This is a genomic window from Streptomyces purpurogeneiscleroticus, from assembly GCF_020024005.1.
Taxonomy (GTDB): Bacteria; Actinomycetota; Actinomycetes; order Streptomycetales; family Streptomycetaceae; genus Streptomyces; species Streptomyces purpurogeneiscleroticus.
This window is the reverse complement of record NZ_NHSG01000226.1, coordinates 1-49,516: the sequence shown is the minus strand read 5'-3', so window position 1 is coordinate 49,516 and position 49,516 is coordinate 1. Positions and strand designations below refer to the sequence as shown.

Here is a 49,516-nt window from a genome sequence, read left to right as displayed (position 1 = left end):
CAAGGGCCTGCTCAAGCGGCGCCCGGCGCGCACCCTCGCCGAGGTCGCGGCCCTGGAGCTCAAGGACCCGCGGGGAAACCCGGTGGTACGGGGGAAGTACGGGGGACGCGCTGTCCTGGTCGGATCGAAGGGGGAACGATCCGCGCCAGGGCAGCGCGTTTTTTCGTGCCCGGACCCCGGCCGGAGACCGCCCCGCGGCGTTGTCAGTGGTCGCCGATAAAGTCTCGGACATGGCACGGATTGCGGTGATCGGCGCCGGCACAGGCGCAATGGCGGCCGCTGCCCGGCTGGCCGTCGCGGGCCACCGGGTGGCGGTGTGGGAGCGCGGCGAGACCTACGGCGGCTCGCTGCGGCGGTTCGAGCGCGCCGGTTTCGGCTTCGACACCGGCCCCGGGCTGCTGCATCTCCCGGCCGTGCAGCGCGATCTGTTCGTCAAGACCGGCCGCGAGCCGCTGGAAAAGCTCGTGGACCTGGTCCAGGTCGACCCGGCGAGCCGCCATGTCTTCCCCGACGGCACCGACGTCGCCCTGCCGAACGCCTCGCGGGCCGGCGTCACCGAGGCGCTGGACCGGGCGCTCGGCGCGGGCGCGGGCGAGCGCTGGAGCGCGCTGCTGGGCCGCGCCCGGGACGCCTGGGACCGAACCCGGCGGCCGCTGCTGGAGGAGCCGCTGTGGCCCGACTGGCAGGTGCTGGGGCGCGAGCCGTATCCGGCCGTGGGCCGCAAGGGCCTGCTCAAGCGGCGCCCGGCGCGCACCCTCGCCGAGGTCGCGGCCCTGGAGCTCAAGGACCCGCGGCTGGTCGCGCTGCTGGAGAGCCACGCGCTGGCGTACGGCTTCGACCCGCGCACCGCCCCCGCGAGCGCCACGGTCCTGCCGTACATGGAGCAGACCTTCGGCTCGTGGTACATCGGCGGCGGGCTGCGCGCGCTGGCCACGGCGCTGTACGAGCGCTGCCTGGCCAGGAAGGTGGAGTTCACCTTCGGGGCCGAGGTGCGGCGGCTGGTCGTCAAGGACGGCCGGGCGGCCGGGCTGGAGCTGGCCGACGGGCGGGTGGCGGACGCCGACCTGGTGGTCGCGGGTGTCGACCCGTGGACGCTGGCCGGGCTGACCGGCGACTCCCCCGGCGCGGCCGGGCAGGTCCGCGGCGCGGACGACGTGCTGCCGCCGGCGACGCCGCCGAGCGGGCGGTTCAGCGTGCTGCTGGCGCTGCGCGGCGCCCGGGAGGCGGGCGCGGCGCACCGTACGGTCGTGCACGCCGCGGACCGTGAGGCGGAGCTGACGGGCGTCTTCGGGGGCGGCGGGCTGCCACAGGCACCCACGGTGACGGTGCTGCGCCCCGACGACCCGGCGCAGCGGCCCGACGAGGACCACGAGGCGCTGACGCTGACGGTGACGGTCCCGGCGCATGCGGAGAGCGGCTCCGGGGGCGTCGACTGGGCTGCGGACGGCGTGGCCGGGGCGTTCGCCGACCGGGTGGTCGCGGCGGCCGCCGCCGCGGTGCCGGACCTGGCGGACCGTGTCCTGTGGCGGGAGATACGGACGCCGGCGGACACCGCCGCCGACACGGGCGCGCGGGGTGGCGCGGTGCCCGGCCCCGCGCTGGCCGGCCTGGACGGACAGGCCCTGCACCCGGCCAACCGTACGCGGATACCGGGCCTCTACACGGCCGGCGGCTGGTCCCATCCGGGCGGCGGCCTGGCCCATGCGGGCATGTCCGGCGCGCTGGTGGCGGGCCTCGTCGTCAACGGCGACGACTGGCGCGGCTCGCAGTAGCGGGACCGGCCGGCGCCTCACGGGACCGGCCCGGGCCGCATCGCCGGACCGGTACGAACGCTCAGTACCGGTACTGCTGCCCGTCGTACCCCTGCTGCGGATAGCCGTAGCCCTGGTGCTCCGGCTGGTACTCGGGGTTGTACGGGGGCTGCTCGGGCGGGAGCTCGCCGCCCGCGCGCTGCTGGGGGACCCAGACGCCGCCGGGCGGAGTCTCCGGGCCCGCGCCGTAGTGCTGGCCGTCGTAGCCCCCGCCGTACTGCTGCGAGGCGTGGCCGTAGGGGTCCTGCTGCCCGCCGTAGGGGTCGGCGGGCGGGTACGGACCGGCCTGTGCGTAGGGGTCGTACGGCGCGCCGTACGGGTCCTGGCCCGCGTACGGATCGGCGTAGCCGGCCTGGCCGGCGCCGTAACCGCCGTAGGGATCGGCGGCATAGCCGTCGTGGGCGGCGGCGGGCTCGTAGTAGCCGCCGTAGGGGTCCTGCGGATGCTGTCCGGGCCGGGCGTCGGTGCTGTATATGCCGTACTGGCCGGTCTCGTCGGGCAGTGGCTGCGGGGCGTAGACCGGCTCGGCCCGGGTGGCGTCCGTGCCGTACGGGTCGGCGTAGCCGTCCGGGCGGGCGTCGTAGGCGTCCGTGTACGAGGCCGCTACGGCGTCGGGCGAGTAGCCGGCGGGACCGGCGTACCCGGCCTGCGTGCCGTAGTCATCGGCGCCGTGGCCGTCACCGGCCTCCTGCGGGCCGTACCGGTCGTCGTCCGGGAACGGGCCGCCCGCCGGGCCGACGGCCGCGCCGGCGGCTTCCGGGGCCTGTTCGGCGGCGGCCTTCCGGCCGCCCGAGCGCCGTCTGCCGCTCACCCGGGGCCGGCCGGCCTCGAGCGCCCAGCCCATCGTGAAGCCGCGCCGGAAGGAGAGGGTGACGTAGGTCTGGCCCACCGCGAAGGCGATCGCGCCGATCGCGATGACGATGATGGACGGCAGGATGACGCCGATGACGACGCCGAGGAAGCCGAAGAAGGCCAGCAGCCGCCAGCGGAGCCGGGCCTTGTACTGCAGCAGGACCTCGCCCAGCAACCAGAGCGCCACGACGCCGAAGGCGAGGTAGAGGATCGTCCAGCCCATGTACGCCCCTGTTTCCGCCGCTGTGGGCCACCGTGGTCAGGTCTGCTGGTGCAGACCCAGATTCTCGTAGATTTCCAGCGTCGCCGTGGAGTGGTTCAGGGTAATGAAGTGCAACCCCGGAATGCCCTCGGCGGTCAATCGTGCACACAGCTCCGTGGCGTACTCGATACCAATGGAGCGTACCGCCGCGGGATCGTCCTTGACGGCCAGGATGCGTTCCGCCAGCTCGGGCGGGAAAGCCGCGTTGCTGAGCTGCGCGAACCGCTCGATCTGCCGGACGTTCGTGACCGGCATGATCTCCGGGATGATCGGCGTTTCGCAACCGGCGGCGGCCACCCTGTCACGAAGGCGCAGATAGTCCTCCGCGTAGAAGAACATCTGGGTGATCGCGAAGTCTGCGCCCGCACGGCACTTGTCCACGAAATGCCGGATGTCGGTGTCCCAGTCGGTGGAGCGCGGGTGCATCTCGGGGAAGGCCGCGACGCCCACGCAGAAGTCGCCGGACTCCTTGATCAGTCGGACCAGGTCGGCGGCGTACGCGATGCCCTCGGGGTGGCGCACCCACTCGCCCATCGGGTCGCCGGGCGGGTCACCGCGCAGCGCGAGCATGTTGCGGATACCTGCGTCGGCGTACTGGCCGATGATGTTCCGCAGGTCGGCGATGGAGTGGTTGACCGCGGTCAGGTGGGCGACCGGGGTGAGCGTGGTGTCCGTGGCGATCCGCTCGGTCGCCCGGACGGTGCCCTCACGGGAGGTACCGCCGGCGCCGTAGGTCACCGACACGAAGGTCGGGGCGACGGCCTCGATGCGGCGAATGGCCTTCCACAGGGTCCGCTCGCCCTTCTCGGTCTTCGGGGCGGCGAACTCGAACGAATAGGACCGCTTGCCGGAAGCGAGCAGTTCGCGCACCGTACGCGCGCGGTCAGTCCTGGTGGAAGCTGTACCTAGGGCCATACCGGCAGGTTAACCACGGGCCAGGCAGGCCCCCAACCACGTACGGCTCTATGCCCCGGTTTGCCGGTTTCCTGTTCACCAGTCGGACACTTCACGTCAGACCGCTGCTCATCGGCCCGGGGCGTCGCGACCCGCTGTGCGCAGGGCATCACAAGGCGTACGTTCCCGCGCACGCCCCCGCGTCACGCTTCGTACGCGCGGATCCGCTTCGCCAGCTCGGCCGCCGCCGCACCCGGGTCGGCCGCCTCGGTGAGCGCGCGCACCACCACGACCCGGCGGGCACCTGCCGCCAGCACCTCGTCCAGATTGCCCGCGTCGATCCCGCCGATCGCGAACCAGGGGCGCTCGGGGCGCTGCGCCGCGGCGTACCGCACGAGGTCCAGGCCCGGGGCGTGCCGTCCCGGCTTGGTGGGGGTGGGCCAGCAGGGGCCAGTGCAGAAGTAGTCCACGCCCGGCTCGGCGAGGGCGGCGTCCACCTCCGCCTCGGCGTGCGTGGAACGGCCTATCAGGACGTCGTCGCCGAGGATGGCGCGCGCCGCGGGGACCGGCAGGTCGCCCTGTCCGAGGTGCAGCACGTCGGAGCCGATGGCGTGCGCGACGTCCGCCCGGTCGTTGACCGCGAGGAGCTTGCCGTGCCGCCGGCAGGCGTCCGCGAAGACCTCCAGGTGCGCCAGCTCCTCACCGGCCTCCATGCCCTTGTCGCGCAGCTGCACGATGTCCACGCCCGAGGAGAGCACCGCGTCCAGGAACTGCGGCAGGTCGCCCTGCTCCTTGCGGGCTCCCGTGCACAGGTAGAGGCGGGCGTCGGACAGGGCCTGTCGTGCGGTGCTCATCGGGTCTTCCCCCAGACGGGGCGTACGGACCGGGCCGGCCGGTCCGTACGCCCTTCGGTTGCGGCGGTGATGGCGGGTGTGTCAGACGGCGAGCGCCTGAGCCCGGCGCTTCACCTCCGTGCCGCGATTCTCGCGCAGCGCCTGCGCGGGCGTCCCCGGCAGGGTCTCATCCGCGGTGAACAGCCACTCCAGCATCTCTTCGTCGGTGAAGCCGTCGTCCCTGAGGAGCGTGAGCGTCCCCACCAGGCCCTTGACGACCTTGCCTTCCTTGATGAACTCGGCCGGCACCTGGAGGGCCCTGTTCTCACCGCGGCGCACCGCGATCAGCTGGCCCTCCTTGACCAGCTGCCGGACTCGCGTCACCTCGACGCCGAATTCCTCGGCGATGTCGGGGAGGGTGAGCCAGGCGGAAACCAGTCCATCGATCTTTGCGTCAATCTCGGTCACACCCCCAAGCGTGCCATCCCCCACTGACAGTCGGTAGCCGGGCATCGCCATCAGTGCACACCACCGGCCACAGCGGGCGGTCGCGCTGCCGCTAAAGCACCTGCGCCGCAGCGGATTTCAGCGGTACCGAGGCGTCCGCCGCGGCCGTCCTGTCCAGCAGCGCGCCGCGCTCGATGAGCTTGCGTCCCTGCGCCAGGTCGCGCGGCCGTCCCACGGCCAGCAGCGCCACCAGCGCCCCCTCCCGCAGCCACAGCGCCGTCCAGGCCGCGCTCGCCGGGTCGCCGCGCCAGATCAGCTCGTCCGCGACGCCGTGGTACCCGGCGCACTGCACGAACCGGCCGAACTGCTCCGACCAGAAATAGGGCACGGGGTCGTACACCGTGCCCTCCACCTCGCACCGGGCGATGTTCGAGGCGACCGTGCGCGGCCCCTGAAGGGCGTTGTCCCAGTGGTGCACCAGGAGCCGGCGGCCGTAGCGCGCGGACGGGAAGGAGGCGCAGTCGCCGACCGCGTACACATCGGGCACCGAGGTGCGCAGCCGCTCGTCGGCCCGTACGGAGCGGTCCTCGCACAGCTCGACACCGGAGCCGGCCAGCCAGTCCGTGGCGCAGCGCGAGCCGATGCCGATCACCACGGCGTCCGCGGGCAGTGACGTGCCGTCGGCGAGCAGGACGGCGCCCTCTTGCACGGCGGCGACTCTGGTGCCGGTACGGAGCGTGGCGCCCGCGTCGGCGTACCAGCGGGCCATGTGGGCGGCGACCTCTTCGGGCAGCGCGCCGGCCAGCGGGCGGTCGGCGGCCTCCACCACGGTGACCTCGCAGCCGGCTTCCCGGGCCGCGGTGGTGAACTCCGCACCGATCCAGCCCGCGCCGACCACCACGATGCGCTGCTGCGCGGCCAGTACCGGGCGCAGCCGCTCGGCGTCGTCCAGGGTGCGCAGCACGTGCACACCCGGTACGCCCTCGCTCCCCGGGAGGGCCATCGCCTCCGCACCCGTGGCGATGACCAGCCGGTCGTAGGGCACCGGGCCGGTGTCGGTCAGCACCTCGTGGGCGTCGGCGGCGAGTCCGGTGACACTCCTGCCGAGCTCCAGCTCGATCCCGAGGGAGGCGAAGTCGACGTCGAAGGCCGAGCCGTCCGCCTTGCCGAGCAGCACCGCCTTGGAGAGCGGCGGCCGGTCGTAGGGCGGGTGCGGTTCGGCGCCGAGCAGGGTGATCGTGCCGCGCCAGCCCTGTTCGCGCAGGGCAACGGCGGTCTGCACGCCCGCCATCCCCGCGCCGGCGATGACGACGCGGCGCGAGCGGTCGGGGGTCCGCGAGTACTTGCTCTGCTGGCTCACCTGATCACTCTAGGACGCACCCCTTCGGGGGGCTTAGCACCTCGCGACGAGATCTCTGACACAGGGTCACGCTCCGGCCGCGCAGAGCACCCTTACGGCGCGTCGGGCGCCCGTACTACTCTGACGGCACTTGTACTCGCGGGAGCCCGGACGCACCGGGCTGAGAGGGAGGCTGCGGCGGCCTCCGACCGTACGAACCTGATCCGGGTCATGCCGGCGAAGGGAGGGGCTGGACACCTATGCATCCACCTGCACATACGCCTCCGGGGACGGCTGCCGGGCGGCCCGACGCGGTGATCGTCGGGGGCGGTCTCATGGGGCTCGTGACAGCCTGGCGGGCGGCCCAGCGGGGACTGCGCACCGCCGTCGTGGACCCGGAGCCGGGCGGCGGCGCGGCGCGCGTCGCGGCCGGCATGCTGGCCGCCGTCACCGAGCTGCACTACGGCGAGGAAACGCTCCTGGGGCTGAATCTCGACTCCGCGGCGCGCTATCCGGCGTTCGCCGCCGAGCTGGCCGAGGCGAGCGGCCAGGACCTCGGGCACCGGCGGTGCGGCACACTCGCCGTGGCCCTGGACGCGGACGACCGCGCTCACCTGCGGGAGCTGCACGCGCTGCAGCGCCGCTGCGGCCTGGAGTCGGAGTGGCTGACCGGCCGCGAGTGCCGGAAGCTCGAACCGATGCTCGCGCCGGGCGTGCGCGGCGGGCTCCGGGTGGACGGCGACCACCAGATCGACCCGCGGCGGCTCGCCACGGCCCTGCTGACGGCCTGCGAGCGGGCCGGGGTGGCCTTCGTACGGGACCGGGCCGCACGGCTGACGGTGACCGGGGAGCGGGCCACCGGCATCGAGCTGGCGGACGGCACGGCGCTGCCGGCCGGGCAGGTCGTGCTGGCGGCGGGCAGCTTCAGCGGGCGGCTGGCCGGGGTGCCCGAGCACGTTCGGCCGCCGGTCCGGCCGGTCAAGGGCCAGGTGCTGCGGCTGCGGATTCCCGCCGCGTACGGCCCGTTCCTGTCCCGCACCGTGCGCGCCGTGGTGCGCGGCGGCCCGCTCTACCTGGTGCCGCGCGAGAACGGCGACATGGTCGTCGGCGCCACCAGTGAGGAGCTGGGCTGGGACACCACGGTGACCGCGGGCGGCGTCTACGAGTTGCTGCGGGACGCCCACGAGCTGGTGCCGGGCATCACCGAGCTGCCGCTGACCGAGACGATCGCCGGGCTGCGCCCCGGGTCGCCCGACAACGCGCCGCTGCTGGGCCCCACCGCGCTGCCCGGCCTCCTGCTGGCCACCGGCCACTTCCGCAACGGTGTGCTGCTCACCCCGGTCACCGGCGACGTCATGGCCCACGCGCTGACCACCGGCGCGCTGCCCGAAGAGGCGCGGCCCTTCACACCGCTGCGCTTCGGGCCCGCAGCCCCTCCCCCCGTCCCGGCGCCGCAGGGCGCCGCACTCCAGGAGCAGACCGCATGACCGCCTCGAAGGCACCCGGCCCCGCCTCCCCCGTTGCCGCGCCCGTCACCGTCTCCGTGAACGGCGAGCCGCGCGAGATCCCCGGCGGCCTGCCGCTCGACCGGCTGGTGGCCACGCTGACCACCGCCTCCAGCGGGGTCGCCGCCGCCGTCAACGAAGAGGTCGTCCCGCGCAGCCAGTGGGCGGCGACGCCGCTCGGCAACGGGGACCGCGTCGAAGTTCTCACCGCAGTCCAGGGAGGCTGATCCGTACAGATGGCCGAGACGAACACCATCGAGGAGACCGCCGCCCCTGAAGCGGCGACCAGCGCGGCCCCCGAAGCCGACCCGCTCGTCATCGCCGGTACCGCCTTCCGGTCCCGGCTGATCATGGGGACCGGCGGCGCGCCGAGCCTGGACATCATGGAGCGCGCGCTGCTGGCCTCCGGTACGGAGCTGACCACCGTGGCGATGCGGCGGCTGGACCCGACCGTGCAGGGCTCGGTGCTCTCCGTACTGAACAGACACGGCATACGTACGCTGCCGAACACCGCGGGCTGCTACACCGCGGGCGAGGCCGTGCTCACCGCCCGGCTGGCCCGGGAGGCGCTCGGCACGGACTGGGTGAAGCTGGAGGTCGTCGCCGACGAGCGGACCCTGCTGCCGGACCCGGTGGAGCTGCTGGACGCGGCCGAGACGCTGGTCGACGAAGGTTTCACGGTCCTGCCGTACACCAACGACGATCCGGTGCTCGCGCGGAAGCTGGAGGACGCGGGCTGCGCGGCGATCATGCCGCTGGGCTCCCCCATCGGCTCCGGGCTCGGCATCCGCAACCCGCACAACTTCCAGCTGATCACCGAGCGGGCCGGGGTGCCGGTCATCCTGGACGCCGGTGCCGGCACGGCCTCGGACGCCGCGCTGGCCATGGAGCTGGGCTGCGCCGCGGTGATGCTGGCCTCGGCCGTCACCAGGGCGCAGGAGCCGGTCCTGATGGCGCACGCCATGCGGCACGCGGTCGAGGCGGGCCGGCTGGCGTACCGGGCGGGCCGCATCCCGCGCCGCCACTTCGCCGAGGCGTCCTCGCCGGCCGCCGGAATGGCCGAGCTGGATCCGGAGCGGCCCGCCTTCTGAGGCATTTCGGCCAGGGGCGCCGGAAGGCCGCCAGGGGCGCCGGAAGGCCCGCCACCGGCGCCCCGACCTGCACCTCGCGCCCCTCCGCCGGTTACCGTTCGGCTGCAGTCCGGCCCGTACGGTCCGGAGGGCATGAGGGCGGTGGACAGCTGCTCGTAGACTCGTCTGCCGTGGATACCACCCTTCAGGACCCCCTGGTCGGACAGCTGCTCGACGGCCGCTACCGCGTCCAGGCGCGCATCGCCACCGGCGGGATGGCGACGGTCTACCGCGCCGTCGACACCCGGCTGGACCGTGTGCTCGCCCTGAAGGTGATGCACCCCGCACTGGCCGCCGACGCCTCCTTCGTCGAGCGCTTCATCCGGGAGGCGAAGTCGGTGGCCCGGCTGTCGCACCCGAACGTGGTCGGCGTGTTCGACCAGGGCACCGACGGCACGTACGTGTACCTCGCCATGGAGTACGTCGCGGGCTGCACCCTCCGGGACGTGCTGCGCGAGCGCGGCGCCCTGCAGCCGCGCGCCGCGCTGGACATCCTGGAGCCGATCCTGGCGGCGCTGGGCTCGGCGCACCGGGCGGGCATGGTGCACCGCGACATGAAGCCGGAGAACGTGCTGATCGGGGACGACGGCCGGGTCAAGGTCGCCGACTTCGGGCTGGTCCGCGCGGTCGACACGAATACGACGGCCACCACCGGCACGGTGCTGGGCACCGTCTCCTACCTGGCGCCCGAGCAGATCGAGGACGGCAGCGCGGACACCCGTGCGGACGTCTACGCCTGTGGCGTGGCGCTCTACGAGATGCTGACCGGCAGCAAGCCGCACAGCGGCGGCACGCCCGCCCAGGTGCTCTACCAGCACCTCAACGAGGACGTGCCGACGCCGTCCACGCTCGTACCGGGGCTGCCGCCCGAGCTGGACGACCTGGTCGTCGAGGCCACCGCGCGCAAGCCCGAGGTGCGCCCGCAGGACGCCGCCACGCTGCTCGCGCTGGCACGTAACGCGCGCGCCGCGCTTACGGACGAGCAGCTGGACGCGGTGCCGCCGCAGGCGAAGGCCGCGACCGGGCCGGCCGGCGCCGAGGACCGTACGAGCGTGATCCAGCGCGCCGCCGCGGTGCAGCTCTCGCTGCCCGTGACGGCCGAGACCGCCGACGACACGGCGGGCCACACCGCCCGCCTGGAGGTGCCGCCGGCCGCGGACGGGACGACGGACCGGCTGCCCACAGGGGCAGCGGGCGGCGCACGGCGTGCGGAGACCGCTCGGGCACCGCGCCGCAGGACGCTCTTCGTCGTCCTCGCGCTGCTGGCCGCGCTGCTCGCGGGGACCGGCGTCTGGTACATCACCACCGGCCAGTTCACGACCGTGCCGGCGGTGCTGGACATGACGCAGGCCAAGGCCGAGCGGACGCTGCACGGCGCGGGCCTGGACGTGAAGGTGCGGCGGGCGTACAGCTCCACCGTCGAGCGCGGCCACGTGATCTCCACCGACCCGGAGAACGGGCAGCGCATCCGGGGCACCGGCACGGTCACCATCACGCTGTCCAAGGGCCCGGACATCGTCTCCGTACCGGACCTGTCCGGCACCCCGGTCGCCGACGCCCGGCGCAAGCTGCGGGACCAGGGGCTGACCCCGGGGACCGAGCGCAGGGCGTTCAGCGACGAGGTGGCCAAGGGGTCGGTGATCCGTACGGACCCGGACGCGGGGGCCAAGCGGCGCCCCGGTACGGCGGTGGCGCTGACCGTCAGCCGGGGCAGCGCGATCGACGTGCCGGACGTGGTCGGCGACGACCGCTCGGACGCGGCAGCGGAGCTGCGGGAGGAGGGCTTCCGCGTGAAGTTCGCCGCGGAGCCCGTGTACTCGGAGGAGGACAAGGGCGCGATCGCGCGGCAGTCCCCCGGGGCGGGCGGCACGCTGGGCGAGGGGGACACGGTGACGCTGACGCTGTCCAAGGGGCCGCAGATGGTCGAGGTGCCGGACGTCCAGGGCCAGAAGGTGGACGACGCGAAGCAGGCGCTGACCGCCGCGGGCTTCGAGGTCGAGGTGAAGAAGCCGTTCTTCTTCCCGACGGACACGGTGGACAGCCAGTCCGTGGACGCCGGTGACACCGCCCCGAAGGGCAGCACGATCACGATCACCCTGGAGAGCAAGCTGTGAGGCGCACCTCCGGCTGAGGCGTACCTGACAGCCGGGGCCGCCCGGCCGCCTGGCACCCTTGAGGGTGTGAGCACTTCTCCGCAGCGCGCCCGCGAGCGCAATCCGATCGGCGGCCACGTCCCCGTGGCCGGCGGTCTCGCCAAGGTCGGCATCCCGTACGCACAGGAGATCGGCGGCGAGTCCGTCCAGGTCTTCGTCGCCAACCCGCGCGGCTGGGCGACCCCGCCCGGCAATCCGATGCAGGACGAGGCGTTCCGCACGGCCTGCGCGGAGCGTGACATCCCTGCGTACGTGCACGCGCCGTACCTGATCAACTTCGGCTCGCACAACCCGGTGACCGTCGAGAAGTCGGTGGAGTCGCTGCGGCACTCGCTGCGGCGCGGCCGGGAGATCGGGGCGCTCGGCGTGGTCGTGCACACCGGCTCGGCGACCGGCGGACGGGAGCGCGCCACGGCGCTCGCGCAGGTACGCGAGTACATGCTGCCGCTGCTGGACGAGCTGACCCACGACGACGACCCGTGGCTGCTGCTGGAGTCGACGGCCGGACAGGGCGCGTCGCTGTGCTCGCTGGCGGAGGACCTCGGGCCGTACCTGGACGCGCTGGACCGGCACCCGCGTGCGGGGCTCTGCCTGGACACCTGCCACGCGTTCGCGGCCGGGCACGACATGGCGGCCCCCGGCGGCATGAAGGCGCTCCTGGACGAGCTGGTGGACGTCGCGGGCGAGGGCCGCCTGAAGCTGATCCACGCCAACGACTCCAAGGACGTGGCCGGAGCGCACAAGGACCGCCACGAGAACATCGGTTCCGGCCACATCGGCGCCGAACCGTTCCGCGAGCTGTTCCGCCACCCGGCGACCGCGGGCGTACCGCTGGTGATCGAGACCCCGGGCGGCAAGGACGGCCACGCGGCGGACGTGGCGCGCCTGAAGGAGCTGCGGGACGGCGACTAGAAGGCGCGCACGGCGCGGACCCGGTCCTCAGAGCTCCGGGCCGTCGCCGGGCTCCTCCTGATAGGAGTAGCGCTGCTCCCGCCACGGGTCACCGAGGTTGTGGTAGCCGCGCTCCTCCCAGAAGCCGCGGCGGTCCGCCGTCATGTACTCGATGCCGCGCACCCACTTCGGGCCTTTCCAGGCATAGAGGTGCGGCACGATGAGCCGTACGGGGAAGCCGTGTTCCGCGGTGAGCAGTTCGCCGTCCCGGTGGCAGGCGAACAAGCAGCGCTCGTCCGCGAAGTCCGCCAGCGGCATGTTCGAGCTGAATCCGTACTCGGCCCAGACCATCACATGGGTGACATCCGGGGCCGGCGGCGCCAGGTCGAGCACCGTACGCGTCAACACCCCGCCCCATTCGGCACCCAGCATGCTGAACTTCGTCACGCAATGCATGTCGGCGACGACGGTGGCATACGGCAGCGAGGTGAATTCCTCGTGCGTCCAGCAGTGCTTGTCACCGTCGGCAGTGGCGCCGAAAACCCGGAATTCCCAGCGCTCGGGGCGGAACTTGGGGACGGGTCCGTAGTGCGTGACCGGCCATCCGCGCTGCAGACGCTGCCCCGGAGGGAGCTGCGGAGGCTCCTCTTCGCGGCTATCCGGCTGACCCATGCCCCCATGGTGTCAGACCGGAAGGGGTGCTGATGACCAGGGCGGGACCGATTCGGGCAACTCCCACTAAGCGTGCACTTACTGGACGCTCGGCGCGCCCCGGTGCAAGGATGCCCGGCACCTGTTAGTCGACGTGTGGAAGGAGCCCCGCAGTCATGCAGGGAGACCCCGAGGTCATCGAGTTCCTCAACGAGCAGCTGACCGCCGAGCTGACCGCGATCAACCAGTACTTCCTGCACGCCAAGATGCAGGAGAACAACGGGTGGCCGAAGCTCGCCAAGTACACCCGGTCCGAGTCGTTCGACGAGATGAAGCACGCCGAGGTCCTCACCGACCGGATCCTCTTCCTGGAGGGCCTGCCCAACTACCAGCGGCTCTTCCACGTCCGCATCGGCCAGACGGTCACCGAGATGTTCCAGGCGGACCGGCAGATCGAGGCCGAGGCCATCGACCGGCTGCGGCGCGGCATCGAGGTCATGCGCAACAAGGGCGACATCACGTCGGCCAATATTTTCGAGAGCATCCTCGAGGACGAGGAGCACCACATCGACTACCTCGACACCCAGCTGGAGCTGGTGGAGAAGCTCGGGGAGCCGCTGTACATCGCGCAGCTCGTCGAACAGCCGAGCTGACGGGCCGCGGAAGCGCTCAGGCGGCTTCGGGGTACCGGGCGGGCGGCTCGACGATCTCGGGCGCGACCGGCTCGGCGACGGATGTCCCGGACACGGCCGGTTCCGCCGGATCGGCGGCCAGCGGTGCCGCGTCCCCCTGATCGATCAGCGTGCGGCGGGGGCAGCTGCCCCGCCCCAGGAGGGCCTGTATGCGGCGCACGCAGCCGCCGCAGTCGGTGCCGGCCTTGCAGGCGGAGGCGATCTGGCGCGGCGTGCAGGCGCCCGTCCCCGCGTGCTCACGCACCTGCTCCTCGGTGATGCCGAAGCACGAGCAGACGTACACGCGGTTCACCCCCGTACCTTTCCCGTAGCTTCGTGATCTTGAGTGAGGTTACCCTTACCTTACCCGCCATGGCGGGCGCTTAACAACGCAGTGGGGCGCGGATCACAGGATCCGCGCCCCACTTTGCGTCTACGCGCCCGTCTACTGGTCCCGGTACATCTCCGCGACCAGGAATGCCAGGTCCAGCGACTGGCTGCGGTTCAGCCGGGGGTCGCAGGCCGTCTCGTACCGCTGGTGGAGGTCGTCGACGAAGATCTCGTCGCCGCCGCCCACGCACTCCGTGACGTCGTCACCGGTGAGCTCGACGTGGATGCCGCCCGGGTGCGTGCCGAGCGCCTTGTGGACCTCGAAGAAGCCCTTGACCTCGTCCAGCACGTCGTCGAAGCGCCGGGTCTTGTGACCGGAGGCGGCCTCGTACGTGTTGCCGTGCATCGGGTCGGTGATCCACGCGACCTGGGCACCGGAAGCGGTGACCTTCTCCACCAGAGTGGGCAGCTTGTCGCGGATCTTGTCCGCGCCCATCCGGGTGATGAAGGTCAGCCGGCCCGGCTCGCGGTCCGGGTCCAGCCGGTCGATGAGCGCGAGGGCGTCCTCGGGCGTCGTCGTCGGGCCGAGCTTCACGCCGATCGGGTTGCGCACCTGCGCGGCGAACTCGATGTGCGCGTGGTCCAGCTGCCGGGTGCGCTCGCCGATCCACAGCATGTGGCCGGAAACGTCGTACAGCTTGCCGGTGCGCGAGTCCGTACGGGTCAGCGCCGTCTCGTAGTCCAGCACCAGCGCCTCGTGGGAGGCGAAGAACTCGACGGTCTTGAACTCCTCCGGGTCCACCCCGCAGGCGTTCATGAAGTTCAGCGCCCGGTCGATCTCGCGCGCCAGCGCCTCGTAGCGCTGCCCCGAGGGCGAGGACTTCACGAAGTCCTGGTTCCAGGCGTGCACCTGGCGCAGGTCGGCGTAGCCGCCGGTGGTGAAGGCACGCACGAGGTTCAGCGTCGCGGCGGAGGCGTGGTACATCCGCTTCAGGCGCTGCGGGTCCGGGATCCGGGCCGCCTCGGTGAACTCGAAGCCGTTGACCGAGTCGCCGCGGTACGTCGGCAGGGTCACGCCGTCGCGGGTCTCGGTCGGCTTGGAGCGCGGCTTGCTGTACTGGCCGGCGATCCGGCCGACCTTGACGACGGGCACGGACCCGGCGTACGTGAGGACGGCGCCCATCTGGAGCAGCGTCTTGAGCTTGTTGCGGATGTGCTCGGCCGATACCGCGTCGAACGCCTCGGCGCAGTCGCCGCCCTGCAGCAGGAACGCCTCGCCACGGGCGACGGCTCCCAGGCGCTCACGCAGCTGGTCGCACTCGCCCGCGAAGACGAGCGGCGGATAGGACTCGAGCTCCGCGATCACATCGCGCAGAGCCTCTTGGTCCGGCCAGTCAGGCTGCTGCGCCGCGGGCAGGTCTCGCCAGGTGTGGCCACCGGCGTGGATTTCAGCGTTCACGGTCACCTCGTCAACATTACGGGGTTCTCGACGGCGTCCAGTACGCCGACCGCAGTATGAGACGCGCCCCACAAAGGCCACACCGCCTCCGGAGAGCACGCAGCTCACTCCGGGAAAGCGTCCTCCGGGGTGCCGCGGGCCACGGCCGCCAGGGTGCTGAGCGCGTACGGCAGCAGCTCCGGCGGCGCGCCCGCCAGGGCGATGCGTACGGCGTGCGGCGCGGGCGCCGCGCCCTGCGCGCCCTCGGGGGCGACCGCGAAGGCGGTGCCCGGGGTGACCGCGATGCCGCGCCGCGCCGCGGCCGCGAGGAAGCTCTCGGCCCGCCATCCCTCCGGCAGCTCCCACCAGGCGAAATAGGACCGCGGGTCGGCGCTGACGGCGAACCCTTCGAGGTGCCTGCGGACCAGGGCCTGCCGGTCCGCCGCGTCCCGGCGCTTGGCCCGCACGATGCGGTCCACCGTGCCGTCGGCCAGCCAGCGGGTCACGGCCTCCAGCGCGAAGCCGGTGGCGGTCCAGCCACCGGACCGCAGCGCGGACGCGACGGCCTCCCGGCGAGCGGCGGGCGGGAGCACGAGGCCGACGGTCAGCCCCGGGGCCAGCCGCTTGGAGAGGCTGTCGACGAGGACGGTCCGCTCGGGGGCCAGGGCGGCGAGCGGGGGCAGGCCCGTCTCCTCGTACAGATCCGGCTCCTCGTACAGATCCGTCTCTTCGCACAGAAACGACCAGATCGCGTCCTCCACGGCCCACAGGTCCAGCTCGCGGAGGGTGTCGGACAGCTCGACACGGCGCGGGGCCGGCATGGTCGTGCCGAGCGGGTTGTGCAGCGTGGGCTGGAGGTAGACCGCGTGCAGCGGCGCCGAGCGGTGAGCGGCCCGCACGGCCTCGGGGCGCAACCCGTGCGCGTCCATGGCGAGCGGCACGAGCGTCACGCCGATCCGCGCGGCAATCGCCTTGACCAGCGGATACGTGGCCGCCTCGACGCCGAGGCGGCCGCCCGGCGGGACCAGCGCGGCCACCGCCCCGGCCACCGCGTGCCGCCCGTTGCCCGCGAAGAGGACGCGGCCGGGGCCGGGCGCGAAGCCGGTACGGGCGAGGAGCGCCGCGGCCGCCTCACGGGCGGCGGGGTGCCCGGCCGGGCCGACGGGCCGCAGGGCCGCGTCGAGCGCGTCCGGGCGGAGCAGCGGGGCCATCCCCTCCGCGAGCAGCGCGGCCTGCTCGGGCACGACCGGGTAGTTCAGCTCCAGGTTGACGCGGGTCCCGGCGTCCGGGGCCGCGGGCTCGGCGAGCGCGGGGCCGGGGGCGTGCTGGGCGGCCCGGACGAACGTGCCGCGGCCGACCTCGCCGACGGTCAGGCCGCGGCGGGCCAGCTCGCGGTAGACCCGGTGCGCGGTGGAGTTGGCGATGCCGTGCGTACGGGCGAAGCCGCGCTGGGTCGCGAGCCGGTCGCCGGGGCGCAGCCGCCCCGCGGCGATGTCGGCGGCGACGGCGTCAGCGATGCGCAGATAGTCGTCCGTGCCGGCCATAGGAATCCCCAGATTGCACCGAGAGCAATGTTTTTATTGCACCGAGATTGTGCGGCTCATAGCATCGAGCCGTCAAGAGGCGCCACGCCTCAACGGACATACGGGAGGGGCGAGTTGCCATGGGCATCGCGGAGCTGGACGGCGGCGTACGGATCGCGTACGAGGACCGGGGCGAGGGGCCGCCGGTACTGCTGGTGCACGGCCACCCCTTCGACCGGACCATGTGGGCGCCGCAGACCGCGTTCCTGGTCGGCAGCGGATTCCGCGTCGTCGTTCCCGACCTGCGCGGGTACGGCGGCTCCCCGGCCACGGGCCCGCTCGACGGGCTCGCGGACTTCTCGCGCGACCTCGCGGCCCTCCTGGACCACCTGGGCATCGCCGGGCCGGTGATCCTCGGCGGGCTGTCCATGGGCGGCCAGATCGCGCTCGACTTCTGCCGCCTCTTCCCCGAGCGGGTGCGCGGCCTGCTGCTGGCCGACACCTCGGCCCCGGCCGAGACCACGGCCGGCAGGGAGTGGCGGAACGCCATGGCGGACCGGCTGCTGCGCGAGGGCCTGGCCCCGTACGCCGACGAGGTGCTGGACAAGATGATCGCGCCGCAGACGATCACGGACCGCCCCGAGGTGGCCGCACACGTCCACCGGATGATGCGCGGCACGCCCCCCGAAGGAGCGGCCGCCGCACTACGGGGCCGGGCCGAGCGCCCCGACTACACCGCGCTGCTCCCCCGGATCACCGTCCCCGCCCTCGTCGTGGTCGGCAGCGCGGACACCTACACGCCGCTCGCCGATGCCCAGTACCTGCACGACCGCCTCCCGGACTCCGCCCTCACGGTCGTCGAGGGCGCGGCCCACATGCCGAACCTGGAACGGCCCGGTGTCTTCAACGCCGCGCTCGCGGAGCTGCTGCGCAGGAGCATCGGGTAAGGTGCAGGGCATGTTCGCGCAGACAACCATGAACTGGTGGTGGACCGCTCATCCGGCGGCCCACTGATTCGCGCGCGCACCACAGACTTCGCGAAGGCCGCCCGAGGGGCGGCCTTCCGGCGTTTTCCGGGCCGTTCCTCTCCCCAGACCCTGTGTGAGAAGGACGAGGACCCATGCACCTGCCCGAGCTGCTCGCCGACGACCGGCCCTTTGCCCTGCTGCGCCGCCGCACCCCCGGCCACGACCAGGACACGGTCGAGGTACTGATCGGCCCGGTCGCCGCGTACGACCGGCTCGCCGACCTCCCCGAGGGCCTGGCCCTGGTGCCGTTCCGGCAGATCCGCGAGCGCGGCTTCGACGTCCGCGACGACGGCACGCCGCTGGTCGCGCTGGTCCCCGAGGAGCGGTACGAGCTGCCGCTCGCCGACGCCCTGGCGCAGCTCCCGGACCACGCGGTACAGGTATCCGGCAGCGGCTTCGACGTGAGCGACGAGGAGTACGCCGGGATCGTCGGGCGGGTGCTCGACCAGGAGATCGGCCAGGGCGAGGGCGCGAACTTCGTGATCCGGCGGACGTACGAGGGCGAGATCCCGGGCTTCGGCCGGGCCGACGCGCTGGCCCTGTTCCGGCGGCTGCTGGCCACGGAGCGCGGCGCGTACTGGACGTTCGTCGTGCACACCGGGGAGCGCACGCTGGTCGGCGCGAGCCCCGAGGTGCACGTCCGGATGAGCGGCGGCACCGCCGTGATGAACCCGATCAGCGGGACCTACCGCTACCCGGCCGGCGGCCCGACCCCCGAGGACCTGCTGGAGTTCCTCGCCGACGGCAAGGAGATCGAGGAGCTCTCGATGGTCGTCGACGAGGAGCTCAAGATGATGTGCACCGTCGGCGACAAGGGCGGCGTCGTGATCGGGCCGCGCCTGAAGGAGATGGCGCACCTCGCGCACACCGAGTACGAGCTGCGCGGCCGGTCGTCGCTGGACGTGCGGGAGGTACTGAAGGAGACGATGTTCGCGGCGACCGTGACCGGGTCGCCCGTGCAGAACGCGTGCCGGGTCATCGAGCGGTACGAACCGGGCGGGCGCGGCTACTACGCGGGCGCGCTGGCGCTCATCGGCAAGGACGCGGGCGGGGCGCAGACCCTGGACTCGCCGATCCTGATCCGCACCGCCGACATCGACGCGGACGGGAAGCTGCGGGTGCCGGTCGGGGCGACGCTGGTGCGCGGCTCGGACCCGGCGAGCGAGGTCGCCGAGACGCACGCCAAGGCCGCGGGCGTGCTCACCGCGCTGGGCGTACGGGAGGCACCGGCCCGCCGCGCCGACACCGCGCCGCCGCGGCTGGCCGACGACCCGCGGGTGCGGGCCGCGCTGGACGCGCGCCGGGCCGGCCTCGCGCCGTTCTGGCTGCGGATGCAGACGACCGCGCCGACCGCCGCGCTGAGCGGCCACGCGCTGGTGATCGACGCCGAGGACACCTTCACCGCGATGCTGGCGCATCTGCTGCGCACCTCGGGGCTGACGGTGGAGGTACGGCGGTACGACGAGCCGGGGCTCCGGGAGGCGGCGCTCGCGCACGAGGGGCCGATCGTGCTGGGTCCGGGGCCCGGCAATCCGTCCGACGCGGCCGACCCGAAGATGCGGATGCTGCGCGCGCTCGCCGCCGAGCTGGTCCGCGAGCACCGGCACGGGCTGCTGGGTGTGTGCCTGGGCCACGAGCTGATCGCGGCGGTGCTCGGGCTGGAGATCGTGCGCAAGGACGTGCCGTTCCAGGGGGCGCAGGAGCGGATCGACTTCTTCGGGCGCGAGGAGACCGTCGGCTTCTACAACACCTTCACCGCCCGCTGCGACGAGGCGGCCGTCGCCGAACTGGCCATGCACCGCGTGGAGCTGAGCCGGGACCCGGCGAGCGGGGACGTGCACGCGCTGCGCGGGCCGGGCTTCGCGGGGGTGCAGTTCCACCCCGAGTCGGTGCTGACGCTGGACGGCGCGGCCCTCACCTCCCAGCTGCTGGCTGCCGTTCTGGTGTGAGCTGCCCCTCCGGGGTGACGAGGAGGTTCTCCCCGGCGCGGCCGGCCAGATAGTCCTCGACATTGGCGAGTGTGGTGTCGACGATCTGGCCGACCGCGTCCTCGGTGAAGTACGCCTGGTGCGAGGTGACCAGCACGTTCCCGAAGGTCATCAGGCGGGCGAGGGTGTCGTCGTGGATCACTTCGAGGGACTTGTCGAAGAAGAAGAGGCCCGCCTCCTCCTCGTACACGTCCAGGGCGACGCCGCGCAGCCGGCCCGCCTTGAGGGTGTCGACGAGGGCGGCGGTGTCCAGCAGGCCGCCGCGGCTGGAGTTCACCAGGATCGCGTCGTCCTTCATCGCGGCCAGCGCGGGCCCGTCGATGAGGTGCCGGGTGCTCTCCAGCAGCGGTACGTGCAGCGAGACCAGGTCGGACTCGGCGAGCAGCCGGTCCAGGCCGACGTACTCCATGCCCAGCCCGGCGCAGGCCGGGTTCTCCACGGCGTCCCGGCCGAGCAGCCGCATCCCGAAGCCGTGCGCGATCCGGGTGAACGCCTCGCCGATCCGGCCGGTGCCGATGACGCCCGCCGTACGGCCGCGGAAGTCCCGGCCCATCAGGCCGTCCAGCCGGAAGTCGAAGTCGCGGGTGCGGTGCGCGGCCCGGACGATGCGCCGGTTGACGGCCATCGCCAGGCCCCAGGCGAACTCGGCGACGGAGTACGGCGAGTACGACGAGACCCGGCCGACGGTCATGCCCAGGTCGGCGGCGGCCCGCAGGTCGATGTTGTTGTAGCCGGTGGAGCGCTGGGCGATCATCCGCGTGCCGCCCACGGCGAGCTCCTGGAGCACTTCGGCGTGCAGCTCGTCGTTGACGGCACTGCTGACGATCTCGTAGCCGGCCGCGATGGGGGCGGTGTCGCGGTTGAGGAGGACGTCGAGGCAGCGGATCTGGTGGTGGCCGTCGAAGGCACGCTCCAGCAGCGGCCGCTCGTCGGCCTGCACGCCGAATGCCAGGATTTGCACGCTTCCTCCCACTGATCCCCGTATCGGGCAGCTTGCGGCGATGGGCCGAATATACGGCCCATCGCCCGGCGGCGCGCGTCGCGTCAGCCGAAGAAGACCCCCGCCTCGGAGTACAGCTTCGGGTCGACCGTCTTCAGCTTCGCGGTGGCCTCGGCGAGCGGCACCCGCACGATGTCCGTACCGCGCAGCGCCACCATCGTCCCGAAGTCGCCGTCCCGCACGGCGTCGATGGCGTGCAGCCCGAAGCGGGTGGCCAGCCAGCGGTCGAAGGCGCTGGGCGTGCCGCCGCGCTGGGTGTGGCCCAGTACCGTCGTGCGCGCCTCCTTGCCCGTGCGCCGCTCGATCTCCTTGGCCAGCCACTCCCCCACGCCGGAGAGCCGGACGTGCCCGAAGGAGTCGGTGGAGTCGTCCTTCAGGACCATCTGGCCGTCCTTGGGCATGGCGCCCTCGGCGACGACCACGATCGGCGCGTACCGCACCTTGAAGCGGGACTCGACCCAGGCGCAGACCTGGTCGACGTCGAAGCGCTGCTCGGGGATGAGGATCGCGTTGGCGCCACCCGCCAGACCGGAGTGGAGCGCGATCCAGCCCGCGTGCCGGCCCATGACCTCCACGACCAGGACCCGCATGTGCGACTCGGCGGTGGTGTGCAGCCGGTCGATGGCCTCGGTGGCCACGCCCACGGCGGTGTCGAAGCCGAAGGTGTAGTCGGTGGCCGAGAGGTCGTTGTCGATGGTCTTGGGGACACCGACGCAGGGCACGTTGTGCTCGGCCGAGAGCCGTGCGGCGACGCCGAGGGTGTCCTCACCGCCGATCGTGACCAGCGCGTCGACCTCGTGCTTGGCGAGGTTCTCCTTGATCCGCCGGACGCCCTCCTCCTGCTTGAAGGGGTTGGTGCGCGAGGACCCCAGGATCGTGCCGCCGCGGGGCAGGATGCCGCGGACCGCGGGGATGTCCAGGGGGACCGTGTCGCCCTCCAGCGGCCCGCGCCAGCCGTCCCGGAAGCCCACGAAGTCGTATTCGTACTCCTGGGTGCCCTTGCGTACCACCGCCCGGATGACGGCGTTCAGACCGGGGCAGTCGCCGCCACCGGTAAGCACTCCTACCCGCATCGCTTCTTCCCTTCGTCCCGTGATGGACCGACGCGGGTCACGCTAATGGTGATCCAGGTCACTCAGGAGAGGGACGAGGGGCTGATTCCGGTGATTTTCCGGGGAGTTGGGGCTGTGCCGTTCACTCGTACGAGCGGTCCGCGCCGGGGCGCTCAGGGCGTGTCGAGCCCGCGCTCTATCGCGTACCGGACCAGCTCGACCCGATTGTGCAGCTGGAGCTTGCCGAGGGTGTTCTGGACGTGGTTCTGCACCGTGCGGTGCGAGATGACCAGGCGCTCGGCGATCTGCTTGTACGAGAGGCCCTTGGCGACCAGCCGCAGCACCTCGGTCTCGCGGTCGGTGAGCCGCGGCGCGCCCGGCTCGTCCTCGGTGGCCGGGGCCGGGTCGCTCGCCAGCCGGCGGTACTCCCCCAGCACCAGCCCGGCCAGGCCCGGGGTGAACACCGGGTCGCCGACGGCCGTGGAGCGCACCGCCTCGATCAGCTCCGCCGTGCTCGCGGACTTGACCAGATAGCCCGTCGCGCCGGACTTCACGGCCTCCAGCACGTCCGCGTGCTCGCCGCTCGCGGACAGCACCAGGACCCGCAGCCGGGGGTTGGCGCCGACCAGCTCGCGGCAGACCTCGACGCCGGGCAGACCCGGAAGATTGAGGTCCAGGACCAGCACGTCGGGCCCGGCGGCCTGGGCTCTGCGGACCGCCTGCGGCCCGTCGCCCGCCGTCGCGACCACGTCGAACCCGGCCTCGGCCAGGTCCCTGGCCACCGCGTCCCGCCACATCGGGTGGTCGTCGACCACCATGACCTTCACGCCCTGCGGCTCGCTCATGCGCCTGCCTTCCCCCGTCGTCCGCCCTCGGGCGCCGCGCCCTTGGGAACCATCAGCTCCACCTCCGTGCCCTGGCCGGGGACCGAGATCCACTCGGCGCGGCCGCCGAGGTCCCGCAGCCGCCCCCGGATGGAGAGCGCGACCCCGAGCCGGCCCTCGCGCTCGGCGTCGGCGAGCCGGCCCTCGGGGATGCCCGGGCCATCGTCCCGCACCGTCACCAGCACCGCCTCCGGCTCGTCCTCCACCAGAATCCACGCGTGGGCGCCGGGCCCCGCGTGCACCCGTACATTGTCCAACGCGGCACTGACAGCGGCGGCCAGCTCCGCCGCACGCGCCGCCGCCAGCCACACCGGGGCACCCGGCTCGGAGAAGGTCACCCCGGCGCCCGCGTGCGGCGCGAGCAGCGCCCGCACGTCGCACGGCTCGTCGCTGAGCGCCTCCTGTCCCTCGGGCACGCAGTTGTCCCCGTACGAGCGTCCGTCCAGCTCGCCGTCCTCGTATCCCGTGCCCTCCGTGCCCGCCGCGTCCGGAGCCGTCGTCCGCCGCTTCGCGGGCACCAGGCCGCTGGAGACCAGCGTGCGCAGCGCGACCTCCTGTTCGCCCGCCATCCGGCCCAGCTCGGCCGCCTCGCCGCCGAGCGCGGCGCCGCGCCGCTGCACCATCGCCAGTACCTGGAGCACGCTGTCGTGGATGTCGCGGGCCAGCCGCTCGCGCTCGCGGGTGGCCGCCTCGATCTGCAGGGCGCGCGCGAGGGTGCGCTCACTGGCCCTGGCCACCTCGACGACGTAACCGATCGCCACGCTCGCGACCCACACCAGCAGCACGTTGTGGACGGTGTCGCGGGCGAACTCCTGGCGCTCCACGAGGTTGGCGACCGCCACCACCGAGGAGGCGCCCGCCGCCCAGCGCCAGCCGCCCTTGATCGCGAAGCCCAGCGCCGCGCCGGCCGTCCATATCGACGGGAGCGTGGGCGCGCCGCCCGCGATCCGCGCGTGGGTGTCGACGAGCGGGGTGAGCAGGATGCCGGCGACCGCGAACGCGAGGTCGCCGAAGAGGAAACGGCGGCTGCACCGCTCTGCGGAGGTGGTGCAGCGCCAGCTCAGCACCATCCATACCGTGAGCGCCGTCATGTACGCGGCGCCGCCCAACGGGTGCGCGTACTCGGTGTAGTTGAGGGAGAAGATCACCACGGCGTAGACCAGGGTGAGCACGCGGTACCCCGTCAGCGCCCGCCACAGCGGGAGTTCGACGGACATCCGCAGCACCCGCGGCTGACGGGTCCGCTCCTTGGCCCCCTCGGCCGTCTCCACCACCGACGTGCCCGGCGTCCCCGCCGCCACGGCCGGTATCCGGTCCTCCGCTGTCATCTGGCCCACCCCCTCGCCGGCCGGCTAAGCGCCGGACCCGGACTTCTTCGCCGCCTTCTCCGCCTCGGCCTGCTTCTTGGCCGCCTCGGCGATCTGCCGCTTGGCCGCGGTCGCGTAGATGTCGACGTACTCCTGGCCCGACAGCTTCATGATCTCGTACATGACCTCGTCGGTGACCGACCGCAGGATGAAGCGGTCGCCCTCCATGCCGTGGTACCGGCTGAAGTCCAGCGGCTTGCCGATGCGGATGCCGGGCCGGATCATCTTTGGCACGATCTTGCCGGGCGGCTGCACCTTCTCCGTGTCGATCATCGCGACCGGGATGACCGGGGCGCCCGTGGCCAGCGCCACGCGCGCGAGGCCGCCCGGCTTGCCGCGGTAGAGCCGGCCGTCGGGCGAGCGGGTGCCCTCGGGATAGATGCCGAAGAGCTCACCGCGCTCGATGACCTCGATACCGCTCTTGATCGCCGCCTCGCCGGCACCGCGACCGCCGGAGCGGTCGACCGGCAGCTGGCCCACGCCCTTGAAGAACGCGGCGGTCAGCTTGCCCTTGACGCCGGGCGAGGTGAAGTACTCGGCCTTGGCGATGAAGGTGACCTTGCGGTCGAGCACCGCGGGCAGGAAGAAGGAGTCCGAGAAGGACAGGTGGTTGCTCGCCAGGATCGCCGGCCCCTCGGCGGGGATGTTCTCCAGGCCCTCGACCCAGGGGCGGAACGCCAGCTTCAGCGAGTTGCCGATGGAAAACTTCATTGCGCCGTAGATCAACGCCACTCCTTCTGTGTCCGACGCAAAGACCTTAACCCGCGCGGCGGCCCGCCTCCTCACCGTGCGTGGCGCCGCGGCCGCACCCCGCACGGCACACCCTTCCCTGCGGACCTATCCGGGCGGCTGGGCTTTGCGTACCCTGCAGTTACGAGCTTTCGCCGCAGGCCGGCGCTCTTCACTCATCCCGATTGCTCCACGCTTCCCCTTTACCGAACGGAGTCCTCCGGTGCCGCTCCTCCCCGGGGCCGAGCCGTTCCGCCATGAAGGCGGTCGGGTCGGCGTCCTCGTCTGTCACGGCTTCACCGGCTCCCCGCAGTCCGTCCGCCCCTGGGCCGAGTACCTCGCGGCCCGCGGCCTCACCGTCTCGCTGCCGCTGCTGCGCGGCCACGGCACCCGCTGGCAGGACCTCCAGGTCACCACCTGGCAGGACTGGTACGCGGAGGTGGACCGCGAGCTGCGCGCGCTGACCGCCCGCTGCGACCAGGTCTTCGTCTGCGGCCTGTCGATGGGCGGCGCGCTGTCGCTGCGGCTGGCCGCCCGGCACGGCGACGCCATCAGCGGCCTGGTCGTGGTGAACCCGGCGAACAAGGTGCACGACGCGGCGGCCCCGCTGCTGCCGGTGCTGCGCCATGTCGTCCGTACGACCAGGGGCCTGACCAGCGACATCTGCCAGGCGAACGCGATGGAGACCGGTTACGACCGGGTGCCGCTGCACGCCGCGCACTCCGTACGGCAGTTCTTCCGCCTGGTGGACGCCGAGCTGCCGCAGGTCACCCAGCCGCTGCTGGTGATGACCAGCCCGCAGGACCATGTGGTGCCGCCGGCCGACTCCGAGCGCATCATGAGCCGGGTCTCGTCCAAGGACCTGCGGCAGAAGCTGCTGGAGCGCAGCTATCACGTCGCCACCCTGGACCACGACGCCGAGCAGATCTTCGAGGACACCTACGACTTCATCGCCCGCCTCGCACCGGCCGTGAAGGGGGAGGGGACGACCACCAGTGGGGGAGCGTGACCCGCGCGATCCTCTGGACGAGGACGCCGCCTGGGCAGAGATCGTGGCCTCCTACGGGGAGGAGCCGGCCTTTCCCGCGCCGGAGGACCGGCCGTCCGCGCCCGTCTCCGTGCGGCCGGAGGCCGGGGAACCGGAGCGCCCGATGACGGACCTGGACCTGGAGAAGGGCCTGGAGAACTGGGAGAAGGCGCTGGGCCTGGAGAAGAGCCCGGAGCCCGGCTCGGAGGAGAAGGGCCAGGAGCAGGGCCCGGAGAAGACGAGCTCGGAGGCAACGAGCTCGGAGAAGAAGCCGGAGAAGGGCACGGACGCGGAGCGGGAGACGGCGGCCGAGGGGAAGCAGCCCGGTGCCGCGGACGGACCGGGGGACGTGCCGCCCGCCGGCCGGTCCGGGGACGCCTCCGGTGACCGGCCCGGCAGTTTCGTCGTGTACGCGCCGGGCGTCGGGCCGCGCGACTGGTCGGCCGGGGCGTCCTCCGACGACGACTTCGACGAGGACGACGAGGGGCACTTCACCCCGCCCGAGCCGCCGCCGCTGCCGCAGGCCGACGTGACGACCAAGTTCGCCTGGATCGCGGTACTGGGCGGGCCGCTGCTGCTCATCCTGACGATGATCCTGCAGCAGCCGGTGACGTGGTGGATCACGACGCTGGGGATCGGCGGGTTCCTTGGCGGCTTCGCGACGCTGTTCGCCCGGATGAAGACCGATGACGAGGACGACGATCCCCGGCCCGGGGGCGGTGCGGTCGTCTGACCGCGCCGGGCCGCCCGCGGCGGGCCGCTCAGGGAGCGGCCGGCACCCGCAGCGCCGCCAGTACCGGCAGGTGATCGGAGGCCGCCAGCAGGTCCGCCTCCTGTACGCCCGGAAGATCGATCGGTACGCCGCACGCCAGGACCTCCACGCCGGAGGTCGTGAACACCCCGTCGATGCGCTGGTGCGGATCGTGCGGCGTGGAGGTGTACTCGCCGCCCCAGGGCGCGGCCTGCCAGGCGTCCGTCAGCGAGCCGGCCAGCCGCCGGAAGCTGCGGCCCCGGGGCCGGTCGTTGATGTCGCCGCCGGCCACCGCGTGCGGCGCGTCCAGCAGCGCGAGCCGCTCCAGCAGCAACCCCGCCTGCTCGTACCGCTCCGCCGCGCTCAGGCTCAGATGCGCGCTGAGCACGCCGAGCCGCGCTCCCCCGATGCGCAGCACCGCGGTCGCGAAGCCGCGCCGGTGCAGGCCGGGGGCCTTCGGCAGCAGGACGTCCTCGGCGCGCTCCACGTGGGCGCGGAGCGAGGTGAGGATCATCGGGCCGCAGGCGGTCGCGCCGCCCGTGGCGTACACCAGCTCCGATTCCCGGGCCAGGGCCGCCGCGGCCTTCCGCCAGCGGAAGAAGCGCGGCGCCTCCTGGATGAGCGCGACGTCGGGGGCGCAGGCCCGGACGACCCTGGCGAGCGCCGCCCGGTCGTCACGCATCGAGCGGATGTTGTAGCTGAGCACCCGGATGACGGCGGAGCCGTCGGACTCGGTGCGGGACTCGGGGAACATGCTCAAGGTGCCAGGGTCCTCTCGCCGGGGTCCGGTGCGTCACGCGGGCACAGACTAAGGCAATGCCCGCCACGCCTCGGAAGACGCAACGGGCATTCAACCGCAACCATCAATTGCGCAACCCCCGCGGCGACCAGCCAGGTCCGCGAGAGCGGCGCCGGTTTTGGCGCAAAGGGGGCGCTCAGCCCTGGCGTGCCAGGTCGGCGGCGCCGACGAGCCCTGCCTTGCCGCCGAGCTGGGCGGCGAGGACCTGGGCGTGCGGCCGCCACTGGTTGCCGACCAGCCAGCGCCGGAAGGACTTGCGGATCGGGTCCAGGACCAGTTCGCCCTCGTCGGAGACGCCGCCGCCGACGATGAAGGCGGAGGGGTCGAAGAGCGAGGCGAGGTCGGCCAGGCCCGCGCCGGCCCAGCGGGCCAGCTCGCGGAAGGAGTCGACGGCGACCGGGCAGCCCTGCCGGGCGGCCTCGCTGACGTGCCGGCCCTCGATGCCCTCGGAGGTGCCGTCGCCCAGGCCGAGCAGGATAGTGGCGTTCTCCGGGGTGGCGAAGGCGCGCTGCCGGGCGTACCGGAGCAGGGCGCGCCCGGAGGCGTACTGCTCCCAGCAGCCCTGGCTGCCACAGCCGCAGAGCAGGCCGTCCGGCACGACCCGGATGTGGCCGAACTCGGCGGCGACGCCGAAGCGGCCGCGGCGCAGCTTGTTGCCGATGATGATGCCGCCGCCGAGGCCCGTGCCGAGCGTGATGCAGATGACGTCGCTGTGGCCCTGGCCGGCGCCGAACTTGTACTCGCCCCAGGCCGCGGCGTTCGCGTCGTTCTCCACCACGACGGGGAGGCCGACGCGCTGCTCGACGTTGTCCTTGAGCGGCTCATGGCGCCAGTTGATGTTCGGGGCGAAGAGCACCGTGGCGCGCTTCTCGTCGACGTACCCGGCGGCGCCGATGCCGACGGCCTCGATCTGATGGCCCGCCCCGACGCTGCGGACCGCGTCGGCGATCGCCTCGGTCAGTGCCTCGGAGGTCGGCGGGGTCGGCACCTTGCACGTCTCGAGGATCGTGCCCTCTTCGTCGACCACGCCGGCCGCGATCTTCGTGCCGCCGATGTCGACGCCGATGGTGAGTCCCATGTGTCCCTCAGTTTTCCGGTCGAACCCCGCCAACGGACAACCGTACCGGAGCCGGGGGCCCACCGGAGGCCAATGGATCACCAGTCGGACGCCTGAACCGCTCCGGGCCGTCAGTCGAGATCGATGCGCTCGCTGCCGCCCGCGCCCGCCGGGCCCTCGTCGTCGCGCCCGTCGCCGGGCCGCTCCGGCCCCTCCGCCTGCGGACCGCGTGCCGTGGCGTCCCGGCCGTCGGCGGCACCCTGGGTCCAGCGCCGCTCCCCCGCCTCGACGGCGGAGCGGTAGGCGGCGAGCAGCTCGGAGCCGGCCGCCGCAAGGTGGTCGAAGACGTCGGGGTTGCGTTCGATGACCGGCTCGACGGCGGCCCTGGCCTGCCGGAGGAGGTGATCGACCGCGCCCTTGGCGGCGAGGCCGCCGGCCGCGCCGGGCAGCTGGATGCCGGCGAGCTTGTCGGTGACGGCCTCGGCGAGCTTGCGCAGCTCCTCGGCGGCGCTGCCCGGCTGCCGGCCGTACTCGGCGCGGCGGCGGGCCCGCTCCGCCGCCAGATCCTCGGCGCATGCCTGTTCCCAGGCGTTGTCGTCCGTCCCCTGCGGGTTGTCGGCGGGGCGCTCGGTGTCATCGGTCATGACGGGCTCCTGGCGGCGGTACGTCGGAGTGCGGGTGCTTCCGACGTTACCGGAATGGCGGCACCTGCCGACCCGGGAAGCCCGGGGCCGGCAGCAGCGTTCACGGGCCGGCCGGCCCGCCGCGTTCCCGGGGCCACAGCTCGGGGTCGGGGGTGAAGCGGACGTGCAGTACCCCGTCGCGCAGCCCGGCGCCGGAGACGGTGCAGCGGCGCAGCGCGGAGGGGAGCGTACGGATGCGCCGGAACGGGCCGACCGTGATGATCAGTTCGTCGCCGCGGCGGACCAGTCCGAGGCTGTCACGGGCCGCGCCGGGCAGCGGCAGCCGCCAGACCAGCAGCCCGTCCTCGGCGAGGCGGTCCGCCACGGACCCGGCGAGGTCCGCGCGGCTCGTACCGCCGTCCGCCGAGCCGTCCGGCTCGCTGATCAGCCCGGTCAGCTCTGCCAGCTCTGCCAGCTCCGCCGTCCCGCGGGGATCGCGGCCCAGGTGCGGCACCTCGTGCACCGGCACCCCGGCGAACTCCTCCCGCAGCTCCTTCAGTGCGGCCTGCTGCTGGCCGGAGAGCCCGGCCAGGAACGGGTCGGCGGAGCCGGTGGGCAGCAGCCGGTTGGCGATCACGGCGTCCAGCCGGTGGCCGAAGAGCGCGAGGCCCGCGCGGGCGGTGCGCAGGTCGGCGGCGCCGGCCGGGCCCGGCTCGACGACCAGCCGCACGCTGGTGCCCGGGTCCTCGATGACGGCCTGCACGGCGGCGAGTTCGTGCTCCCAGCGCGCGGCGGTCTCGTACACCTTCTGCGCGGGCATCGGCACCCCGGCGAGCTGGGCGAGTACCGGGCGCAGCGCGCGGGCCGCCTGGCGCTCGGCGGGCAGCAGCCGGCGCAGCCCGCGGCGGGCCTGCTCGGGCAGGGCCAGCAGCCGGACGGCCCGGTCGGCGGGCGGCAGGTCGACGACGACCAGGTCCCAGGCGCCGGCCTCGTGCGCGGCGCGCAGCGCGTGCAGCAGCGCGAAGATCTCCGCGCCGGGGAGCTCGGTGAGCTCGTCCTCGTCCAGCGGGGTGGCGCCGAGCAGGTCGAGCGCGGCCGCGGCGCGCTCCTGGAAGGCCAGGAACTCGCGGCGGAAGTGGTCGGCGGTGTCGACCCGGACGGCCCACAGGCCGGGCGCGGGCTCGGTGGGCTCGCCGGTCAGCGGCGTGCCGAGGAGCGCCTCCGGGACGCCACTCTCCGGGGTGAGGAGGAGGACGCGCTGCTGCCGCCGGGCCGCCGCGAGGGCGGTGGCGGCGGCGACGGTGGTACGGCCCGCGCCGCCGGGGCCGGTGACGAGGACCGTGCGCACGCTCAGCGGCTCGCGGCCTCGTCGGAGGCGCCCGGGGCGCCGCTCTCGACGCGCTTCTTCAGGCCGGCCAGCGCGCGGTCGATGATGACCTTCTCGGCCTTGCGCTTGATCATGCCGAGCATCGGGATCTTGACGTCGACGGTGAGCTGGTACGTGACCTCGGTGTGCTTGCCGCCGTTGGCGGGCTTCAGCGCGTACGAGCCGTCCAGGGCGCGCAGCATCTGGGACTTGACGAGCGACCAGGAGACCTCGTGCTCGCCGGTCCAGGTGTACGCGAGGGTGTGGTCGTCCTTGATGGCGCCGGCGTCCAGCACGAGCCGGACCTGCTTGGCGCGGCCCTGGTCGTCCTTCTCCAGTACCTCGGCCTCCTTGACCTCACCGGTCCATTCCGGATAGCGGTCGAAGTCGGCGATCACTCCCATCACATCGGCGGGTGCCGCCTCGATCGTGATGCTAGAGCTGGTGTGTTCGGCCATCGCCGTGACTCCTCCATGCCGATTCATACCGGTGCGCCGACTCGTGGGCCCGTGTCCGGACGGTGCGGACGACCGTGTCCGACCCTGCCGCTGAAGGCTACCGCGCGGCGGGGGCGGCCCCGACCCGCGGTCGCCGGGCGTGGCCCCGTACGGCACGGGTGTCCACGGGGCCCGCGGGTCACCACTCCAGCGCGAACGGTGTCCCGGTGGCATTGAAATGGCCGACATTGATGCATTCTGTCCGGCCGATCCGCATCCGCCGGGACAGTGGCTGGTGGACGTGGCCGAAGAGGGAGTAGCGCGGGCGGGTCCGGTGGATGGCGTCGAGGAGGGCGCGGCTGCCGCGTTCGAAGCGGCGGGCGACGGTGTCGTAGCAGAGGTCGGGGATGTCGGGCGGGATGTGGGTACACAGCACGTCCACCTCGCCGACCGCCTCGATCTTCGCGGCGTACTCCTCGTCGCTGATCTCGAAGGGCGTGCGCATCGCGGTGCGCAGGCCGCCGCCGACGAAGCCGAAGACCCGGCCGCCGATCTCCGCCCGCTGGCCGTCCAGGACGGTGGTGCCGGGACCGGCGAACTCCGGCCAAAGACCGGGGAGATCCACATTGCCGTAGGTGGCGTACGTCGGAGTGGGGAACGCGGCGAACATTTCGGCGTACTGCTTGCGTACCGCGCCCTCGATGGCGGCGTGCTTGTCCCGCCCGGCCCACAGCCGTCTGCCCAGCTCGCGGGCCTCCTCGAAGCGGCGGGCCGTGCGCAGTTCGACGAGCCGGTCGGCGTTCTCGGTGCCGAAGAGGTCGGGGAAGATGCCGCGCGAGTGGTCGGCGTAGTCCAGGAAAAGGACCAGGTCGCCGAGGCAGACCAGGGCGTCGGCACCGTCGCCGGCAGTGGCGAGGTCCCGGGCGTTGCCGTGTACGTCACTGACCACATGTACGCGCATACGGCTCAGATTAGGCCCCTGGGCCGGGCGCCGGGAGACCGCACCGACCTGCGGTTACTTCCGAGTCACCGAAAATCTGGACTACGCTTCGCGGGAGCCGTCCGGATATGTGTGACGCATAAAACATCTGGGCGGGACCCCCTATCCCCGAAGGCATACCGATGGGTAACGTCCGGGCAGTCCAATCCCCCTTGCCTGATCATGGACCGCAGCCGGCCTGACGCACCCCCCGCGTGGTGACGCCGGCGCCACCTAGGAGCAGCAGTCTTGCGCGAGTTCAGCCTTCCGGCCCTGTACGAGGTCCCCGCGGACGGCAACCTGACGGATCTCATCCGCCGGAATGCCGCGCAGCACCCCGATGTCGCGGTCATCGGCCGCAAGGTCGCCGGCCAGTGGCAGGACGTCACCGCCGCCGCGTTCCTCGCCGAGGTGCGCGCCGTGGCCAAGGGCCTGATCGCCTCCGGCATCGGCCCCGGCGACCGCATCGGCCTGATGTCCCGCACGCGGTACGAGTGGACGCTGCTGGACTTCGCCATCTGGAGCGCGGGCGCGGTCACCGTCCCCGTCTACGAGACCAGCTCCCCCGAGCAGATCCAGTGGATCCTGGGCGACTCCGGCGCGGTGGCCTGCGTGGTGGAGACCCCCGCGCACGAGGCCGCGGTGGAGTCCGTCCGCGACCGGCTCCCGGCGCTCGCCAACATCTGGCAGATCGAGCGGGACGCGATAGCCCGGCTGCACGCCGCGGGCGACGGGATGCCGGACGAGGAGGTGGACGCGCGCAGCGCCCTCGCCGACGCCGACTCCCCCGCCACGATCGTCTACACCTCCGGCACGACGGGCCGCCCCAAGGGCTGCGTCCTCAGCCACCGCGCGTTCTTCGCCGAGTGCGGCAACATCGTCGAGCGGCTGCGCCCCCTCTTCCGTACCGGTGACTCCTCCGTCCTGCTCTTCCTCCCGGTCGCGCACGTCTTCGGGCGGCTGGTCGAGGTCGCCTCCGTCATGGCCCCGATCAAGCTCGGCCATGTCGCGGACATCAAGCACCTCACGGACGAACTGGCCGCGTTCAAGCCGACCATGGTGCTCGGCGTGCCGCGCGTCTTCGAGAAGGTCTACAACACCGCGCGCGCCAAGGCGCAGGCCGACGGCAAGGGCAAGATCTTCGACAAGGCCGCGGACACCGCGATCGCCTACAGCCGCGCGCTGGACACCCCGGCCGGCCCGTCGATGAGCCTGAAGCTGAAGTACAAGGTCTTCGACCGGCTGGTCTACGGCAAGCTGCGCGCCGTGCTCGGCGGCCGCGCCACGCACGCCATCTCCGGCGGCGCACCGCTGGGCGAGCGGCTCGGCCACTTCTACCGGGGCATCGGCTTCACGGTCCTGGAGGGTTACGGCCTGACGGAGTCCTGCGCCGCGACCGCCTTCAACCCCTGGGACCGCCAGAAGATCGGCACGGTCGGCCAGCCGCTGCCCGGCTCCGTCGTCCGCATCGCCGACGACGGCGAGGTCCTGCTGCACGGCGAGCACCTCTTCACCGCGTACTGGAACAACGAGCAGGCCACGGCGGACGCGCTGTCCGACGGCTGGTTCCACACGGGCGACATCGGCACGCTGGACGAGGACGGCTACCTCGCCATCACCGGGCGCAAGAAGGAGATCCTGGTGACGGCCGGCGGCAAGAACGTCGCCCCCGCCGTCATCGAGGACCGCATCCGGTCGCACGCGCTGGTCGCCGAGTGCATGGTCGTCGGCGACGGCCGGCCCTTCGTCGGCGCGCTGGTCACCCTGGACGAGGAGTTCCTGCCGCGCTGGGCCACCGAGCACGGCAAGGTGGGCAAGAGCGCCGCCGAGCTGGCCGAGGACCCGGAGCTGCTGGCCGCGGTCCAGCGCGCGGTGGACGACGGCAACGCGGCGGTCTCGCGCGCCGAGTCGGTACGCAAGTTCCGCGTCCTGCCGACCCAGTTCACCGAGGAGTCGGGGCACGTCACCCCGTCCCTGAAGCTCAAGCGCAATGTGGTCGCGAAGGACTTCGCGGAGGACATCGAGGCGCTGTACCGGAGCTGAGCGCTCCCGTACGTACGACGTCGGCCGGCCCGCTTGTCCGCGGGCCGGCCGACGTCGTTCCGGAGCGGCCGGAAGTGCCTAGAGCAGCTCCTTCAGGCGCTCCGCGAGCAGGTCCCAGCGCCACTTCTCCTCGACCCAGGCGCGGCCGCGCTCGCCCATGCGGCGGCGCAGGTCCGGGTCCTGGAGGAGGGGGACGATGCGGTCGGCGGCGGCGGTCGGGGAGCCGCCCGGCACCACCCAGCCGGTCTCGCCGTCCAGCACCGCGTCCGGGGCGCCGCCGGAGTCGCCCGCGACGACCGGCAGCCCGGTGGCGGACGCCTCCAGGTAGACGATGCCCAGGCCCTCCACGTCCAGGCCGCCGCGCCGGGTGCGGCAGGGCATCGCGAAGACGTCGCCCGCGCCGTAGTGCGCGGGCAGCTCCGTCCACGGGACGGCGCCGGTGAAGTACACGTCGTCGGCGACGCCGCGGGTCTCCGCGAGGGCGCGCAGGTCCTTCTCGTACGGGCCGCCGCCGACGATCAGCAGGGCCGCGTCCGGCACCGACGCGCGGATCCGGGGCATGGCCTCGATCAGGGTGTCCTGGCCCTTGCGCGGCACGAGCCGGGAGACGCACACCACGACCGGCCGGCCGGCGAGCCCCAGGCGCGCCCGCACCTGGTAGCCGCCGGAGCCGGGGTGGAAGGTCTCCTCGTCCACGCCGGGCGGCAGTTGGACCATGCGCCCGGCGGCCGCGGGGGTCAACGCCCGCGCGATCCGGGAGCGGGTGTACTCGCCGAGGTACGTGATCGTGTCGGTGCCCTCACCGATCCGCCGCAGCAGCTCCCGCGAGCCCGGGAGCTGCGCCCAGCCCGCCTCGTGGCCGTGCGTGGTGGCCACGATCCGGCGCGCGCCCGCCTTGCGCAGCGCGGGCGCCATCAGCCCCAGCGGGGCCGCGGCGCCGAACCACACGGACGTACAGCCGTGTTCGCGCAGCAGGGCCGTTGCGCGGCGGGTGACGCGGGGGGTGGGCAGCAGCATCGTGGTGCGGTCCCGGACGACGGGGTACGGCTGCTCGGCGTCGAACGCCGCCGTCGCCGCGAGGCCGTCCGCGCTGCGCTTCCAGGTCGACGCGTAGACGACGACCTTCTCAGGGTCGAGGCGGAGCGCCATGCTGTGCAGGAATGCCTGGATTCCGCCGGGACGGGGCGGGAAGTCGTTGGTGACGATCAGGGTCTTGTCCATCGGGGCCGACAGTAGCGCGTGGGCCGCAGGGCGCCCCGTAAGGGGCGCGGGGAACTGCGCGAGCAACCACAGCGGCGGGAAAGGCGAGGGCCTCGTACCTCAGCCCAGCACACGCTGCACGTACGCCTGCCAGCGCTGGGTGAATTCCGCCGTCGAGACGTGCAGTTCGTCGCGGAGGGTGCGGTCCAGGCCCGCCGCGCCCCTCGGGGCCGTCGCCATCGCCCGGTAGAAGGCCGCCAAGCGGCCTTCACCCCACGTGTCGGCGATCAGGCGGCAGGCCAGCCAGGCGCCCTCGTATGCGCGGTTCAGGCGGTCGGCGCCCGCGTCGAAGGTGAAGTCCGCGGCGGTCGGCAGCCGCTCCGGAAGGCGGCCGGCGGCCACCGCGCGGGTCAGTTCGGGCGCGGCGGCGCGCGGCGTGCGCCGCGCCGTGCGGTACGCGGTCCAGTCGGCGAAGCCCTCCGAGAGCCACAGCGGGGTGGCGGCCGTCGTCACGGCACGGGTGGCGACGTGGGCCGTCTCGTGGGTGAGGACGATCCTCCGGCCCAGGGAGCTCAGCTCCCCGTACGCCTGCGGGTTCACGATCACCCGATCCGCCGGTGCCCGGTTCGAGGCGCCCGCCTCGCCCGTGGTGACGGCCGCGATCCCCGTGTACGCGGAGTCGTCCGAGGAGCCCAGCAGCTCGGCCATGCGGCGCACCGATTCCGGCGCCTCGACCACCACCTTGCGCGACCAGCGGCCCGGCCAGGCGTCCGCGACGGCCGGCACCGCGGCGTCCGTGCGCCGGGCCAGCTCGCGCAGGCGCGCGGCCGGCTGCCCGGTGCCCAGCACCAGGCTGCGCTCGCCGCGCACGAGCCGGACCCGGCCCTGGTCCCACAGCTGGCGCGCCGTCCGCTTGCCGTTCAGCGCGCCGTCGGTGTCCGAGATGATCCGCCAGCGGCCGTCGCGCCGGGCGAGGGTGAGGTACTGGACGGCCGTGACGGGCGCGGTGTCGTACCCGGCGAGGCGGTAGCGCAGTCGGACCTCGGCGGCGACCCGGGGGCCGCTGTCCGCCGCGGTGGGCAGCGGGAACGCGCCGGTGCGCACGAGGCGGTAGCGCCAGTCGGCGAGCGGCACGCCGCGCAGGTTCGCGAACATCTCGCGCTGCCGGTCCCGGAAGCCGTCCGCCGCCGGGTCCACCGAGGCGAGGAAGGCGCCTTCGTCGCGGTCGCGGACGGCGGCGGCGCGGGCGTCCAGCACCTGCTGCACGGCTGTACGGTCGGTCACTTCGCGGGCGGGGCCCCCGCAGCCCGTGAGCGCCGCGAGCAGCAGGGCAAGACAGGCCGCCGCCCAGGTCACCGCCGTGTGCCGCCGGTACGGCCGCCGCTTTTCCGCCACCCGCCGAATCGTACGCGCGAGCGGATACCGGTAGGCAGCATTCGGACCCTTGGCAGCCGCTTCCGGCGGAACCGGCCTCAGACGCGGGTCACCCCGGTCACCGGCATCATGCCGACCGGGTCGTAGCGCACCTGCGCGCCCGGGTGCGGCGCGTGCACGACCTGGCCGTTGCCCACGTACATCCCGACGTGGCTGGCGTCGGAGCGGTAGATCACGAGGTCGCCGGGGCGGGCCTGGGAGAGCGGGACCTGCCGTCCGGCGTGCCGCTGCGCCTGCGAGGTGCGCGGCAGGGAGACCCCGGCCCTGGCGTACGCCCACTGCATCAGCCCGGAGCAGTCGAAGGACCGCGGGCCCGACGCGCCCCAGACGTACGGGGCGCCGACCGCCGACCGGGCGGCGGCCACCGCGAGCCCGGACCGGCCGGCGAGCCCCGAGAGTTCGGTGAGCTCCGGGAGCGCGCCGTCGCGGGCGCCGCGCGAGGCGCGGGTGTACGCCGCCCGGTCGCGTGCGGGCAGTGAGGCGAGGAGCTGCCGGGCCGCGTCGAGCTTGCGTTCGACGGCTTCCTTGTGGCGGGCGACGGCGCGCCGGGCCTCCTCCAGCCGGGCCAGCCGGCCGGCGGCCGCCCGGCGCTGCTGCTGCAGCATCCGTTCGGCGTCCACCAGCCGGTTGAGCCGCCCGGCCTGGGCGGTGCCGAGCCGGTTCAGGGTCTGCGCCTTGTCGAGGTAGTCGGCGGGGCGCGCGGAGAGCATCAGGGCGAGCGAGGGGTCCACGCCGCCGGACCGGTACTGGGCGGCGGCCATCGCGCCGAGCCGGTCGTGCAGCCGGTTGACCCGTTCCTGGGCGCGGGCCGCGCGGTCCTGGAGGACGGTCACCTGGTCGCGAAGCTCGGTGCTGCGTTCCTTGGCGCCGTTGTACCGCTCGGTGGCCCGTTCCGCCCGTGCGTAGAGCGCGTCGACGCGTGCGGTGAGCTTCGCGTGGCTCGCGGTGCGGCCGGTGCCGGTACCTGGGTCGGCGGTCGCGGGGACCGCGGTCAGCGCGGCGGCGGTGGCCGCGGCGGCTGCCGAGATCAGGGTGAGCCGTGCCGGGCCCTGCGGGCCAGCCGGTGAGGAACGGCGGTGGGACGCCACGTGAGGCCGCACTCCCTTCCCGTGCAGTCCCTGCCGCCCGGGGCGGGCGGTCGTATCCGGCGACTGCGAGGGCAGACAGTAATCGCGCCGGTACACCCCGGCCAAAGACCTCCGTACCCGCACAAAAATCCGCCTCGCCGGTGACTGTGCAGGTCACCGGCGAGGCGGTAAGTCAGGGGTGGCTGCCGCAATTCCCCCGATCGGGCGGCACGTTCGGACGTTTCCGGCGTGTCGGGCCGGCCGTCGTCACGGAGCGTCAGCCGCGTACGGCGTCAGACGCGGACGCCGTACATGAAGGGCATGTTGTCCATCGGCTCGAAGCGCACCGCGGCACCGGGCTTGGGCGCGTGCAGCACCTGGCCGTTGCCCGCGTACAGGCCGATGTGGTGCAGGTCGTCGTAGAACATGACCAGGTCGCCGGGCTTGAGCTGGCCACGGCCGATCTGGGTGCCGGCGGTCGCCTGCTCCTGCGAGGTGCGCGGCAGCGACTGGCCCGCCTGCTGGTACGCCCACTGGGTCAGGCCCGAGCAGTCGAACGAGGAGGGGCCGGTGGCGCCCCAGACGTAGGGCGATCCTATCTTCGTCTTTGCGGCGGCGAGGGCCGCGGCGGCCCGCTGCGAGCTGGGGACGGCGGTACCGAGGTCGACCCGGCTGTTGGCGCGGTTGGCGCGCTCCTCCTTGGCCTCGAGCGCCTCGCGCTCCTTGGCAGTGAGGGTGTTGAGCAGCTCCTGCGCCTCGGCGAGCTTGCCCTGGATCTCGTCCTTCTTGTCGCCCAGCGCCTTGCGGGTGTCGGAGAGGTCCTTGATCTTGCCGGCGGCCTCTTCGCGCTCCTGCGACAGGGTGCGCTGCTTGTCCGCGATGACCTTCAGCTGCGACGCCTGCTTGCCGCTCAACTGGTCGAGTGTGGACGCCTTCTCCAGGTAGGTGTCCGGGTCACCGGAGAGGAAGAGCTGCACCGAGGGGTCGATGCTGCCGCTGCGGTACTGGCCCGAGGCGACCGATCCGATGCCCTTGCGGAGCTTGTTCAGCTCCTCCTGGCCACGGGCGACCTTGTCCTGGAGGCGGTCGACCTCCTTCTGCAGCTCCTGCTGGTCCTCCTTGACCCCGTTGTACTTCTCGGTGGCCGCCTCGGCCTCTTCGTAGAGCTTGTCGACCTTGGACTTGACTTCTTCCTTGGTCGGCTTCGGGGCGGCCTGGGCGGACCCGGCCTGGGAGGAGAGAGCGACGGCCGCCGCTGCGGTCGCGGTGAACACGGTGACGCGAGTGCGGCTCGGCTGCTTGGGTCGACGGTGGGACGCCACGGAGGCGAGCTCCTTCTTCCTTCAGCCGCCTACCGGGTGGTGGGGGGAACTGGGGTCCCCGGCTCCGCGTCAACGCCGCGGACTCGGCGGTTCCTTCACTGTTCATCCCGGTTGGATGATCAACTGCATGAAGGTTCGGGGCCGACCTTAGTAACCGAGTTGTGATCGCTTCAAATCTTCACGGGAAAAAACTTCGCCACACGCGCATCCTTTACCAATGTGGCACCGCCCGTAGCAGGTAATTGACGCTCCGAGACCGCCGGAAGGGCCGCGGAGTGTTCTATCCCACACCTTCCGCACCACGGCCGGGGCCCGTTCAGGTACGGGCAAGTCGCTTGAGAAGAAGGGCCGATGCCACCGGGCGGGCTCCCGCCTTCGCCACGCCGTCGGCCACTTCGCGGTCGGTGGAGACCACGACCACGGGACGGCCGGGCGGTTCGGCCCGTACCAGCTGACGAATCAACTCATCTGCCGTTACGCCCGGTTTGCTGAAAAGAACCCTTACGCCCCGCGGTGGGGCGAGCAGTACCGGCGCGGCCAGCTCGGCGCCGTCGAAGACGCACGTCATCTCGGCGCCGGTCTGCGCGGCCAGTACGGCCAGCCCGCCCAGCAGCCGCAGCCGCTGCTTGTCCAACGGCATCGTCGGATAGCCGGTCTTGGTGACGTTGTAACCGTCCACCACGAGGTGTGCCTGCGGCAGCGCCAGGAGCTGGTCCAGCAGCGCCGGGTCCGTTTCGGACAGGGCGCGCGCCGCGACGTCCTTCGGGGTCATCCGGCCCGGCTCGACCGCGTCGACCGTGTCGGCGGGGTGGACATTGGCGGGCGGCAGCGCCAGTTCGCGACGGAGCCCCTGGGCCGCGTCCAGGACGGTGTCCAGAAGCAGTCGCAGGCGCATGTCCTCGACACTGCGCCCCTCCCGTGCGGCGCGGCGCCCCGCTTCGAGCGCCGATTCCGCCTCCGCGACCCGGGCTTTGAGCCGGCGCATCTCGCTGTCGGTGGTCGCCTTGTCCGTGGCCGCCGCGGAGCGCAGCGACTCGGTCTCGGTCTCCGCCTTGCGCGCCGCGGCCTGCGCGCGCTTCACGTCGCTGAGCGCGCTGCGCAGCTTGCGCTGCAGCACGTCGTTCTCCTTGCGCGCCGCTTCGAGGTCGCCTCTCGCCCGGTCGGCTTCCGCGCGGGACGCCGCCCGCGCCTCGGCCAGCTCCTCCCGCAGCCGGGCGAGCTCCCGCTCGGCCTCCTCGCCGGCCCGCTGCTCGTCCGCGCGCCGGACCTCCTCGCCCGCGGCGGCGACCAGCTTCGCCCAGCCCGGCGGACGCAGAACGTACGCCGCCGCCGCGACGTCCTGCGGGTCGGCGGCGGCGGGCGGGGTGCCCTGCTGGAGGGCCTCGGCCAGTTCGGCCTGGGTCTCGCGCAGCCGGGCCGCGATCCGCTGCCGGAAGACCGGATCGCTCTCCAGGGCCGCGGCCATCGCGTTGCCCGCGAACTTCACCCGCCGGGATGGCGTAAAACGGGCGTATTGCCGCAGAGGTGGGGGGAGTTCGGCGACCGTCAGGCCGCCGAAGGACTCCGCGGTGAGCGCCACGACACGGCGCCGCACGCCCTCGGGCAGGGGACGGTCGAGCACTTCGTCGGCCGCACCGGCCTCCGGGTCGCGCTCTTCCCCCTCATGCCCTGCTGGACGCTCCACCACTGCTGCACCGCTCCGATCTCAGGCGTCCGCGCCGGGGCGGTCCACCAGCTCGATCTGGTCGACCGCGTTGCACCAGCGGCAGCGGACGGACTCGATGCTCTCACTGAGCACCTCGCGCTCCTCAACCTTGGGCTCACCGGCCAGGTCGAGGTGGACGTACTCCACCACCTTGGACTGGCGGGTCACGTCGAAACGCGTGAGGTTGCCGCACAGAGTGCAGCGCCACCGGGTTTCGGCCGTCGGCAGGGGAACAGCCATTGTGTCGTCCTCTTTCGTCAAGCGTGGTGCGGTTGTGCGGGCTCTCGCGGTGCGCCGTCGAACTGCGGAGGTACGGAAAGTACTGCCCGTAACCCTACGGCCTGGTGGCGACCGGGTGCCGTCCCCGCCCGGGTACCGGAACACGGCGAGGCACTCTGTCCCCTTTGTGGCTATTACGCCATGATCACTTCATGTCGGCCTCGTTTCCGTCCCCGCGGACCGTGTTCTCCCGGATGACCAACATCCTGATCGGCATCTGCTGCGTGGTGTTCGTCATCGGCCCGGCCTCGGGGCTGAACGGGATACACGGCACCGGTGAATCGCTCCTGCAGGCCCAGAGCGCGTACTTCGCCCGTTGGGGCGTCATCCCGCGCGACCTGTGGAGCGGCGACCCGCAGGCCCTGCTCACCCCGCTCACCGCGCTCTTCGTGCACGGCAGCTGGCTGCACCTGCTGGGCAACATGCTCTTCCTCTATGTCTTCGGGGGCATGGCCGAGGCCAGGATGGGCCGGCTGCACTTCGTGGTCTTCTACATCCTGACCGGCTACGTGGCCCTGATGGGATACGCGGCGGCGCACGCCGAGTCGGGCCAGACCCTGGTCGGCGCGTCCGGATCGATCTCCGGCGTGCTCGGCGCCTTCCTGTACCTCTTTCCCCGCGCGCGGGTGACCAGCCTCTTCCCGTTCCTCTTCTTCCTGCCGCTGCGCTTCCCCGCCTGGGCGGTGCTGCTCTTCTGGTTCGTCCTCCAGTGGCTGGCGGCCCAGCGCGCGGTCAACGGCCCCGGCGTCGCCTACCTGGCCCACGTCGTCGGCTTTGTGCTGGGCTTCCTGTACGCCTGGGTCCGCTACCACGTACCGGACGCTCCACCGCAGGCCCCCGCCGGGGCCCCCGGTAGGGTGGAGCCCACAGAACGGCCGACCGAGGGAGAGAGCCAACCGTGATCACTTCGATCGTGCTCATCAAGACCAGCGTGGACCGGATCCCGGAGATCGCGGAGAAGATCGCGACGATCGAGGGCGTCAGCGAGGTCTACTCGGTCACCGGCGCGCACGACCTGATCGCGATGGTCCGGGTCCGCGAACACGACGACCTCGCGGACGTCATCCCCGGCCGCATCAGCAAGGTCCCCGGCGTCGCCTCCACGGAGACGCACATCGCGTTCCGCACGTACTCCCAGCACGACCTGGAGGCGGCGTTCGCGATCGGGCTCGAAAGCTGACCCTCAAGCCCGTCCGGCGTTTGAGGACAATCCTGAACGCCGAACGGCCACCGGCCGGCAGCGGTCCCTCAGCAGGACCACCACCGGCCGGTTCTTCCGCGGCTCAGGCCGCTGCGCCGCGATCCGGCACGCAGCGCCCCTCCTCGGTCCGGTAGGACCACTTCGCACCGTCCCGCACAAGCTCCGTCACGGCGGTGACGAACCGCTCGACGTGCTCATCGGGCGTCCCCGCCCCGAAGCTCACCCGGATGGCGTTCAGCGACCGCTCCCCCGGCCGGGCGTCCGGCGCGCCGCACTCGCCCGGGTCCTGCGGGTCGCTGCCCAGCAGGGTGCGCACCAGCGGGTGGGCGCAGAACAGCCCGTCCCGTACGCCGATGCCGTACTCCGCCGACAGCGCGGCCGCGAAGTGCGAGCTGTTCCAGCCCTCCACGACGAACGACAGCACGCCCACCCGCGGCGCGTCGTCGCCGAAGAGCGACAGCACCTTCACCTCGGGCACCTCGGCGAGCCCCGCCCGCACCTTCGCGATCAGCTCCTGCTCCCGCGCGACCAGGTTGCCGAACCCGGCCTCGGTCAGCGCCTTGCACGCGGAGGCGATCGAGTACACCCCGATCACGTTCGGCGAACCGGCCTCGTGGCGGGCCGCCGTGGTGTGCCACTCCACCTGCACGCCGCCGTCCTCGCGCCGCGCGACCTTGCGGCTCGCGCCGCCGCCGGCCAGGTACGGCTCGGCGTCCTGCAGCCAGTCGGCGCGCCCGGCCAGCACGCCGGACCCGAAGGGCGCGTACAGCTTGTGGCCGGAGAAGGCCACCCAGTCCACGTCCAGCTCGGCGATGTCCACCGGGTGGTGCGGGGCCAGCTGCGCGGCGTCCAGCACGATGCGCGCGCCGTGCGCGTGCGCCGCGGCGGCCAGTTCGCGCACCGGCCACAGCTCACCGGTCACGTTCGACGCGCCGGTCACGCACACCAGCGCCGGGCCGTAGGGCTCCCGCTCGGCGAGCGCCTTCTCCAGCGTGTCGACCGCCTGCTGCGGGGTCCGCGGGGCGTTCAGGTACGTCACCTCGACATCCGCGCGCTGCTCCCAGGGCAGCAGCGACGCGTGGTGCTCGGTCTCGAAGACGAACACCCGGGTGTGCGCGGGGAGCGCGCCGGCCAGCAGGTTGAGCGAGTCGGTCGTGGAACGGGTGAAGACCACCTGGTCCGTCTCGCGGCAGCCGAGGAACTCCGCGACCGTCTGCCGGCTGTTCTCGAAGAGGTCGGTGGACAGCTGGGAGAGGTACCCGGCGCCGCGGTGCACGCTCCCGTAGTACGGCGCGTACGCGGCCACGTCGTCCCACACCCGCTGCAGGGCCGGGGCGCTGGCGGCGTAGTCCAGCGCGGCGTAGCCGACCTCGCCGCCGGTGACGAGCGGGACGCGCACGTCGCGGCCGAGGACGGGGAGCGGCGCGGTGCAGGCGGGGTCGGCGTCGGCGGAGTCGGCGGTGGCGAGGACGGTTTCAGGGCGCACGGACATGGCGGAGTCTCCCGGAGGCGTACGGAGTAGGCGAATGACACGCACGGGGCGTGGAAGGACCCGCGGGCGCACGGACACCTGGTACAGAACAGAGGGGCGCCACAGGCGGGGTGTTCGGAAAAAGGGGCCGACCGGCCCTATCGCATTCGCTGCATCACGGAAGAGCTCCCTCGATAACCAGGATCCCTGGCGAGGGATCCGCGCTTGCCGCAGACCTTGCTGCCTGCGGCCTGGTCATCACCCGGGGCACCCCGCCACGGACGGAGGGTTGCCGGACAGCAAGCCGGGGCCTAATCGCTGTCACTCGTGACCTGGCGAGAATCATGCCACATGATCGGAACGCCGCAAGGGGTGTCCGGGATACGGACACCCCTCGCGTCGTAGGCGGTTACGCGTTCGACGCGGCCACCCACCGGTCCAGTACCCGCTGTGCCGCACCGGAGTCGATCGACTCCGCCGCCCTCGCCATCCCCGCCGCGATCTGCTCGTTCAGCGGGGCGTCCGTCGGGTCCAGGGCCACCAGCGCCGCGGCGGAGTTGAGCAGCACCGCGTCCCGTACCGGACCGGTCTCCCCGGCCAGCAGGCGGCGGGCGACGTCCGCGTTGTACGAGGCGTCCGCGCCGCGCAGCGCCTCCACCGGCACCAGTTCGATGCCGACGTCGCGCGGGTCGAAGGGCACCTCGCGCACGGTGCCGTCCCGGACCACCCACACCGTGGACGTGGCCGTGGTCGTCAGCTCGTCCAGGCCGTCGTCGCCGCGGAAGACCAGCGCGGAGGAGCCGCGCTCGGCGAGAACGCCGGCCAGGATGGGCGCCATCCGGGCGTCCGCGACGCCGGTGGCCTGGGCCGCGACCTTGGCCGGGTTGGTGAGCGGGCCGAGCACGTTGAAGGTGGTACGGATGCCCAGCTGGCTGCGGGCGGGCGCGACGTGCCGCAGCGAGGGATGGAACTTCACCGCGAAGCAGAAGGTGATGCCGGCCTCCTCGGCGACCTCCACCACCCGGCGCGGCGTCAGGTCCAGGTTCACGCCGAGCTTCTCCAGGACGTCGGAGGCGCCGCTGGCGGAGGACGCGGCGCGGTTGCCGTGCTTGACGACCTTCGTGCCCGTGCCGGCCACCACGACCGAGGACATGGTGGAGATGTTCACGGTCTTGGCGCCGTCGCCGCCGGTGCCGACGATGTCCACGCTGCGGCCCGGCACCTCGATGAGGTTGGCGTGCTCGTACATCGCGCGGACCAGCCCGGAGATCTCCGCGACCGTCTCGCCCTTGGCGCGCAGCGCCACCGCGAAGCCGGCGATCTGCGCGTCGCTGGCCTCGCCGCGCATGATCCGGTCCATCGCCCACTCGGTGGAGTCGGCGGAGAGGTCATGGCCTTCGAGGAGGGCGTTCAGCACGCCCGGCCAGGTGCGGGCCGCCACGCTGCCGCCGCCATCCGGGGTCACAACGTTCATGGTCCACGCTCCTGGGTGAGTCAAGAATCTTCACAGCGAGCCTATCGGGCCCGGGGATACGCCGGAGGGCCCCGTCCGGTGCTCGGACAGGGCCCTCTGGGTGGCGTTCTCTGCTACGTGCTCGGGGTCACGGTGTCGGTACCGCTCCCCCGTGGAGATCAGTGGTGGCCGTGGCCGCTGGTGATCTCCTCGTACTCCTCCACCGTCGGCTTCGGAATGACGTTGTCCTCGCCGTAGAAGCCCTTGGAGAGCTTGGCGCGCAGCTTCTGCGAGCGCTTGATCTTGCGCTTGACGCCGTTCTCGTCGACCTCGGGGCCGATCTCCAGCGGCTTCGGCTGCTCGTGCTGGGTGAGCATGTGCATCTGGTCCTGCGTGAGCGGCTCGTGCACCTCGATGAACTCACCGTGCGGCAGCCGCTTGATGATGCCGGACTCGCGTCCGTGCAGCACCTTGTCGCGGTCGCGCCGCTGCAGACCCAGGCAGATCCGCTTGGTGATGATGAAGGAGAGCACCGGGCCCACGAAGAACGCGATCCGGACGAACCAGCTGATCGAGTTGATCGACAGGTGGAAGTGCGTCGCCCACAGGTCGTTACCGCCACCGACGAGCATGACCAGGTAGGCGAAGAGCCAGGCCACACCGAAGGCGGTACGGGTCGGGGCGTTGCGCGGGCGGTCCAGCAGGTGGTGCTCACGCTTGTCGCCGGTGACCCAGGACTCGATGAACGGGTAGACCGCGATGGCCGCCAGGACCAGCGGGAAGATGATGATCGGGATCAGCACACCGAAGTTGATGGTGTAGCCGCCCGGGATCACCCACTCCCAGCCGGGCATGACACGGACCAGACCCTCGGCGAAGCCCATGTACCAGTCGGGCTGGGCGCCGGTGGACACCTGGTCCGGACGGTACGGACCGATGGCCCACACCGGGTTGATGCTCGCGATCGCGGCGATCACCGAGATCACACCGAAGACCAGGAAGAAGAAGCCTCCGGCCTTGGCCATGTAGACCGGCAGCAGCGGCATGCCGACCACGTTCTTCTCGGTCTTGCCGGCACCCGGGAACTGCGTGTGCTTGTGGTAGAAGACCAGGATCAGGTGCGCCACCAGCAGGCCGAGCATGATGCCCGGCAGCAGCAGGACGTGCACCGTGAAGAACCGCGGAATGATGTCGTGGCCGGGGAACTCCCCGCCGAAGATGAACATCTGCAGGTACGAGCCGACCAGCGGCATCGCCAGGATGACACCCTCGATGAAGCGGACACCGGTGCCGGAGAGCAGGTCGTCCGGGAGCGAGTAACCGGTGAAGCCGGTGAACATGCCCAGGACGAACAGCAGGAAGCCGAACAGCCAGTTGACCTCGCGCGGCTTGCGGAAGGCGCCGGTGAAGAACACCCGCATCATGTGGACCATCATGCCGGCGAGGAACACCAGCGCGGCCCAGTGGTGGATCTGCCGGATCAGCAGGCCGCCGCGGACGTCGAAGCTGATGTCCAGCGTCGACTCGAACGCCTGCGTCATCCGGATGCCGTGCATGGGCACGTAGGAGCCGTGGTAGACGACCTCGGCCATGCTCGGGTGGAAGAACAGCGTCAGGTAGACGCCGGTCAGGATGATGATGATGAAGCTGTAGAGGCAGATCTCACCGAGCATGAAGGACCAGTGGTCCGGGAAGATCTTGCGCATGTTGGACTTGGCGAGGCTGTAGATGCCCAGCCGGCCGTCCGCCCAGTCGGCGATCCGCTCGCCCCGCGGCGCCTGGCCGCGGCGCGCGTTGGTCGCGCTCGTCTCGTTACTCATCCGCGCTCCCAGAAGCTCGGGCCGACGGGCTCCGCGAAGTCGCTGACGGCTTCGAGGTAGCCGTCCTTCACCGTGATGTTCAGCTGCGGCAGGGCGTGGCCGGCCGGACCGAAGATCACGCGGCCACCGTCGGAAAGGTCGAAGGTGGACTGGTGGCAGGGGCAGAGCACGTGGTGCGTCTGCTGCTCGTACAGGGAGATCGGGCAACCGACGTGGGTGCAGATCTTCGAGTACGCCACGATGCCCTCGTGCGACCACTCAAGTTCCTGCTTGTCCTTGATGTTCTGCGGCTGGATCCGCACGAGCATCAGGGCGTCCTTGGCGATCTTCGTGTTGAACTCGTGATCGTCGTCCTCCAGGCCCTCGGGCTTGGCGAACGTCAGCGAGCCGACCGCGATGTCCTCGGGACGCAGCGGGAGGTTGGTGGACTGGTTGACCAGGCGGATGCCCTTCTTCCAGCCCGTGGTGCGGAGCTTCTTCTCCGGCAGCGGACCGAGGTCGCGCAGCAGCACCACACCGGACAGCGGCACCAGGGCCAGTGCGCCGAACATGGTGTTGCGGATCAGCTTGCGGCGGCCCATGCCGGACTCCGCGGCGCCTTCCCGGAAGTCGGCCATGACCTTGGCCTTGACCTCGGGCTCGGCCTCGATCGGGTGGCGCTCCTGCGCCACCTCGACGTCCGACATCAGCGTGCGGGCCCAGTGGACCGCGCCGGCGCCGATGCAGAACAGCGCCACGCCCAGCGTCAGGCCCAGCGCGAAGTTCAGCGCGCTGATGTGGCCGAGCGGCCAGACGTAGATGATCTTGTCGACCGGGAAGATCACGTACGAGGCGATGAAGCCGATCGTCGCGAGCATGGACAGCGTGAAGAGCAGGGCCACGGTGCGCTCGGAGCGCTTGGCCGCCTTCTCGTCGATGTCCTGGATGCGGTGCTCGTGGGGGGGCAGGCCCGGGTCGGCGAAGGGGTTCTCCTTCGTCGCCACGTCACCGTGGGCGCCATCGCGCCCACTGGGCAGGATTTCTTCTGGCACGTCTGCGTGTCGTCCAGTCTCACTCATGACTTCTTGGCCTTCGCTGTCCGGGCTGCGACCCAGATGGCGACCGCGACCAGTGCGCCCAGGCCGAAGATGTAACCGAAGAGGCCCTCACTGACCGGGCCGAGACCACCGAGGTCCATGCCGCCGGGGCTCGCGGTCTTGTCGCCGTTGACCTCACCGAGGTAAGCGACGATGTCCTTCTTGTTGGACTGCGAGAGGGAGCCGTCACCGAACGAAGGCATGTTCTGCGGGCCGGTCTCCATGGCCTCGTAGATGTGCTTCGGGTCGACCCCGTCGAGCGCCGGTGCGAACTTTCCGTTGGTCAGGGCGCCGCCCTTACCGGTGAAGTTGTGGCACTGCGCGCAGTTCGTACGGAACAGCTCACCGCCCTTGGCGATGTCCGCTCCGTCCTTGCTGTACTGCTCCTTGCCGGGCACGGCGGGACCGGCACCGAGCGACGCGACGTACGCCGCGAGCTGGTCGATCTCGGCCTGGCTGTAGATGTTCTTCTTCCGCGGCACCTGGGCGCCGGGCTGCTGCGCGGGCATACGGCCGGTGCCGACCTGGAAGTCGACGGCGGCAGCGCCCACGCCGACCAGGCTCGGGCCGTCGGAGGTGCCCTGACCGCCGGTGCCGTGGCAGCTGGCGCAGCCCACGGCGAAGAGCTTCTTGCCCTCCTTGATGGCAAGAGACTGGGCGGTGTCATCGGCCTGAGCCTTGTCCGCCGGCGCGAACGCGGCGTACAGCCCCCCAGTGACCGCCAGCGCGAAGAGTAGGACGACGAGCGCCGCCAGCGGATGGCGCCGTCGTGCGGAGAGCTTTTTCACGGATTACCCCGGTGTCAGGATCTTCTGCGTCGATGCTTCTGGTCTGTGTCTGTCTGAACTGCAGGTCCGGTCGGGACCGGACTACCTACTTGATCAGGTAGATCGTGGCGAAGAGGCCGATCCAGACGACATCGACGAAGTGCCAGTAGTAGGACACGACGATGGCCGCGGTGGCCTGTTCGTGGGTGAACCTCTTGGCCGCGTACGTCCTGCCCAGGACCAGCAGGAAGGCGATCAGACCGCCTGTCACGTGCAGTCCGTGGAAGCCGGTGGTCAGGTAGAACACCGAGCCGTACGGTCCGGACGAGAGCGAGAGGCCCTCGTGCTTGACCAGCTCCGTGTACTCGAAGACCTGACCGCCGATGAAGATCGCACCCATGATGAAGGTGACCACGAACCAGGCCCGGAGCTTCTTGACGTCGCCGCGCTCGGCCGCAAAAACACCGAGCTGGCACGTCAGAGAGCTGAGCACCAGAATCGTGGTGTTCGTCGCGGAGAACGGAAGATTCAGCGCATCGGCGGATTCCTTCCAATACTCGGCTCCGGTCACCGATCGGAGGGTGAAGTACATCGCGAAGAGGGCCGCGAAGAACATCAGCTCGGAACTCAGCCAGATGATGGTTCCGACGCTGGTGAGGTTCGGCCGATTGACCGACGGGTGCGCGTGCCCGGTTTCTACTGCTGTTGCTGTCGCCACGACCGACATTATGTCGGTCGCTTATCTTGCGCTCACTCCGGGGGGTCCCGTTCGGTGTGTCAAGGGGGTGTGCCCTGCTCATACGGTCCAGTGGAGGCATCCCCCGAAGGGGGGAAGCATGCCTCCACTGGACCGTATGAGCA

The 49,516-nt window shown here is 72.2% G+C and carries 47 protein-coding genes and 2 riboswitches; of the genes, 15 read left to right on the top strand and 32 right to left on the bottom strand.

Annotated features, from left to right (window positions below; genetic code table 11):
* The first annotated feature begins 230 nt into the window (after positions 1-230).
* Positions 231-1,772 carry a phytoene desaturase family protein gene (locus CCS38_RS14860; RefSeq protein ID WP_223733731.1) on the top strand — a complete coding sequence of 514 codons (1,542 nt, stop codon included), beginning with the start codon at positions 231-233 and terminating at the stop codon, positions 1,770-1,772.
* 61 nt (positions 1,773-1,833) lie between these two features.
* Here CCS38_RS14860 and CCS38_RS14855 read toward each other — a convergent pair whose 3' ends face one another.
* The 5 genes from CCS38_RS14855 to CCS38_RS14835 form a co-directional block, all read right to left on the bottom strand.
* The gene (locus tag CCS38_RS14855; protein WP_223733730.1) at positions 1,834-2,886 is read right to left on the bottom strand and encodes a hypothetical protein; all 1,053 of its coding nucleotides are present in this window, start codon (positions 2,884-2,886) and stop codon (positions 1,834-1,836) included.
* Positions 2,887-2,922: 36 nt separating this feature from the next.
* Positions 2,923-3,840 (bottom strand): methylenetetrahydrofolate reductase [NAD(P)H], encoded by a 918-nt coding sequence (metF, locus tag CCS38_RS14850; RefSeq protein WP_223733729.1) that lies wholly within the window; start codon positions 3,838-3,840, stop codon positions 2,923-2,925.
* A gap of 182 nt (positions 3,841-4,022) precedes the next feature.
* A complete protein-coding gene (gene thiE / locus CCS38_RS14845) occupies positions 4,023-4,673 on the bottom strand; it encodes a thiamine phosphate synthase (protein ID WP_223733728.1) in 651 nt (216 codons plus the stop codon).
* 81 nt (positions 4,674-4,754) lie between these two features.
* Positions 4,755-5,120 carry an Rv2175c family DNA-binding protein gene (locus CCS38_RS14840; protein WP_030256595.1) on the bottom strand — a complete coding sequence of 122 codons (366 nt, stop codon included), beginning with the start codon at positions 5,118-5,120 and terminating at the stop codon, positions 4,755-4,757.
* A 91-nt stretch (positions 5,121-5,211) separates the two neighbouring features.
* On the bottom strand, positions 5,212-6,390 hold the full coding sequence (locus CCS38_RS14835) for an NAD(P)/FAD-dependent oxidoreductase (protein ID WP_263302069.1): 1,179 nt from the start codon (positions 6,388-6,390) through the stop codon (positions 5,212-5,214).
* A gap of 197 nt (positions 6,391-6,587) precedes the next feature.
* Positions 6,588-6,701: riboswitch (TPP riboswitch) on the top strand.
* Between CCS38_RS14835 and thiO the strand changes: the two genes are divergently transcribed.
* From thiO to CCS38_RS14810, 5 genes are all read left to right on the top strand, one after another.
* Positions 6,699-7,925, top strand: coding sequence for a glycine oxidase ThiO (gene thiO / locus CCS38_RS14830; protein WP_223733726.1), 1,227 nt, complete (start codon positions 6,699-6,701; stop codon positions 7,923-7,925). Its footprint overlaps the riboswitch before it by 3 nt.
* Entirely contained in the window at positions 7,922-8,170 is a 249-nt protein-coding gene (thiS, locus tag CCS38_RS14825; protein WP_223733725.1) for a sulfur carrier protein ThiS, read from the top strand. The genes thiO and thiS overlap by 4 nt, the downstream gene beginning before the upstream one ends.
* Before the next feature lie 9 nt (positions 8,171-8,179).
* Positions 8,180-9,034, top strand: coding sequence for a thiazole synthase (locus tag CCS38_RS14820; protein WP_223733724.1), 855 nt, complete (start codon positions 8,180-8,182; stop codon positions 9,032-9,034).
* A 170-nt stretch (positions 9,035-9,204) separates the two neighbouring features.
* Positions 9,205-11,187: a Stk1 family PASTA domain-containing Ser/Thr kinase gene (gene pknB / locus CCS38_RS14815; RefSeq protein ID WP_223733723.1), complete on the top strand. Its 1,983-nt coding sequence runs from the start codon at positions 9,205-9,207 to the stop codon at positions 11,185-11,187.
* Between the two features lie 66 nt (positions 11,188-11,253).
* Positions 11,254-12,138, top strand: coding sequence for a deoxyribonuclease IV (locus CCS38_RS14810; RefSeq protein WP_223733722.1), 885 nt, complete (start codon positions 11,254-11,256; stop codon positions 12,136-12,138).
* Positions 12,139-12,165: 27 nt separating this feature from the next.
* Here CCS38_RS14810 and CCS38_RS14805 read toward each other — a convergent pair whose 3' ends face one another.
* A complete protein-coding gene (locus tag CCS38_RS14805; protein WP_223733721.1) occupies positions 12,166-12,789 on the bottom strand; it encodes a sulfite oxidase-like oxidoreductase in 624 nt (207 codons plus the stop codon).
* 155 nt (positions 12,790-12,944) lie between these two features.
* Here CCS38_RS14805 and bfr point away from each other — a divergent pair, with 155 nt between their 5' ends.
* Positions 12,945-13,421 (top strand): bacterioferritin, encoded by a 477-nt coding sequence (gene bfr, locus CCS38_RS14800; protein ID WP_223733720.1) that lies wholly within the window; start codon positions 12,945-12,947, stop codon positions 13,419-13,421.
* A gap of 16 nt (positions 13,422-13,437) precedes the next feature.
* Here bfr and CCS38_RS14795 read toward each other — a convergent pair whose 3' ends face one another.
* From CCS38_RS14795 to CCS38_RS14785, 3 genes are all read right to left on the bottom strand, one after another.
* Complete coding sequence (locus tag CCS38_RS14795) at positions 13,438-13,743, bottom strand: (2Fe-2S)-binding protein (protein ID WP_223733737.1); 306 nt, start codon at positions 13,741-13,743, stop codon at positions 13,438-13,440.
* Between the two features lie 141 nt (positions 13,744-13,884).
* Positions 13,885-15,234 (bottom strand): class II 3-deoxy-7-phosphoheptulonate synthase, encoded by a 1,350-nt coding sequence (locus CCS38_RS14790; RefSeq protein ID WP_030256621.1) that lies wholly within the window; start codon positions 15,232-15,234, stop codon positions 13,885-13,887.
* Between the two features lie 98 nt (positions 15,235-15,332).
* The gene (locus CCS38_RS14785) at positions 15,333-16,751 is read right to left on the bottom strand and encodes an aminotransferase-like domain-containing protein (RefSeq protein WP_223733719.1); all 1,419 of its coding nucleotides are present in this window, start codon (positions 16,749-16,751) and stop codon (positions 15,333-15,335) included.
* 119 nt (positions 16,752-16,870) lie between these two features.
* Between CCS38_RS14785 and CCS38_RS14780 the strand changes: the two genes are divergently transcribed.
* The 3 genes from CCS38_RS14780 to CCS38_RS14770 all read left to right on the top strand — a co-directional run bounded on the left by CCS38_RS14780 (position 16,871) and on the right by CCS38_RS14770 (position 19,707).
* Positions 16,871-17,677: an alpha/beta fold hydrolase gene (locus CCS38_RS14780; RefSeq protein WP_223733718.1), complete on the top strand. Its 807-nt coding sequence runs from the start codon at positions 16,871-16,873 to the stop codon at positions 17,675-17,677.
* Between the two features lie 10 nt (positions 17,678-17,687).
* Positions 17,688-17,744 (top strand): trp operon leader peptide, encoded by a 57-nt coding sequence (locus CCS38_RS35710; protein ID WP_223733736.1) that lies wholly within the window; start codon positions 17,688-17,690, stop codon positions 17,742-17,744.
* A gap of 106 nt (positions 17,745-17,850) precedes the next feature.
* Positions 17,851-19,707, top strand: a complete 1,857-nt coding sequence (locus tag CCS38_RS14770; RefSeq protein ID WP_223733717.1) for an anthranilate synthase family protein — start codon at positions 17,851-17,853, stop codon at positions 19,705-19,707.
* Here the strand turns inward: CCS38_RS14770 and CCS38_RS14765 are convergent.
* The 5 genes from CCS38_RS14765 to CCS38_RS14745 all read right to left on the bottom strand — a co-directional run bounded on the left by CCS38_RS14765 (position 19,673) and on the right by CCS38_RS14745 (position 24,760).
* On the bottom strand, positions 19,673-20,707 hold the full coding sequence (locus tag CCS38_RS14765) for a 2-hydroxyacid dehydrogenase (protein WP_223733716.1): 1,035 nt from the start codon (positions 20,705-20,707) through the stop codon (positions 19,673-19,675). The two genes, CCS38_RS14770 and CCS38_RS14765, sit on opposite strands and share 35 nt — an antisense overlap.
* 83 nt (positions 20,708-20,790) lie before the next feature.
* Entirely contained in the window at positions 20,791-21,819 is a 1,029-nt protein-coding gene (locus CCS38_RS14760; RefSeq protein ID WP_223733715.1) for a 6-phosphofructokinase, read from the bottom strand.
* A gap of 152 nt (positions 21,820-21,971) precedes the next feature.
* Positions 21,972-22,643, bottom strand: a complete 672-nt coding sequence (locus CCS38_RS14755; protein WP_223733714.1) for a response regulator — start codon at positions 22,641-22,643, stop codon at positions 21,972-21,974.
* Positions 22,640-23,899, bottom strand: a complete 1,260-nt coding sequence (gene macS / locus CCS38_RS14750; RefSeq protein ID WP_223733735.1) for a MacS family sensor histidine kinase — start codon at positions 23,897-23,899, stop codon at positions 22,640-22,642. The genes CCS38_RS14755 and macS overlap by 4 nt, the downstream gene beginning before the upstream one ends.
* Positions 23,900-24,034: 135 nt before the next feature.
* Positions 24,035-24,760 carry a lysophospholipid acyltransferase family protein gene (locus CCS38_RS14745; protein WP_223733734.1) on the bottom strand — a complete coding sequence of 242 codons (726 nt, stop codon included), beginning with the start codon at positions 24,758-24,760 and terminating at the stop codon, positions 24,035-24,037.
* A gap of 241 nt (positions 24,761-25,001) precedes the next feature.
* Here CCS38_RS14745 and CCS38_RS14740 point away from each other — a divergent pair, with 241 nt between their 5' ends.
* Both CCS38_RS14740 and CCS38_RS14735 read left to right on the top strand, forming a co-directional pair.
* Positions 25,002-25,787 (top strand): alpha/beta hydrolase, encoded by a 786-nt coding sequence (locus CCS38_RS14740; protein ID WP_223733713.1) that lies wholly within the window; start codon positions 25,002-25,004, stop codon positions 25,785-25,787.
* Positions 25,774-26,538: a hypothetical protein gene (locus CCS38_RS14735; protein ID WP_223733712.1), complete on the top strand. Its 765-nt coding sequence runs from the start codon at positions 25,774-25,776 to the stop codon at positions 26,536-26,538. The genes CCS38_RS14740 and CCS38_RS14735 overlap by 14 nt, the downstream gene beginning before the upstream one ends.
* 28 nt (positions 26,539-26,566) lie before the next feature.
* Here the strand turns inward: CCS38_RS14735 and CCS38_RS14730 are convergent, their stop codons facing one another.
* From CCS38_RS14730 to CCS38_RS14705, 6 genes are all read right to left on the bottom strand, one after another.
* A complete protein-coding gene (locus CCS38_RS14730) occupies positions 26,567-27,310 on the bottom strand; it encodes an endonuclease/exonuclease/phosphatase family protein (protein WP_223733733.1) in 744 nt (247 codons plus the stop codon).
* A gap of 181 nt (positions 27,311-27,491) precedes the next feature.
* Complete coding sequence (locus tag CCS38_RS14725; RefSeq protein WP_223733711.1) at positions 27,492-28,433, bottom strand: ROK family glucokinase; 942 nt, start codon at positions 28,431-28,433, stop codon at positions 27,492-27,494.
* A 110-nt stretch (positions 28,434-28,543) separates the two neighbouring features.
* Positions 28,544-29,056, bottom strand: coding sequence for a DUF5304 domain-containing protein (locus CCS38_RS14720; RefSeq protein WP_223733710.1), 513 nt, complete (start codon positions 29,054-29,056; stop codon positions 28,544-28,546).
* 100 nt (positions 29,057-29,156) lie between these two features.
* Complete coding sequence (locus tag CCS38_RS14715) at positions 29,157-30,383, bottom strand: ArsA family ATPase (RefSeq protein ID WP_223733709.1); 1,227 nt, start codon at positions 30,381-30,383, stop codon at positions 29,157-29,159.
* A gap of 2 nt (positions 30,384-30,385) precedes the next feature.
* Complete coding sequence (locus CCS38_RS14710) at positions 30,386-30,859, bottom strand: SRPBCC family protein (RefSeq protein WP_223733708.1); 474 nt, start codon at positions 30,857-30,859, stop codon at positions 30,386-30,388.
* Between the two features lie 178 nt (positions 30,860-31,037).
* Positions 31,038-31,799: a metallophosphoesterase family protein gene (locus tag CCS38_RS14705; RefSeq protein WP_223733707.1), complete on the bottom strand. Its 762-nt coding sequence runs from the start codon at positions 31,797-31,799 to the stop codon at positions 31,038-31,040.
* 267 nt (positions 31,800-32,066) lie between these two features.
* Between CCS38_RS14705 and CCS38_RS14700 the strand changes: the two genes are divergently transcribed.
* On the top strand, positions 32,067-33,860 hold the full coding sequence (locus CCS38_RS14700) for an AMP-dependent synthetase/ligase (protein ID WP_223733706.1): 1,794 nt from the start codon (positions 32,067-32,069) through the stop codon (positions 33,858-33,860).
* Between the two features lie 78 nt (positions 33,861-33,938).
* Here CCS38_RS14700 and CCS38_RS14695 read toward each other — a convergent pair whose 3' ends face one another.
* The 6 genes from CCS38_RS14695 to CCS38_RS14670 all read right to left on the bottom strand — a co-directional run bounded on the left by CCS38_RS14695 (position 33,939) and on the right by CCS38_RS14670 (position 40,828).
* Positions 33,939-35,081, bottom strand: coding sequence for a glycosyltransferase family 4 protein (locus CCS38_RS14695; RefSeq protein ID WP_223733705.1), 1,143 nt, complete (start codon positions 35,079-35,081; stop codon positions 33,939-33,941).
* Between the two features lie 99 nt (positions 35,082-35,180).
* On the bottom strand, positions 35,181-36,455 hold the full coding sequence (locus tag CCS38_RS14690) for a hypothetical protein (RefSeq protein ID WP_223733704.1): 1,275 nt from the start codon (positions 36,453-36,455) through the stop codon (positions 35,181-35,183).
* 77 nt (positions 36,456-36,532) lie between these two features.
* Entirely contained in the window at positions 36,533-37,582 is a 1,050-nt protein-coding gene (locus tag CCS38_RS14685) for a C40 family peptidase (protein WP_223733703.1), read from the bottom strand.
* 272 nt (positions 37,583-37,854) lie between these two features.
* Positions 37,855-38,883: a C40 family peptidase gene (locus CCS38_RS14680; RefSeq protein ID WP_223733702.1), complete on the bottom strand. Its 1,029-nt coding sequence runs from the start codon at positions 38,881-38,883 to the stop codon at positions 37,855-37,857.
* Positions 38,884-39,199: 316 nt separating this feature from the next.
* Positions 39,200-40,570 (bottom strand): NYN domain-containing protein, encoded by a 1,371-nt coding sequence (locus tag CCS38_RS14675; RefSeq protein ID WP_372457078.1) that lies wholly within the window; start codon positions 40,568-40,570, stop codon positions 39,200-39,202.
* A gap of 18 nt (positions 40,571-40,588) precedes the next feature.
* A complete protein-coding gene (locus tag CCS38_RS14670; RefSeq protein ID WP_030256686.1) occupies positions 40,589-40,828 on the bottom strand; it encodes a hypothetical protein in 240 nt (79 codons plus the stop codon).
* Positions 40,829-41,019: 191 nt separating this feature from the next.
* Between CCS38_RS14670 and CCS38_RS14665 the strand changes: the two genes are divergently transcribed.
* Both CCS38_RS14665 and CCS38_RS14660 read left to right on the top strand, forming a co-directional pair.
* Positions 41,020-41,769: a rhomboid family intramembrane serine protease gene (locus CCS38_RS14665; protein ID WP_223733701.1), complete on the top strand. Its 750-nt coding sequence runs from the start codon at positions 41,020-41,022 to the stop codon at positions 41,767-41,769.
* Complete coding sequence (locus CCS38_RS14660) at positions 41,766-42,047, top strand: Lrp/AsnC family transcriptional regulator (protein ID WP_030256693.1); 282 nt, start codon at positions 41,766-41,768, stop codon at positions 42,045-42,047. The genes CCS38_RS14665 and CCS38_RS14660 overlap by 4 nt, the downstream gene beginning before the upstream one ends.
* Positions 42,048-42,150: 103 nt before the next feature.
* Here CCS38_RS14660 and CCS38_RS14655 read toward each other — a convergent pair whose 3' ends face one another.
* From CCS38_RS14655 to ctaE, 6 genes are all read right to left on the bottom strand, one after another.
* Entirely contained in the window at positions 42,151-43,560 is a 1,410-nt protein-coding gene (locus CCS38_RS14655) for an aminotransferase class V-fold PLP-dependent enzyme (RefSeq protein ID WP_223733700.1), read from the bottom strand.
* Positions 43,561-43,755: 195 nt separating this feature from the next.
* A riboswitch (SAM riboswitch) is annotated at positions 43,756-43,872 on the bottom strand.
* Between the two features lie 76 nt (positions 43,873-43,948).
* Entirely contained in the window at positions 43,949-45,013 is a 1,065-nt protein-coding gene (gene trpD, locus CCS38_RS14650) for an anthranilate phosphoribosyltransferase (RefSeq protein WP_223733699.1), read from the bottom strand.
* Positions 45,014-45,171: 158 nt separating this feature from the next.
* Positions 45,172-46,812 carry a cytochrome bc1 complex cytochrome b subunit gene (gene qcrB / locus CCS38_RS14645; protein WP_223733698.1) on the bottom strand — a complete coding sequence of 547 codons (1,641 nt, stop codon included), beginning with the start codon at positions 46,810-46,812 and terminating at the stop codon, positions 45,172-45,174.
* Positions 46,809-47,870 carry a cytochrome bc1 complex Rieske iron-sulfur subunit gene (gene qcrA / locus CCS38_RS14640; protein ID WP_223733697.1) on the bottom strand — a complete coding sequence of 354 codons (1,062 nt, stop codon included), beginning with the start codon at positions 47,868-47,870 and terminating at the stop codon, positions 46,809-46,811. Before qcrA ends, qcrB begins: the two co-directional genes overlap by 4 nt.
* Positions 47,867-48,676, bottom strand: coding sequence for a cytochrome bc1 complex diheme cytochrome c subunit (gene qcrC / locus CCS38_RS14635; RefSeq protein WP_223733696.1), 810 nt, complete (start codon positions 48,674-48,676; stop codon positions 47,867-47,869). Before qcrC ends, qcrA begins: the two co-directional genes overlap by 4 nt.
* A gap of 85 nt (positions 48,677-48,761) precedes the next feature.
* Positions 48,762-49,382 (bottom strand): aa3-type cytochrome oxidase subunit III, encoded by a 621-nt coding sequence (ctaE, locus tag CCS38_RS14630; RefSeq protein WP_030256711.1) that lies wholly within the window; start codon positions 49,380-49,382, stop codon positions 48,762-48,764.
* Positions 49,383-49,516 lie beyond the last annotated feature (134 nt).

Coding starts and splice junctions, on each gene's coding strand:
- CCS38_RS14730 (WP_223733733.1), bottom strand. CDS start 27,310: ATGTTCCCCGAGTCCCGCACCGAGTCCGACGGCTCCGCCGTCATCCGG.
- CCS38_RS14705 (WP_223733707.1), bottom strand. CDS start 31,799: ATGCGCGTACATGTGGTCAGTGACGTACACGGCAACGCCCGGGACCTC.
- ctaE (WP_030256711.1), bottom strand. CDS start 49,382: ATGTCGGTCGTGGCGACAGCAACAGCAGTAGAAACCGGGCACGCGCAC.
- qcrA (WP_223733697.1), bottom strand. CDS start 47,870: ATGAGTGAGACTGGACGACACGCAGACGTGCCAGAAGAAATCCTGCCC.
- CCS38_RS14755 (WP_223733714.1), bottom strand. CDS start 22,643: ATGAGCGAGCCGCAGGGCGTGAAGGTCATGGTGGTCGACGACCACCCG.
- metF (WP_223733729.1), bottom strand. CDS start 3,840: ATGGCCCTAGGTACAGCTTCCACCAGGACTGACCGCGCGCGTACGGTG.
- CCS38_RS14860 (WP_223733731.1), top strand. CDS start 231: ATGGCACGGATTGCGGTGATCGGCGCCGGCACAGGCGCAATGGCGGCC.
- CCS38_RS14720 (WP_223733710.1), bottom strand. CDS start 29,056: ATGACCGATGACACCGAGCGCCCCGCCGACAACCCGCAGGGGACGGAC.
- CCS38_RS14785 (WP_223733719.1), bottom strand. CDS start 16,751: ATGGCCGGCACGGACGACTATCTGCGCATCGCTGACGCCGTCGCCGCC.
- CCS38_RS14710 (WP_223733708.1), bottom strand. CDS start 30,859: ATGGCCGAACACACCAGCTCTAGCATCACGATCGAGGCGGCACCCGCC.
- CCS38_RS14695 (WP_223733705.1), bottom strand. CDS start 35,081: ATGGACAAGACCCTGATCGTCACCAACGACTTCCCGCCCCGTCCCGGC.
- CCS38_RS14745 (WP_223733734.1), bottom strand. CDS start 24,760: ATGAAGTTTTCCATCGGCAACTCGCTGAAGCTGGCGTTCCGCCCCTGG.
- CCS38_RS14855 (WP_223733730.1), bottom strand. CDS start 2,886: ATGGGCTGGACGATCCTCTACCTCGCCTTCGGCGTCGTGGCGCTCTGG.
- CCS38_RS14655 (WP_223733700.1), bottom strand. CDS start 43,560: ATGTCCGTGCGCCCTGAAACCGTCCTCGCCACCGCCGACTCCGCCGAC.
- bfr (WP_223733720.1), top strand. CDS start 12,945: ATGCAGGGAGACCCCGAGGTCATCGAGTTCCTCAACGAGCAGCTGACC.
- CCS38_RS14760 (WP_223733715.1), bottom strand. CDS start 21,819: ATGCGGGTAGGAGTGCTTACCGGTGGCGGCGACTGCCCCGGTCTGAAC.
- thiE (WP_223733728.1), bottom strand. CDS start 4,673: ATGAGCACCGCACGACAGGCCCTGTCCGACGCCCGCCTCTACCTGTGC.
- CCS38_RS14725 (WP_223733711.1), bottom strand. CDS start 28,433: ATGGGACTCACCATCGGCGTCGACATCGGCGGCACGAAGATCGCGGCC.
- thiS (WP_223733725.1), top strand. CDS start 7,922: ATGACCGCCTCGAAGGCACCCGGCCCCGCCTCCCCCGTTGCCGCGCCC.
- trpD (WP_223733699.1), bottom strand. CDS start 45,013: ATGAACGTTGTGACCCCGGATGGCGGCGGCAGCGTGGCGGCCCGCACC.
- CCS38_RS14670 (WP_030256686.1), bottom strand. CDS start 40,828: ATGGCTGTTCCCCTGCCGACGGCCGAAACCCGGTGGCGCTGCACTCTG.
- thiO (WP_223733726.1), top strand. CDS start 6,699: ATGCATCCACCTGCACATACGCCTCCGGGGACGGCTGCCGGGCGGCCC.
- macS (WP_223733735.1), bottom strand. CDS start 23,899: ATGTCCGTCGAACTCCCGCTGTGGCGGGCGCTGACGGGGTACCGCGTG.
- qcrB (WP_223733698.1), bottom strand. CDS start 46,812: ATGAGTAACGAGACGAGCGCGACCAACGCGCGCCGCGGCCAGGCGCCG.
- CCS38_RS14665 (WP_223733701.1), top strand. CDS start 41,020: ATGTCGGCCTCGTTTCCGTCCCCGCGGACCGTGTTCTCCCGGATGACC.
- CCS38_RS14770 (WP_223733717.1), top strand. CDS start 17,851: ATGCACCTGCCCGAGCTGCTCGCCGACGACCGGCCCTTTGCCCTGCTG.
- CCS38_RS14780 (WP_223733718.1), top strand. CDS start 16,871: ATGGGCATCGCGGAGCTGGACGGCGGCGTACGGATCGCGTACGAGGAC.
- CCS38_RS14835 (WP_263302069.1), bottom strand. CDS start 6,390: ATGGCGGGCGTGCAGACCGCCGTTGCCCTGCGCGAACAGGGCTGGCGC.
- CCS38_RS14820 (WP_223733724.1), top strand. CDS start 8,180: ATGGCCGAGACGAACACCATCGAGGAGACCGCCGCCCCTGAAGCGGCG.
- CCS38_RS14805 (WP_223733721.1), bottom strand. CDS start 12,789: ATGGGTCAGCCGGATAGCCGCGAAGAGGAGCCTCCGCAGCTCCCTCCG.